Origin of the sequence: Pseudomonas sp. MYb193 (assembly GCF_002966775.1) — a bacterium.
GTDB classification, from domain to species: domain Bacteria; phylum Pseudomonadota; class Gammaproteobacteria; order Pseudomonadales; family Pseudomonadaceae; genus Aquipseudomonas; species Aquipseudomonas paracarnis.
Genome location: NZ_CP023269.1, coordinates 1,893,336 through 1,951,006, shown reverse-complemented (window position 1 = coordinate 1,951,006; position 57,671 = coordinate 1,893,336). Strand labels below are relative to the sequence as shown.

The 57,671-nt window shown below is 55.2% G+C and carries 51 protein-coding genes and 1 pseudogene (2 of these 52 cut by a window edge); 13 read left to right on the top strand and 39 right to left on the bottom strand.

Annotated elements, in window-relative coordinates; all coding sequences use genetic code 11:
* A protein-coding gene (locus CLM72_RS09155) for an ABC transporter permease (protein WP_105226245.1) crosses the window boundary here: on the top strand, positions 1 to 679 show its 3' portion. It extends 47 nt beyond the left edge of the window; only the last 679 of its 726 coding nucleotides appear in the window; its start codon lies off the left edge, out of view; the stop codon is at positions 677 to 679.
* 16 nt (positions 680 to 695) lie between these two features.
* Positions 696 to 2,456 (top strand): Gldg family protein, encoded by a 1,761-nt coding sequence (locus tag CLM72_RS09150; protein ID WP_105226244.1) that lies wholly within the window; start codon positions 696 to 698, stop codon positions 2,454 to 2,456.
* Here the strand turns inward: CLM72_RS09150 and CLM72_RS09145 are convergent.
* The 3 genes from CLM72_RS09145 to CLM72_RS09135 all read right to left on the bottom strand — a co-directional run bounded on the left by CLM72_RS09145 (position 2,443) and on the right by CLM72_RS09135 (position 4,970).
* Positions 2,443 to 2,751 carry a hypothetical protein gene (locus tag CLM72_RS09145; protein WP_034126721.1) on the bottom strand — a complete coding sequence of 103 codons (309 nt, stop codon included), beginning with the start codon at positions 2,749 to 2,751 and terminating at the stop codon, positions 2,443 to 2,445. The genes CLM72_RS09150 and CLM72_RS09145 overlap by 14 nt on opposite strands.
* A gap of 259 nt (positions 2,752 to 3,010) precedes the next feature.
* Positions 3,011 to 3,445, bottom strand: coding sequence for a DoxX family protein (locus CLM72_RS09140; protein ID WP_003189852.1), 435 nt, complete (start codon positions 3,443 to 3,445; stop codon positions 3,011 to 3,013).
* Between the two features lie 103 nt (positions 3,446 to 3,548).
* On the bottom strand, positions 3,549 to 4,970 hold the full coding sequence (locus CLM72_RS09135) for a transglycosylase SLT domain-containing protein (RefSeq protein ID WP_105226243.1): 1,422 nt from the start codon (positions 4,968 to 4,970) through the stop codon (positions 3,549 to 3,551).
* 236 nt (positions 4,971 to 5,206) lie between these two features.
* Here CLM72_RS09135 and CLM72_RS09130 point away from each other — a divergent pair, with 236 nt between their 5' ends.
* The 7 genes from CLM72_RS09130 (at position 5,207) to CLM72_RS09105 (ending at position 14,387) form a co-directional block, all read left to right on the top strand.
* The gene (locus CLM72_RS09130; RefSeq protein WP_105226242.1) at positions 5,207 to 6,013 is read left to right on the top strand and encodes a TatD family hydrolase; all 807 of its coding nucleotides are present in this window, start codon (positions 5,207 to 5,209) and stop codon (positions 6,011 to 6,013) included.
* 96 nt (positions 6,014 to 6,109) lie between these two features.
* The gene (locus CLM72_RS09125) at positions 6,110 to 7,579 is read left to right on the top strand and encodes a methyl-accepting chemotaxis protein (protein WP_105226241.1); all 1,470 of its coding nucleotides are present in this window, start codon (positions 6,110 to 6,112) and stop codon (positions 7,577 to 7,579) included.
* A gap of 198 nt (positions 7,580 to 7,777) precedes the next feature.
* Positions 7,778 to 12,478 (top strand): RHS repeat-associated core domain-containing protein, encoded by a 4,701-nt coding sequence (locus CLM72_RS09120; RefSeq protein WP_105226240.1) that lies wholly within the window; start codon positions 7,778 to 7,780, stop codon positions 12,476 to 12,478.
* Positions 12,475 to 12,885: a hypothetical protein gene (locus tag CLM72_RS09115; RefSeq protein WP_105226239.1), complete on the top strand. Its 411-nt coding sequence runs from the start codon at positions 12,475 to 12,477 to the stop codon at positions 12,883 to 12,885. The genes CLM72_RS09120 and CLM72_RS09115 overlap by 4 nt, the downstream gene beginning before the upstream one ends.
* Positions 12,886 to 13,176: 291 nt before the next feature.
* Complete coding sequence (locus CLM72_RS29530; RefSeq protein WP_219848559.1) at positions 13,177 to 13,518, top strand: polymorphic toxin type 47 domain-containing protein; 342 nt, start codon at positions 13,177 to 13,179, stop codon at positions 13,516 to 13,518.
* On the top strand, positions 13,518 to 13,907 hold the full coding sequence (locus CLM72_RS09110) for a hypothetical protein (RefSeq protein ID WP_105226238.1): 390 nt from the start codon (positions 13,518 to 13,520) through the stop codon (positions 13,905 to 13,907). Before CLM72_RS29530 ends, CLM72_RS09110 begins: the two co-directional genes overlap by 1 nt.
* Before the next feature lie 117 nt (positions 13,908 to 14,024).
* Positions 14,025 to 14,387, top strand: a complete 363-nt coding sequence (locus CLM72_RS09105) for an Mpo1-like protein (protein WP_003189844.1) — start codon at positions 14,025 to 14,027, stop codon at positions 14,385 to 14,387.
* Positions 14,388 to 14,396: 9 nt separating this feature from the next.
* On the opposite strand, the gene CLM72_RS09100 is transcribed toward CLM72_RS09105, so the two are convergent.
* The 3 genes from CLM72_RS09100 to CLM72_RS09090 all read right to left on the bottom strand — a co-directional run bounded on the left by CLM72_RS09100 (position 14,397) and on the right by CLM72_RS09090 (position 16,365).
* On the bottom strand, positions 14,397 to 15,194 hold the full coding sequence (locus tag CLM72_RS09100) for an acyl-CoA thioesterase II (RefSeq protein WP_105226237.1): 798 nt from the start codon (positions 15,192 to 15,194) through the stop codon (positions 14,397 to 14,399).
* An 89-nt stretch (positions 15,195 to 15,283) separates the two neighbouring features.
* Positions 15,284 to 16,045 carry a CHAD domain-containing protein gene (locus tag CLM72_RS09095; protein ID WP_105226236.1) on the bottom strand — a complete coding sequence of 254 codons (762 nt, stop codon included), beginning with the start codon at positions 16,043 to 16,045 and terminating at the stop codon, positions 15,284 to 15,286.
* Between the two features lie 41 nt (positions 16,046 to 16,086).
* The gene (locus tag CLM72_RS09090) at positions 16,087 to 16,365 is read right to left on the bottom strand and encodes a hypothetical protein (protein ID WP_003189839.1); all 279 of its coding nucleotides are present in this window, start codon (positions 16,363 to 16,365) and stop codon (positions 16,087 to 16,089) included.
* A 216-nt stretch (positions 16,366 to 16,581) separates the two neighbouring features.
* Between CLM72_RS09090 and CLM72_RS09085 the strand changes: the two genes are divergently transcribed.
* Positions 16,582 to 17,619: a patatin-like phospholipase family protein gene (locus CLM72_RS09085; RefSeq protein WP_003189836.1), complete on the top strand. Its 1,038-nt coding sequence runs from the start codon at positions 16,582 to 16,584 to the stop codon at positions 17,617 to 17,619.
* 115 nt (positions 17,620 to 17,734) lie between these two features.
* On the opposite strand, the gene CLM72_RS09080 is transcribed toward CLM72_RS09085, so the two are convergent.
* The 6 genes from CLM72_RS09080 to kdpF form a co-directional block, all read right to left on the bottom strand.
* A complete protein-coding gene (locus CLM72_RS09080; protein ID WP_003189833.1) occupies positions 17,735 to 18,424 on the bottom strand; it encodes a response regulator in 690 nt (229 codons plus the stop codon).
* A gap of 154 nt (positions 18,425 to 18,578) precedes the next feature.
* Entirely contained in the window at positions 18,579 to 21,221 is a 2,643-nt protein-coding gene (locus tag CLM72_RS09075) for a sensor histidine kinase KdpD (RefSeq protein ID WP_105226235.1), read from the bottom strand.
* Positions 21,222 to 21,348: 127 nt separating this feature from the next.
* Entirely contained in the window at positions 21,349 to 21,894 is a 546-nt protein-coding gene (gene kdpC / locus CLM72_RS09070) for a potassium-transporting ATPase subunit KdpC (RefSeq protein ID WP_105226234.1), read from the bottom strand.
* A 27-nt stretch (positions 21,895 to 21,921) separates the two neighbouring features.
* Complete coding sequence (gene kdpB, locus CLM72_RS09065) at positions 21,922 to 23,985, bottom strand: potassium-transporting ATPase subunit KdpB (RefSeq protein WP_105226233.1); 2,064 nt, start codon at positions 23,983 to 23,985, stop codon at positions 21,922 to 21,924.
* Positions 23,986 to 23,994: 9 nt separating this feature from the next.
* Positions 23,995 to 25,689, bottom strand: a complete 1,695-nt coding sequence (kdpA, locus tag CLM72_RS09060) for a potassium-transporting ATPase subunit KdpA (protein WP_105226232.1) — start codon at positions 25,687 to 25,689, stop codon at positions 23,995 to 23,997.
* A gap of 9 nt (positions 25,690 to 25,698) precedes the next feature.
* Positions 25,699 to 25,788, bottom strand: coding sequence for a K(+)-transporting ATPase subunit F (kdpF, locus tag CLM72_RS09055; protein WP_003218754.1), 90 nt, complete (start codon positions 25,786 to 25,788; stop codon positions 25,699 to 25,701).
* A 413-nt stretch (positions 25,789 to 26,201) separates the two neighbouring features.
* Here kdpF and eat point away from each other — a divergent pair, with 413 nt between their 5' ends.
* Together eat and CLM72_RS09045 are read left to right on the top strand one after the other, a co-directional pair.
* Positions 26,202 to 27,566 carry an ethanolamine permease gene (gene eat, locus CLM72_RS09050; protein ID WP_105226231.1) on the top strand — a complete coding sequence of 455 codons (1,365 nt, stop codon included), beginning with the start codon at positions 26,202 to 26,204 and terminating at the stop codon, positions 27,564 to 27,566.
* Between the two features lie 110 nt (positions 27,567 to 27,676).
* A complete protein-coding gene (locus tag CLM72_RS09045; protein WP_003172675.1) occupies positions 27,677 to 27,844 on the top strand; it encodes a DUF2897 family protein in 168 nt (55 codons plus the stop codon).
* A 59-nt stretch (positions 27,845 to 27,903) separates the two neighbouring features.
* Here CLM72_RS09045 and CLM72_RS09040 read toward each other — a convergent pair whose 3' ends face one another.
* The 3 genes from CLM72_RS09040 to CLM72_RS09030 form a co-directional block, all read right to left on the bottom strand.
* Entirely contained in the window at positions 27,904 to 28,752 is an 849-nt protein-coding gene (locus tag CLM72_RS09040; RefSeq protein WP_105226230.1) for a DUF1989 domain-containing protein, read from the bottom strand.
* Between the two features lie 14 nt (positions 28,753 to 28,766).
* Complete coding sequence (locus tag CLM72_RS09035) at positions 28,767 to 29,393, bottom strand: GntR family transcriptional regulator (RefSeq protein ID WP_105226229.1); 627 nt, start codon at positions 29,391 to 29,393, stop codon at positions 28,767 to 28,769.
* Positions 29,394 to 29,598: 205 nt separating this feature from the next.
* Entirely contained in the window at positions 29,599 to 30,483 is an 885-nt protein-coding gene (locus CLM72_RS09030) for a formyltransferase family protein (protein WP_105226228.1), read from the bottom strand.
* A 190-nt stretch (positions 30,484 to 30,673) separates the two neighbouring features.
* Between CLM72_RS09030 and CLM72_RS09025 the strand changes: the two are divergent.
* Positions 30,674 to 31,206: pseudogene (locus tag CLM72_RS09025) on the top strand (IS66 family transposase); the annotation flags it as partial.
* Between the two features lie 100 nt (positions 31,207 to 31,306).
* Here CLM72_RS09025 and CLM72_RS09020 read toward each other — a convergent pair.
* From CLM72_RS09020 to hisC, 24 genes are all read right to left on the bottom strand, one after another.
* On the bottom strand, positions 31,307 to 31,639 hold the full coding sequence (locus CLM72_RS09020; protein ID WP_105226227.1) for a ComEA family DNA-binding protein: 333 nt from the start codon (positions 31,637 to 31,639) through the stop codon (positions 31,307 to 31,309).
* Between the two features lie 111 nt (positions 31,640 to 31,750).
* The gene (locus tag CLM72_RS09015) at positions 31,751 to 33,745 is read right to left on the bottom strand and encodes a nucleoside-diphosphate sugar epimerase/dehydratase (RefSeq protein ID WP_105226226.1); all 1,995 of its coding nucleotides are present in this window, start codon (positions 33,743 to 33,745) and stop codon (positions 31,751 to 31,753) included.
* A 175-nt stretch (positions 33,746 to 33,920) separates the two neighbouring features.
* Positions 33,921 to 34,514, bottom strand: a complete 594-nt coding sequence (locus CLM72_RS09010) for a sugar transferase (RefSeq protein ID WP_105226225.1) — start codon at positions 34,512 to 34,514, stop codon at positions 33,921 to 33,923.
* Positions 34,507 to 35,670 (bottom strand): DegT/DnrJ/EryC1/StrS aminotransferase family protein, encoded by a 1,164-nt coding sequence (locus tag CLM72_RS09005; RefSeq protein ID WP_105226224.1) that lies wholly within the window; start codon positions 35,668 to 35,670, stop codon positions 34,507 to 34,509. The genes CLM72_RS09010 and CLM72_RS09005 overlap by 8 nt, the downstream gene beginning before the upstream one ends.
* 1 nt (position 35,671) lies before the next feature.
* Entirely contained in the window at positions 35,672 to 36,304 is a 633-nt protein-coding gene (locus CLM72_RS09000) for an N-acetyltransferase (RefSeq protein ID WP_105226223.1), read from the bottom strand.
* The gene (locus CLM72_RS08995; RefSeq protein ID WP_105226222.1) at positions 36,301 to 37,533 is read right to left on the bottom strand and encodes a glycosyltransferase family 4 protein; all 1,233 of its coding nucleotides are present in this window, start codon (positions 37,531 to 37,533) and stop codon (positions 36,301 to 36,303) included. The genes CLM72_RS09000 and CLM72_RS08995 overlap by 4 nt, the downstream gene beginning before the upstream one ends.
* Positions 37,534 to 37,548: 15 nt before the next feature.
* On the bottom strand, positions 37,549 to 38,955 hold the full coding sequence (locus CLM72_RS08990) for a mannose-1-phosphate guanylyltransferase/mannose-6-phosphate isomerase (RefSeq protein WP_105226221.1): 1,407 nt from the start codon (positions 38,953 to 38,955) through the stop codon (positions 37,549 to 37,551).
* A complete protein-coding gene (locus CLM72_RS08985) occupies positions 38,952 to 40,004 on the bottom strand; it encodes an EpsG family protein (protein WP_105226220.1) in 1,053 nt (350 codons plus the stop codon). The genes CLM72_RS08990 and CLM72_RS08985 overlap by 4 nt, the downstream gene beginning before the upstream one ends.
* Positions 40,005 to 40,124: 120 nt before the next feature.
* Positions 40,125 to 41,099: a GDP-L-fucose synthase gene (locus CLM72_RS08980; RefSeq protein WP_105226219.1), complete on the bottom strand. Its 975-nt coding sequence runs from the start codon at positions 41,097 to 41,099 to the stop codon at positions 40,125 to 40,127.
* Between the two features lies 1 nt (position 41,100).
* Positions 41,101 to 42,222: a GDP-mannose 4,6-dehydratase gene (gene gmd / locus CLM72_RS08975; RefSeq protein WP_105226218.1), complete on the bottom strand. Its 1,122-nt coding sequence runs from the start codon at positions 42,220 to 42,222 to the stop codon at positions 41,101 to 41,103.
* 20 nt (positions 42,223 to 42,242) lie between these two features.
* Complete coding sequence (locus CLM72_RS08970; RefSeq protein ID WP_105226217.1) at positions 42,243 to 43,517, bottom strand: glycosyltransferase; 1,275 nt, start codon at positions 43,515 to 43,517, stop codon at positions 42,243 to 42,245.
* The gene (locus tag CLM72_RS08965; protein WP_105226216.1) at positions 43,514 to 44,812 is read right to left on the bottom strand and encodes an O-antigen translocase; all 1,299 of its coding nucleotides are present in this window, start codon (positions 44,810 to 44,812) and stop codon (positions 43,514 to 43,516) included. The genes CLM72_RS08970 and CLM72_RS08965 overlap by 4 nt, the downstream gene beginning before the upstream one ends.
* The gene (rffA, locus tag CLM72_RS08960; RefSeq protein ID WP_105226215.1) at positions 44,809 to 45,948 is read right to left on the bottom strand and encodes a dTDP-4-amino-4,6-dideoxygalactose transaminase; all 1,140 of its coding nucleotides are present in this window, start codon (positions 45,946 to 45,948) and stop codon (positions 44,809 to 44,811) included. The genes CLM72_RS08965 and rffA overlap by 4 nt, the downstream gene beginning before the upstream one ends.
* An 85-nt stretch (positions 45,949 to 46,033) precedes the next feature.
* On the bottom strand, positions 46,034 to 46,600 hold the full coding sequence (locus CLM72_RS08955; RefSeq protein ID WP_105226214.1) for an acyltransferase: 567 nt from the start codon (positions 46,598 to 46,600) through the stop codon (positions 46,034 to 46,036).
* 216 nt (positions 46,601 to 46,816) lie between these two features.
* Positions 46,817 to 47,311 carry a transcription termination/antitermination NusG family protein gene (locus CLM72_RS08950; protein ID WP_105226213.1) on the bottom strand — a complete coding sequence of 165 codons (495 nt, stop codon included), beginning with the start codon at positions 47,309 to 47,311 and terminating at the stop codon, positions 46,817 to 46,819.
* A 488-nt stretch (positions 47,312 to 47,799) separates the two neighbouring features.
* Positions 47,800 to 49,143, bottom strand: a complete 1,344-nt coding sequence (locus tag CLM72_RS08945; protein WP_105226212.1) for a Wzz/FepE/Etk N-terminal domain-containing protein — start codon at positions 49,141 to 49,143, stop codon at positions 47,800 to 47,802.
* 336 nt (positions 49,144 to 49,479) lie between these two features.
* Positions 49,480 to 49,710 carry a lipopolysaccharide assembly protein LapA domain-containing protein gene (locus CLM72_RS08940; protein ID WP_105226211.1) on the bottom strand — a complete coding sequence of 77 codons (231 nt, stop codon included), beginning with the start codon at positions 49,708 to 49,710 and terminating at the stop codon, positions 49,480 to 49,482.
* A gap of 24 nt (positions 49,711 to 49,734) precedes the next feature.
* On the bottom strand, positions 49,735 to 50,031 hold the full coding sequence (gene ihfB / locus CLM72_RS08935) for an integration host factor subunit beta (RefSeq protein ID WP_003189779.1): 297 nt from the start codon (positions 50,029 to 50,031) through the stop codon (positions 49,735 to 49,737).
* Between the two features lie 130 nt (positions 50,032 to 50,161).
* A complete protein-coding gene (locus tag CLM72_RS08930; protein WP_105226210.1) occupies positions 50,162 to 50,446 on the bottom strand; it encodes a hypothetical protein in 285 nt (94 codons plus the stop codon).
* Positions 50,447 to 50,646: 200 nt separating this feature from the next.
* Positions 50,647 to 51,963: a group II intron reverse transcriptase/maturase gene (gene ltrA, locus CLM72_RS08925; RefSeq protein WP_201913665.1), complete on the bottom strand. Its 1,317-nt coding sequence runs from the start codon at positions 51,961 to 51,963 to the stop codon at positions 50,647 to 50,649.
* Between the two features lie 476 nt (positions 51,964 to 52,439).
* Positions 52,440 to 54,125, bottom strand: coding sequence for a 30S ribosomal protein S1 (gene rpsA / locus CLM72_RS08915; RefSeq protein ID WP_003189774.1), 1,686 nt, complete (start codon positions 54,123 to 54,125; stop codon positions 52,440 to 52,442).
* Between the two features lie 120 nt (positions 54,126 to 54,245).
* Entirely contained in the window at positions 54,246 to 54,935 is a 690-nt protein-coding gene (gene cmk, locus CLM72_RS08910) for a (d)CMP kinase (RefSeq protein WP_105226209.1), read from the bottom strand.
* Positions 54,932 to 57,142 (bottom strand): bifunctional prephenate dehydrogenase/3-phosphoshikimate 1-carboxyvinyltransferase, encoded by a 2,211-nt coding sequence (locus CLM72_RS08905; RefSeq protein WP_256595412.1) that lies wholly within the window; start codon positions 57,140 to 57,142, stop codon positions 54,932 to 54,934. Before CLM72_RS08905 ends, cmk begins: the two co-directional genes overlap by 4 nt.
* Before the next feature lie 28 nt (positions 57,143 to 57,170).
* Positions 57,171 to 57,671: the end of a histidinol-phosphate transaminase gene (gene hisC, locus CLM72_RS08900; RefSeq protein ID WP_105226207.1), read on the bottom strand. Its footprint extends 612 nt past the window's final position; the window shows 501 of its 1,113 coding nt (coding positions 613-1,113); the start codon falls outside the window, past its right edge; it ends in the stop codon at positions 57,171 to 57,173.

The window sequence follows — 57,671 nt, the reverse complement described above, 5'->3', positions numbered from 1 at the left end:
CTCGTCACCGAGCACTTATCTGAGTGTGGCGGTTTTTCTCGTGCTGGGTGCGACGATGGGGTTGCACAGCCATCACTGGCTGGAGCAAAACAGCAGCGATTTGCAGGCTTTCTTCGAACTGCATCCTTGGCTCTATCTGCTACTGGTACCGATTTTATCGACGCAATTATGGTCCGACGAATCCAACGCTGGCTTTTGCGACACATTGAAATCCTTACCTGTCACTCCGACGCAGCGAGTGGTTGGAAAGTTTATGGCGGCATGGATCGTCTGTGGCATCGCTTTGATGCTTAATTTTCCTTTGGTAATGGCCGTCAATTATCTTGGCACCCCCGACAATACCGTTATCGCATCACAGTTCTTCGCCAGTTGGTTGTTGGCGGGAAGCTATCTCTCTGTGGGTTGCTTTGCCTGTGTGCTGACGAACCAACGCGTTATGATTTCCCTCTTGACGCTGTGCTTGTTGCTGGCCGCCAGTGGGATATCTTCAATGTTGGATGCACTGGAACAGCAGACCCCCATATGGATTATCGACAGTTTGTTATCCCTTGATCCGATTTCCCGCTTCAGCGCGATGGATAACGGCAAGTTGACATTGCATGACTGCCTGTACTTCATAAGCATGATCTTGGCTTTTCTGTTTGCGACCACCTTCACACTCAACTACAGAAACAGCTGACATAGGAACGCCACTGATGGGATCCGCTTTTCGCGCGGGTATGACATTGATCGTCATATCACTACTGTTTCTGGCATTCAATCTAGTCTGGGTACCCAAACTGCCAACTGTCCGTTGGGACTTTTCCCAAGAAAACACCCACACCCTATCGCCATCGGCGCGGCAATTACTCGTTTCACTTGAAAGCCAACTGGACTTATATTTCTTCAACACCCTCAATGCACCGCAAAAAAAACCGGTATTGAAACGTTATGGCCGGCGCGTGGAAGACTTGCTCAAGGAATTCGAAAAAGCTGCCAACGGCATGATCAACTTACATATTATCAACCCCACCCCGTTCTCTGAGGACGCCTATAAAGCCAGCTTGTTTGGCCTTGATGACACACAAGGATTCCTTGGCCTTATCGGTACGCGTGCCGGCCAGGGCGCCCAACGCATCCAAGCGTTCAACCCTGAGCATGAATCATTGCTCGAGTATGAAATCAGCCACCTGATCTACAAGTTGATGCACCCTGACCGCCCCACTGTTGGCCTACTGTCGGGACTGCCCTTGGACAAATCGGCCGGCGGGTTACTGGAGTTGATGCGCGAGCAATTCAATGTGGTGGAATTGGCAGCGAACATCACCCAAGTACCGCCCTCCATGAACACACTGATGGTTGTACAGCCACACGCTCTATCTGGTCGAGCCCTATATGCCCTTGAGCAATGGGTACTCAAAGGCGGCAAGCTGATGATGTTCATCGACCCGGTGAGCGAGATAGGCGCCGACGCCGTATCGACAAACGCCAGGCTGGATGCGCTGCTGACCGCATGGGGCATCCAGATGCCTGCGGACAAGTTGCTGGTCGATAATCTTTATGCCTCATCAGCAACGCCCGGCACCGGAATGCCCGCGGTACTGCACCCGGCCAGGCTACATCTGCCAAGGCAGGCAATGACCAGGACGGATATCAGCACCTGGGGACTGCATTCGGTCATCGTATCGAGCAGCGGCGCGCTCTCCTTGGCCCCCAAAAGCCGCTCGCTGTTGACCCCGCTTCTGCTGAGCTCGCGCCACTCGGCATTGGTGGACGCAGAACGCTTTGCTTCCGCTACTACGTTCGACTCACTCATAGATGAATCAGCGACTTCAGGGCAGCGTCATGTCATCGCCGCCCGCCTTGACGGGCCCGCTTATTCAGCGTTTCCCGACGGCCTGGGGGGCCAGCCGCCCGGGCTGCAGAGGGCAGAACAGATCCATATGGTGATCGTGGCCGACACGGACTTGCTCGCGGACACGCTCAACAATGCCCTACCCAACGGCAACGCGCAGTTTGTATTGAACACATTGGATAATCTGGCGGCGCCCGAGGCACTCAGAAGTATTCAATCCCGTGTCATGCGCCAACCACTACACAGGCTAGAACACATGCGCGACGAAGCCGCACAGGCTTATCGCAAAAGTGCGACTGCGATGGAGCGACGACTTGAGCAGACAGAACAAGCATGGCGCAGGTTGAACCCACCCCACACCAGCCTCATGACCCAAGCCGTGGATACCACTACCCAGTTGCAGGCACTCAACAAAGAGCGCCTGCAATTGCCTATCGAGTTGCAGGCGCTCAAGACCCAGGCATACGCCCCGCTGCTGCGTTTCGAACGATATCTGCAATGGCTGATGGTCGCCACAATACCGCTGCTGCTGTGCCTGATTGCCTGGGTACTTTTCCTATACCAGCGCCGGCGTCGAAGAATTACGTTGGCGGCCTATCACCACTCGCTCAGCGACGGGTAATCAGGCCTTGGCGGGCAATGCGTGTCAGTTGATGGATCACCTCAACGGCGTTGCTGGCATTCGGTGCCTGGATCACTGCCAGGTCGAAACTATCGCTGGCAAAACGGGCCAGGGAATCGCCGTCTTCAACAAACTGGATCAGGAACGCCGAAGGTCGACCGGAACGGCGTGGCCAGCCGTCCAGATAACGCAGCAGCGTCGGCTGGTGCTTACCGCCCAGAAGGATTTTCGGATTGCGTTGAGTCAGGTCCGCGGTGATCGGGGCCAGGCGTATGAGAGGGCGCAGTGCATTCATCGTGTCGTGTCTCTGCCTCAAAAGTCTGCGGGCAGGTGAGAGGCAACACCGAACCAGCGCTTTAGCGGTATTTCGAAGAACGCCCTGCGTGAGCAAGCGTGCTTCTGTCGGGCTGCATTGAGTCCCAGTGGCGCCCCGCAATTAGCTGTTTAAATCGGCGCATGAGCAGCATCCTAGAGAAGCCGGTGGGGCAGTGTCAAGAATCCCGGGCAACGAAAAGGCCCGCATCAGCGGGCCTCCTGTACAGCTTGCTAAACGATCAGTGAGTGATCGCGCGGTCGACAGACAATTTGCCCGCACCTTCCAACAACACCGCCAACGCGCCGCCGAGCAACGCCAGTGCGAACTCATAACCGTTGTTGGCCATGAACAGCCCGTTGTGGATGTGTACAGAGAAAATCGCCACCAGTGTCAGGAAGGTCAGGCCCAACGCGGCAGGGCGAACCAACAAACCGATGATCAGGGCCAGGCCGGCGAAGAACTCGGTACCGCCCGACAGCAGCGCCATCAGCGTGCCCGGCGCCAGGCCAATGCTTTCCATCCATTGTGCGGTGCCCGCCAGGCCACCACCGCCAAACCAGCCGAAGAGTTTTTGCGAACCGTGGGCAGCGAAGATGATGCCGACGAAAATGCGCAGAATAGTCAGGCCATAACCGGCGCGGGTGGACAGGACACGGGTAATCATTGGGCTCATCGGGTAAATCCTTTTCCAGGTAGGGGTTGGTTGGCCGCTATATTAATCAGTTTAAGCAATGATAAAAGCCGAAATATTGCCTAATCAACATCCAAAAATTCGATTATTTGCGCGAGGCGACTTTAGCCGTTGGCGGCTCCAGGGTCTCCCGCTCTCGATCGAACGCCAGATAGTACTTGTTGACGCTATTAACATAGCTGACGCCGCCCATCCCTACCTGCTCCATGGCAATGCGTTCAACCTGGAAGAACCACTGATTGGGGTTAAGCCCACGGCGCTTGGCCTCGGTGCGCATGCCCTGTACTCGCTCCGGCCCCATGTTGTACGCCGCTAGCATAAAGGCCATGCGCTCACGCTCATTGAGCTTGGGGCTGGCGAAAAACTTGCGGCGGATCATCGCCAGGTAACGTGCCCCCGCTTGCACATTATTGTCGAGCGTCTCGATATTGTTGACCCCCACCCGTTGGGCCGCCGACGGCGTGATCTGCATCAGGCCGGTAGGGCCGCCGCTGTTGCGTGCGCCTGGGTCCAGGGAAGACTCCTTGAACGCCAACGCCGCCAGGTTCAGCCAGTCCATACCTTGCTCACGTGCATGTTTTTGCAGGACCGGGCGCAGTTTTTCCAGGCGCTGGCGGTCAGCCCGCGCCAACGGGTTACGGACCTGGTAGAGGCGTCGATAGATACGCTGGAATGCCACATCCTGGTCGGAAGGCGTGTGATAGGTCTTGAGGAACCGATCAATGCTGGCGCGCAGCATCGAGGCATCCTGGCGCACAAACCAGAACTCGTCGCCTGGCTCGCTGATCACCACCTGCTTGTCAAAGCGCAACCTGGGCAGGATTTTCGACCAGCGTTGGGCAATGGGTTTTTCCACGATCGTCAGGTGAAAAATCCCGGCCTGCACCATCTCCAGGACGTCTTCCACCGCCAGGCTGGGGTCAACCCATTCGACTTTCACGGGGGGGCGCTTGTGCAGGGCCAGTTTTTGATTGACCTGACTGATGGCATCCGCCGCCGCACTGCCCGTGGTCAGCGTCAGCGTGCGACCTGACAGTTGCTCCAGCCTGGTAAAGCGTCGTTCACCCTTGACGCCCACCAGCCACAACGGCACATCGCTGACAATCGGGTCGCTGGCGCTGACCTTGTGCACGCCCTTCACGTCCAGCAACTCACCGGGCGCCACCAGGTCGCCCTCGCCACGGGCCAGCGCGCCGAGTAACTGGTCCTTGGCCTTGGGGATGATCTTGAGGTTGATGGCCTGCCCATCACGGGCATGGCCATTGAGGTACTGCTCGAAGGCACGCAACCGATGGTATTCGACACCGATGGCCTGGCCCTGCACTTCACCGGAACTGTTGCGGCTCTGGTTGACCAATACGCGCAGGGTGCGGCTGGAGCGAATTTGCGCGAGGTCGCGGACCTTGCCGGGCTTGGCCACTTGCAGCGGCCCATCCAGACGTGCGACCGCCGCCATGGGCAGCAGCAACGTCAGGCACAACATAAGCAACGCCGAGGGTCGGATCATCCACTCTCCGAAAAGAAAACTGGCCAGCACCTTCGCGAATAACGACGTGCTGGTGGTCAGAAACAGAGCGCTTTATGCGCTGGCAAGGCGTGCAACGGCGCCACGGTGGTAGGCAATCGGTCCACCACAATGTCGCTTGCGACGTTCAAAGACAGCGTTAACGTGTTGTAGTTCTTGGTTTTTCTTATCAATCTACAGCTCTGATATGCTTTCCGGCCGCAGGCGGAGATAGCACCATGCAACTCATTGATATTGGCGTCAACCTGACCAACCCCAGTTTCGACGAGAGGCACACGGCCGTTCTCGAACGCGCTTACGCCGCTGGCGTGCAGCAATTGGTACTCACCGGCACCAGTGTCGAAGGCAGCGAACAGGCACTGCAATTGTGTGTAAAACTCGACGAAAGCGGCCAGCGCCTGTTCAGCACCGCCGGCATTCACCCTCACTCTGCCAGCGACTGGAACAGCGACAGCGCCCAACGCCTGCGCAGCTTGCTGGGCGACAGCCGAGTGCGCGCCGTGGGTGAATGCGGGCTGGATTTCAACCGGGACTTCTCCCCTCGCCCCCGGCAGGAAAAAGTCCTCGAAGAACACCTCGCCCTGGCCGTCGAGCTGCAACTGCCGGTGTTTCTCCATGAGCGCGATGCCAACCAGCGTCTGCTGGAGATCCTCAAGGACTACCGCGACCACCTGCCAGCCGCCGTGGTGCACTGCTTCACTGGCGAACAGGCAGCGCTGTTCAGCTACCTGGACCTGGATTTGCACATTGGCATCACGGGTTGGATCTGCGACGAACGCCGTGGCACCCACCTGCATTCACTGGTCAGGGACATTCCCCGAGGCCGTCTGATGCTGGAAAGCGATGCGCCCTACCTGCTGCCACGCACGTTGCGCCCCAAACCAAAGAACGGTCGCAATGAACCGGCTTACCTGCCCGAAGTACTACGCGAAGTGGCCTTGCACCGTAACGAAACAATGGAAGACCTGGCGCTGCACAGCACCGCGTGCGCCCGGCGCTTTTTCGGCTTGCCTGCCATCGATTGATGCGGCGCATTGACCCATATCAAAAGCGCTGTTCTGAATAGCGGCACAATAATGGCACCTTGCCAATACCGTTTCCGCTATCAGAGAAAACCTTCCATGGGTGCCTGGCTTAGCAATATCTCGCTCAAATACAAATTCTGGGCCGTCAACGCGGTCGCCTTCATCACCACCCTGCTGCTGGTGCTGTACGCGGTACAGCTTGAACAACAGGCGCGCAGCCAGGCGTCGCAAGCATCGGCCCAGGCCCAAGGACGCTTGCTCAGCGCCTGGCCAGCCGACAGAACCTTGCCCACTGGTGAGCACTGGCTCGCATTTTCCAAAGGCCAGATCCCCCAGGACCTGCCCGCCCTGAGCACTGCCAACGGCTGGACTGAACTCAACCCCATGCCGTTGTTCGGTGAAAACCCGCTGATCGGCGCCGAGGTGATCAGCCGGGCCGACGGCCAGCAGGTCGCAGTCCTCGCCTACGCGCCGAGCCTGAGCCAGGTGTTCAGTGAACGCTTCGCCAATTACGCCGTTGCCGTGGCAGTCCTGATGCTGGCCATGCTCGGCGCCTCGCAGTTGTTGATCCGCTTCCTGCTCAGTCAGCTCAACACCCTCAAGGATGTAATGCTGCACGTTGAAAAAACTGGTGACCTGTCGGCGCGGGTGCCGTTGGCCTGCAAGGATGAAGTCGGCCAGATGGCCAGCGCCTTCAACGCCATGCAAGCCGGTTACCAGCGCGTGGTCAATACCGTGGCACGCACCGCCCGGCAACTGGACGACGGCGCCGCACGCCTGGCCAGCAGCATGAACGAGGTGCAACACGGCATGCTGGGCCAGCAAAGCGAAACCGACCAGGCCGCCACCGCCATCAACGAAATGACCGCCACCGTCTACCACATCGCCCAGCACGCGGGCGCCACCCGTGACTTGTCGCAGTCCGCCGACACCCTCGCCGGCAGCGGCCAGGCCGTGGTCACCCGGGTACAGCGTTCGATCGCCGGGCTGTCCAGTGGGGTACAGCAGACCGCCGAAATGATCCAGAAACTGGCCGAAGACAGCCAGAAAATCAACGGCGTGGTCGGTGTGATCCACAGCATCGCCGAACAGACCAACCTGCTTGCCCTCAACGCCGCCATCGAAGCCGCCCGCGCCGGGGAAATGGGCCGCGGTTTCGCGGTAGTCGCCGACGAAGTGCGCAACCTGGCCAAGCGTGTGCAAAGCTCCACCGACGAAATCACCCGCATGGTCTCGGCGCTGCAAGCCGGTACCCGCGACGCCGTGGACTTCATGCAGGAAAGCACATTCAAGGCCGATGACTGCGTCCAGCAGGCCCAGGAAGCTGGTGTGGCCTTGGCTGAAATCACCGGGGCCGTGGCACAGATGCGCGAAAGCAACACCCAGATCGCCGTGGCCGCCGAGCAGCAAAGCCATGTTGCCGAAGAGATGAACCGCGCCGTGGTGAGCATTCGCGATGTGACCGAAAACACCGTACATCAAACCGTGGCGTCGGCGACTACCAGCAATGAACTGGCGACGCTGGCCGGGGAGTTGAGCAAGGCGATTGGGCAGTTGAAGCTGTAAGACTGTTCCAGCTGTAATCCGACTCCTACGACCAAGCCTCGGTTTACCTGAAGTTAAGACGAAATTTCCTCGCTATTTCCGCGCATAACGCCGACTTCTTTTACCTGACAACCGCTGCAAAGTCCCTCGCCTGATCAAACAGTGCGAGGGATTGCAGATGGTGGTGTTCGCTAGAGCCCTGATGAATGGGGCTGTCTCGTGATCTCGGTACTGGCCAACCTGGTGCTGGTGCCCATGGATCCCGCAGCGCCGAAGGTTGAGCGCGTATTTGCGGATTTCCGCACCTGCCTGAATACCTTTGATAAGTGGGCCGACAGCTTTTCAAGTGGGTCGGCACTTAGCGTGGAGCAGGTGTTCAAGGTTGGGGAAGACGTCGCACTGGTCGCGCCAATTTCCTCCAAAAAACCCAGTCGCACGGTCGCTCAATGCAAAGCCCAGGGCGGGTTGACCCTGGTGCACCTGTTCGAAAGCACACAGTTCGTGCCTATCGGCAACACGCCCGTGATGCTGCAAGCCGTTGCACAGGACGGCAGCCCGGTAGGCGCGCCACTGCATCGGACCATTGGCCCCAGCGGCATTCTTGAAGTCAACGACTGTACCCGCGACCAACCGTACCAAATCACCTTTTACCCCACTGTTTCCAAGGCTCACGTCCAGGCGCTGTATGCGTCCTATGAGACCGTGATTGCCGGGCTGGAAGCGGATTTGCGCACGGCATGGGCCGAGCACTTCAAGCCTCGATGGGCAGACTTTGCCAAAGCGCCTGCTTACAAGCGCAGTGCGTTACAGGGCATGGCCTTTGCTACCGGGATCGGCAATGCGCTTTACAACCTGTGGGACAACATCACCGAGCTGTACGACCTGCTCGCCAACCTCAAGTCCAACAGCGAAACGTTGCTGAAATACCTGTCCGAGGCCGAGCTGAATGCGCTGCTCAAGCTGGGCAAAGACACGCTGGCCAAGGGGTTGCTGGTACTCAGTGATGAGCCGCTGTTGTTCATCTATCTATCGGCACTGGTGGCCTGGATACGCATGCTGCCGCCGCCCGACATGTATGAACTGCTGGGTGAAATCACCGGCGAAGTGCTGATCAACTTGCTGCTGATCTGGGCCACGCGGGGCATTGGGGTGCAGCTGCGCCTGGGTGCTCAGATGCTCAGTGGCGTCAAGTCCGGGCGGGCGCGGGCGTTGTTGGAATTGCTGGCCAAGCAGGTGGCGGGGCCTCGGCTGGAGCCCCATGTGGAGGCCGCCAAGCCGGTGTTGCTGAGCAGTGCGGCGACGCCGGTCAAGGTAGTGCCAGTGGTGCCGTTGAAGGCAGGCGACACGCTGGTTTCGAACCCGGTGCCGATGGTGCGCGGCAAGACCCAGCGCACCACGTTGGTTCGTCAGGAGCCTGTCGATGATGTGCCGGCTGTGGCGTCGAACCCGAAGGGGGATGCGGCGGCGCCAGCGGACAAGACCGTTACCAACGGCTGCCCGGTGTCGATGGTCACCGGCGAGGAATTGCTGACCCTCACCGATGGCGCGCTGGATGGGATCTTGCCGTTTGAGTGGACGCGGTTGTATCGCACCAGTGCGGTGGATGTGGATTGTGGGTTGGGGTTTGGCTGGAGTCATGGGCTGGCCCATCGGCTGGTGGTGTCGGGCGATTCGGTGGTGTGGACTGACCATGAGAACCGCTCGACTACCCTGCCCTTGCCCACCGACTCTCGGCCCGCGATCACCAATAGCCTGGCCGAAGCGGCGATCTATTTGGGAGCCTCGCCTGATGAACTGGTGCTGGCCCAGGCGTCGCGTTTCTACCACTTTCGCGACGGTGTGCTGACAACCATCAGCGATGCGTATGACAACCGGCTGCGCCTTTGCCGGGATCGTTCTGGGCGGATTGAGCGGCTGGATAACGGTGCGGGTCGCTCGTTGCTGTTGCGTTATGAGCGGGATCGCATCGTTGCGGTGGATTACCAGGTGCATCGCGCCAAAGGGCGTGAGCCCTACGTGTGGGAGACCGAGCAGAGCCTTGTTTCCTACGCCTATGACGAACACGGACGACTGGTCTGCGCGACCAATGCTGTCGGGGAAAGCGAGCGTTATCGGTATGACGATCAGCACGTCATTCTTGAACGCCAACTGGCCGGTGGCGCGAGTTTCTTCTGGGAATGGGAACACGCGGGCAAGGCGGCGCGCTGCGTGCGGCATTGGGCGAGTTTTTCGCAGATGGACACGCGCTATGCCTGGGGGGATGACGGGCGTGTCACGGTGCATAACGCCGATGGTAGCCAGGAAGTGTATGTCCATGACGACCGGGCGCGGCTGGTGCAGAGGATTGATCCGGACGGCGCCACGCACTTTAAATCCTACGACGACCAGGGCCGGCTGACCGTCGAGCAAGACCCGATGGGCGCGGTGACGGCCTATCAATATGACGACGCCGGACGCTTGGTGGCACTGTTTCCGGGGGATGATGAGCCAACGTCCTACGAGCATGACAACGGTTTTGTACGGGTTGTCAGGCGTGGGGAGGCGGTCTGGAAATATGAGCGCAATGTTCAGGGCGATGTCATCCGCAAGACTGACCCGGATGGCAATTCGACTGACTACAGCTACAGCAAGCACGGGCAACTGACTGGGATTTGGTACCCGGATCACAGTTGCCATCGACTGGTGTGGAACGAACGGGGGCAGTTGCTTGAGGAGCAATTGCCCAATGGTGGGATCAAGCGTTATCGCTATGACGACTTGGGGCGGCAAGTTGCCTGTGAGGATGAGCATGGTGCGCTGACGCAATATCACTGGGACTGCGTCGGCAGGTTGATTCGCCTCGTCTTGCCAGGCGGTGCCACACGAGAATTCAGCTACAACCCCTACGGCAAAATCATCGCCGAACGCGACGAACTCGGCCACGTCACCCGCTACGAATACGCCGACGGCCTGCACCTGATCAGCCGCCGTCTCAACGCCGACGGCACCCAGGTCAAGTACCGCTACGACAACGCCCGGCTGCTGCTCACCGAGATCGAAAACGAAGCCGGCGAAACCTACCAACTCGACTACCACCCCAACGGCCTGATCCGCCAGGAAACCGGCTTCGACGGCCAACGCACCGCCTATGCCTACGACCTCAACGGCAACCTGCTGGAGAAGACCGAATACGGCGACGATAACAGTCAGCTAATCACCCGCTACGAGCGCGACCACGCCGGTCGCCTCGTCCGAAAAACCCTGCCCGATGCCAGCGTTGTCGACTATGCCTACGACCGCCAAGGCAACCTCCTCAGCGTCGAAGACGGTCACTGGGCGCTGGCCTACGAATACGACCGCCAAAACCGCCTCACCGCCGAACACCAGGGCTGGGGCACCCTGCGCTACGGCTACGACGCCTGCGGGCAACTGAAAACCCTGTGCCTGCCGGACAATAACCGCGTCACCTTCACCCACGACAAAGGCGGCCACCTCGCTACCGTCGAACTGAATGGCACGCTGCTGACCTCCCACCTTTTCCGTGCCGGTCGCGAGCACCAACGCCAACAAGGCCAACTGCTCAGCCACTACCACTACGACGACCAACACCGCCTGCACGCCCATGCGGTAACGCAGCAACAAAACCACCTCTACCAACGCCAATACGACTACAACAAAACCGGCAACCTCGCCCGCCTGCTCGACACCCGCAAAGGCGAACACCTTTACCGCTACGACCCGCTAAACCGCCTGACCCGCGCCGATCACTCCCAGGACGTCCAGGAACGCTTCGCCCACAACCCGGCCGGCAACCTGCTTATGCAAGACCGCCCCGGCCCGGACATCGTCGCGGCCAACCGCCTGATAATTCAGGGCGACCGCCATTACGACTACGACGCCTTCGGCAACCTTATCCGCGAACGACGCGGCAAAGGCCAGCAACTCGTCACCGAATATCACTACGACTGCCAGCATCGGTTAATCAGCATCACAAAACCGAACGGCGAAACCGCCAGCTATCGCTATGACCCGTTTGGGCGGCGTATCAGCAAGACCGTAGACGGCAAGACCACGGAGTTTTTCTGGCAAGGCGACAAGCTGATAGCCGAACACCATGCAGAGCGTCATCGCAGCTACCTCTACGAGCCCGACAGCTTCCGCCCATTGGCACTATTGGAAGGTTTCGGTCCACAAGCCACAACGCCCTACCACTACCAACTCGACCACCTCGGCACCCCGCAGGAACTGACCAGCCCCGAAGGCGAAATCGTCTGGTCCGCCCACTACCGCGCCTACGGCCAGATCGCCCGGCTCGACGTGGGAAAAGTCGACAACCCACTGCGATTTCAAGGCCAGTATTTCGATGCGGAAAGCGGCCTGCACTACAATCGCCATCGCTACTACAATCCGGATATTGGTCGTTACCTGACGCCAGATCCAGTGAAGCTGGCGGGTGGGATCAATGGGTACCGGTATGTGCCCAATCCGACGGGATGGGTAGACCCGCTAGGCTTGAATTCATGCCCAGGCGATGATGGGTGTAAAAAGCAAACGAGTGCTGACGATCCATCCTACAAGTCGAGCGTGGATGATGGACAGCCTTCAGCTCCTCTTGTTCACGGAGTAGACGCAACCTTCTTAAATAGAACACACAGCATTGAAGGGAAGCGGTCAACCAAGCGTGTGGAAGAAATTGCTCGCAGTATGCGAAACGACGGATACGATAAAAATACGCCAATAGACGTTTTTGAGTATAACGAGCAACGCTATATTGTTGATGGGCACCACCGAGCTGCCGCTGCAAGACAAACAAAGACGCCAGTCACCATAAAACTAATCCAGAATATAGGTGACCATAACAGCTCGTTCAACAGCACCCAGGACGTAATAGACGCTTCAAATGCAGTAGGACTGGATAGACTGGAAAGGCCTAGACGATGAGAGTTCAGACGCTAGAACATTTGATCACAGAATACTTGGAACAAGTAAAAAAGGCTACCGACTTACTTGAGCAAGTGTTTGGAACCAAAAATATCATTGGTCTGTGGCGATCCAAAAAAATCCCGCAGCGTGGGACGGTCGCTGCAAATGTCACCTACGAGCTGCACGGTATTGGTTGCAGTGTTTACTTATCTGAAATATGTGTCGACTTTGATTACGGCCCGGACGATAGGGTCGACGGTTTCGACTCGTGGAGGCTGTATATGTACGCATGCGAAACACCCAGCAAGTATAAAAAATATACAGATAAACAAGCCTTGGAACGTGAGTTCAATGCGTACCTAAAAAAGGGCAAAGCCAAGAAAATCGAAGGGTCCACATCTAATTTGTACTTCATACAGTCTTGATGCCGTTCAGGTAAATCTCCTTACCCTAGACACTCTGAATATCGAATATGGGATGGGACTTGACCTCGATAACTGTGAACCAGCCAATGCATGTGCAAACTGACCCAACAACATCGGAGGTAAGCCTTGGTGCCGATCAGTCAAGCGAACGCAATACTCAAAGCAACGAAGATCAAAAGTGGGAGCTGGCTTGCCTGCGAAAGCGGTAGTGCAGTAACAGAGGCAGTGACTGACACACCGCCTTCGCGGGCAAGCCCGCTCCCACAGGGGATCTGCGCTTAACAGACTGGAATCCTTCCCACATTCACACCCACGGCGCCACTCTTTCCCACCGATGGTTTGGATGAGGCTTTTCGCAGAACGGGTATACCCAGGTCCGAATACAGCGTATCGAAATGGGGCAAAGACCAATATGGCAAATCATTTCCAACAGAATGGCGAGTACAAACCGGTCCCAATAGAGGAGCGGAAGTGAATATTGACGATCCTATGCTCGTGCCAAGTAAAGAAGGTCCGAAATCACCTCATATTGGCTATCAAACACCTGGAAAGAGAGGCGACGGAGGAGCCAAAAGAGGCCATATACTGCTCCAACTGGTTCCTGTCAGCCGGTCCAGAATAGGTGTCCCCTGATGAGTTACCTGGAAGACGAAATAGACGAAGCCTGTAATGCGCTGAACCTCGACGCTGGAAAGCTTGATTCGAGCGAACTCAACTTGTTGATAAGCTCTCTGACGAGACAATTCTTCAAAGCGCAGAGCAATGTGCTTGATCCCATCGAACTGAACGAGAAAAGCACCGAACACAACCCTGACTTTTGGAAGGAGATGCCGCATCGCATTAGCGGGAATGGCCTGGTTCTGCTGGTATTTGACTCAGCGTATAGCGCCTGGAGAATGGAAAACGCTCGAGTGATAGCCTCTGTGTTAGGCGAAACCACCGGATATCCGTTTTGGATAACCGATAAAGAGCTGACGTTCTTGGTACACATGGATGATCATGACTGTGTCATTTGGGCATGAGGGTCACTCCGTCTAAATTGCAGCCTATGACCCCCATAGCCAGCCCCAATTCGCCACCCTGCCCACCTCAACCTAAACTCTGTTCAAGTTGTTTCAACGGACAGAGGATTCACCACCATGGGCAAACGTCACCCCAATCTCCCCGCCTGGCAATGGCGTCAGTACCCACAAAACCATCAGCACCCAACCAACCTGGCGTTGCACCTGATTGCCGTGCCGCTGTTTATCGTCGGTTTCCTGCTGATCGTGTCGGGCGTGTTCAGCCTTAGTCTGGCCAGCTTCGCCGTCGGCGTGATTGGTATTGTCGCGGGCCTGGCGTTGCAGCGTCACGGCCATAGCCTGGAAGCCCAGGCCAGTGAGCCGTTCAGTGATCGCAAAGATGCGGTGCAGCGCCTGGTGGTCGAGCAGTTCGTGACCTTCCCGCGCTTTGTGCTCAGCGGTGGCTGGTGGCGCGCCTGGCGGCAGCGGCACCACCACTGACCGGCGGGTTCACGCGAACACCACCACGGTCTGACGGCTGAGGGCGATCAACTCGCCGGTCGGGCTCCACAAGGCAGCGGCAGCGTGGCCATAGCCGTCGCGGGCGTGTTCGATGTTGACGTGGTACTGGCACCAGTCGAGCGTAGTCAGGTCTTGCAGCGGCTGGATGAACTCGATGGTCCAGGTCAGGGTGCTGCCCGGCGCGGGCTTTTTCAGGTGTGGCAGCAACGCCGGTGGCCAGGCGTCGACCAGGGCGAGGATATGCGCCTCGGTCAGTGGTTCTTCTTTCACATCCCCCCGCAACCGTACCCAGCCACCCATGTCGCGGGACTTATTGCCGGTAAACGGCAGGCCACCCACGGCCCAACGCATCGCCAGGTGGCGCATGAACTCAGGGGTAACGCCCTTGATGTACGGCAGTTCCTGGCACTCATCCCAATGTTTGAATACCGGTGGCGGCTCACTTGCCACGTCAATTTCGGAGGGGCGAGAGGCGCCAAAACTGGCCTGGACCAGGGTCGCCACTTCACCGTTCTGCACCACGCGCCCGAGCAACTGGCTGACCGCCTTGCCTTCGCGCAGCACTTCGACTTGATAACTGGCAGGTACATCCGGCGCTACCGGGCCGACAAAGGTGATGGCCAGCGAGCGCAGCGGTCGATCCGCCGGCACCTGGGCGCGCAGCGCCTCGTACTGCAAGGCAGCGACCAGGCCGCCAAAAGTGGCCCGGCCCTGGGCCCATTCGGCAGGGATGGTGACATCCAGCGGATTGCTACGGGCAGCGTCGAGCAAATCACTAAAGCGCATGGCGACCTCACATCAAGAAAATCCTGGAGGAATCTTAACCATCGAATTGCGCAGGCACAGCGCCCATTCCGGCCAAAAACCGGACCGGTTTAAAAACACTCGGCGCTGAGCGTGTCCAGCACGCGGTCGGCCTTGCCTTGCGCCTTGAGCATGGTGCGCTGCCACACCGCTACGCAGGGTTGCAGGTCCGGCTCGTGCCCAGCCTGGGCCAGCCACTGCCAACAGTCATGCCAGTCACCCAGCGCGCTCTGGGCTTTCTTCAAGTGCGACAGGGCCTTGGTGGGTAATTTGTCCAGCTCGGGATACGCCTCGGCGGCATAGCGCACGCGCTTGATCAGCAACCGTAGTCGATGACGGTCATGATCGGGATCCTTCAGCGCCTCATCGAGTCTCTGCGATTGCTTGGCCAGGCGTTTCTGGATACGCGGGCGCAAGCCCTTGAGCAGTTTCTGGTGCTGTGACGCGCGGATAAACCGTGGGAACGCATCCAGGATCAGCAGCAAGTGCGCCAGCTCCGGGCTTTGCGCCACCTGGCGATAAGCCTCGGGCTGCAGACGCAGGCGACGATCAGCCGCGTCGTGATAGCCGTGCTGATGCAAATACGCCGCCAGCACCTCTCGGTCGCGTAGCGGCGTAGTCAGTTGGCCAACCGTGCTGGCGGCCAATTCAAGCTGTTCGACACCGGGCAGCCCGCGCAAAGGGCGCAACAGGCTGCGCAGGCGGCGTACCGTGGTGCGCAAATCATGCAAGGCTTCATCGTCAGTGACGGCGGCGAGGCGAGCCTGGCAGCTCAGTAACCCTACTTCCAGGCCAATGACCTGAGCGACTAACTGATTGACCAATGCTGACATCCTGCCCTCACTTTCCGATGAAAAATCCTATCCGCCCTGGGTTATCGCCCGGCGCGAGACTCACGAATGTAGAACCGCGCCTTTTCGGCCTTGTTGGAGCAACCCTCGAACGCCTCGAACTGCTGCTGAGTCTTGGCGCCAGTCAACAGCGACAACGCCTTCGAATAGCTGACAGTGCCGGCAAAACCTTCGGCCTTGGCCAGGTCCAGCTCTTTCCAGGCGGCGTCCAATTGCGAGCCACAGCTGTCGCGATACGCGGTTTTCCCGGCACAGCCAGCCAAGGCCAACACGATCACAGGCACACAGATCCAGGCTTTCATTGATGACACCTCAAATATACAAATTCAGTCGTAGCCTGTAGACGTTGCCTACAGGGAAAAGTGCCTTGTCCTTAGCCTGAAATCAGTAGTACCTATTGCCAGAGCATACCCGAGCCTGATCGCCAGCCTGGAAAAATATTGCGCGCTGTCAGCAAGGATTGAAGCAGGCCCCTTGATGGGTGCATTGTGGGCCCCTGTTTTGCGAAGGATCTGGCCATGAAGAAACGTGTTGCCTTAGTGCTGGGCTCCGGTGGTGCCAGGGGCTACGCCCATATCGGGGTGATCGAGGAAATCGAACGACGCGGCTATGACATCGCCTGTATCGCCGGCTGTTCCATGGGCGCCGTGGTGGGTGGGATCTACGCCGCAGGCAAGCTCGACGAGTACCGCAACTGGATCGAAAGCCTGGACTACCTCGACGTATTGCGCCTGGTAGATGTGAGCTTTCGCCTGGGAGCGATTCGCGGTGAGAAGGTGTTCGGGCAAATCCGCAAGATTGTCGGCGATATCAATATCGAGGAGCTGCGCATCCCCTACACTGCCGTCGCCACCGACCTCACCAACCAACAGGAGATCTGGTTCCAGGAAGGCTGCCTGCACCAGGCCATGCGCGCATCGGCGGCCATCCCCAGCCTGTTCACACCGGTGATGCAGGGCAACCGCATGCTGGTGGACGGCGGCCTGCTCAACCCGCTGCCCATCGTTCCGGTGGTGTCGAGCCATTGCGACTTGATCATTGCGGTCAACCTCAATGCCACCAACCAGAAACACTACCAATTGCCGGTGATCCAGCGCCCGCCGGCGTTCAAGAGCCGCTTCAACAGCCTGGCCAAGTCACTGGGCTCCCACCTGCCCTTTCGCCGCAAGCAGGCCGAGCAGTTGATGAAGCTGGAACAAGAAGCCTTGCAGGCCCAGGCCGCCGAAATCAACCCGTGGCTGGAGTCTGCCGAACCCGAAGCCCAGCAACCTGCCGCGGCGCCGGAGAAAGCCGGCGCACCGAAGTCGGCCACCGGCTCGTTCATCATCGACAACGTCGGGCCTGCATCGCTGCTGGACCTGATCAACCAGAGTTTCGAGGTGATGCAAACCTCATTGGCACAATACAAGATCGCCGGGTATCCGCCCGATGTGCTGATCAACGTGCCGAAGCGGGTGTGCCGGTTTTTCGAGTTCTATAAAGCGCCGGAGTTGATCGCTTTGGGGCGGGAGATTGCCAGTGATACGTTGGATCGGTATGAAAGTGAGCAGAGTTGAGCGTGTAGGTGTTGCGGATGGCCTCATCGCGGGCAAGCCCGGCTCCCACAGGGGAATGCATTTCAACTGTGGGAGCTGGCTTGCCTGCGATGGCGCCAGCACAGGCACCAAAGGTTCAGGCACCTAGCAACCGATACCCCACCCCCGCCTCAGTCACGATAAACCGTGGCTGGGTAGGGTCATCCGCCAGCTTCTGGCGCAGGTGCCCCACCACGATACGCAGGTAGTGGCTGTCCTCGGTATGGGTTGGCCCCCAGATGTCCTTGAGCAGCTGCTGTTGGGTAATCACCCTCCCCGGGTGGCGTGCCAACTGCGCCAGCACGGCGTATTCCTTGCGGGTCAGCGCCACTTCAGCACCGTCCAGCAAAACGCGGCGATAGGCCAGGTCGACCGTCAGCGGGCCAAAACTCAAGGCGGCTTCCTGGGCCTCTCCGGCCGGTGCCTGGCGCAACAGCGCACGCACACGGGCAAGAAACTCCTGGATGCCGAACGGTTTGGTCACGTAGTCATTGGCGCCACCGTCGAGGGCCTCGACCTTCTGACCTTCGCTGGCCCGCACCGACAGCACCAGCACCGGCACGCTCGACCACTCGCGAAACTCGCGCAGCACCTGTTGGCCGTCCATGTCGGGCAGGCCCAGGTCGAGTACCAGCAGATCCGGTTTGCTCAAGGCCGCTTGGGCCAGGCCTTCGTTGCCGGTGCCGGCTTCGATCACCTTATAGCCCTGGGAGGCCAGGCTGATGCGCAAGAATTTGCGGATCTGCGGTTCGTCATCAATGACAAGAATCGTCGCGGTCTGGCTCATGGTGTCTCATTAAAACCCATTAAAAAAATCACCCCCGGTAGGAGCGAGCTTGCTCGCGAAAAACCTCTAGGCACCGCGTACATTCAGGACGCCATCTTTATCGTTAACGACCTTCGCGAGCAAGAACTAGGCGTCCCCCTCGCTCTTACAGGGCTTATTCCAGGGCAGGTTGTGTCGGCAATGGCAGAAACAAGGTGATGCAGGTACCCAGACCGTCAATGCCATCGGCCACGCTGATATGCCCACCGTGCGCACCGACCATGCCCTGGCAGATCGCCAAGCCGAGGCCGGTGCCCTGCCCGCCTCGATCACCGCGGGCAGCGGTGTAGAACATGTCGAAGATCTTCGCACGCTCCTCCTCGGGAATCCCCGGCCCTTCATCCGCTACGGCAAAAAACAACTGCTCATCCTGCACGCCCGCACGCAACTGCAAGCGGCCCCGGGGCGGCGAAAACCGCGCGGCGTTTTCCAGCACATTGACCAGGGCCTGCTCAATCAACGCCGCATGCACATACAACAAAGGCAGCTCCGGCGGCACATCGGTGCTCATCTGCAACGGCGCCAGCACGGCGCGCAATCGCCCAAGGGCACTGCCGACAATATCGCCGGGCGACACCCAATCGCGTGCCAGTTTCAGCGCACCGTGGCCCAGGCGGGTCATGTCCAGCAGGTTCTGAATATAGCGGTCGAGGCGCTCGGCTTCATCACGGGTGCCTTCGAGCAATTCGCGGCGATCCTCCAGGGGGATGGCTTCACCAAGGGCCAGCAGGCTGTCGATGCTGCCGCGCATGGAGGTCAATGGCGTGCGCAAGTCGTGGGACACCGAAGCGAGCAAAGCGCTGCGCAGTTGTTCGGTTTCGCCGTGCAGGCGCGCCGATTCCAACTCCTGCCCCAATTGCGCCCGCGCCAGTGCCTGGGCCAGCGGTTGGCTCAACGCGGTGAGCAAGCGTCGACGTTGCCCGCTCAATTCCAGGCCAGGCTTGGCACTGACACCCAGCAACCCCAAAGGCCCCTCTTCACCCGACAGCGGCCACCACCACCAACGCCCAAACGGCAAAGTGCCGGTGCCCATGCCGGCCGGCTGATCATGCTGCCAGGCCCAATCGGCGGCGGCGCGTTCGGCTTCGGTGAGGGTCAACGGGCCACCGGTCTCGACCTTCCAGCCGCCCTGTCCGTCGCGATTGACCAGGCACAGGTCGAGCTCGTTCCAACCTTGCAGATGGTGGGCGGCGGCGCTGATGACGGCTTGGCGGTCGGTGGCAGCGGTGAGCTTGCGCGACAGGTCGAGCAGCTCGCTGGTTTCTTCCTGGGTATCGCGCAACGCCTGCAACTGGTGGCGCTGGCGTGCGGCGAGGTTGCCGGTCAACGCTGCCATCAACAGGAAGAACAACAGGGTCAGCACGTCTTCTTCGCGCTGGATGGCGAAGGAAAAATTCGGCGGAATAAATAGAAAATCGTAAGTCAAAAACGACAGTGCCGCGCACACCAGGGACGGCCCCAGGCTACTGCGCACCGCCACCAACAGCACGGCAGCGAGAAACACCAACGAGATGTTCGGCAGCGCCAACGCGCTGGACACGGCCCAGGCCACTGCTGCAGCAGCGAGGGTGGCCACCACCGCCAAGGCGTAATCGAACCACACCAACCCGCGTACCTCCGGCAGGCGTAGCGGTGCAGGCATGTCATCGCTGTCGAGGACGTTGATTTCCAAGCCGCGGGCATTGCGCAACAGGCGTGCCGCCAAGCCGCCACCGAACAGGCGCCGCCGCCAGCGCATCCGTGACTGGCCTACCAGCACTAAACTGGCACGGCGTTCGGCGGCGTGCTGGATCAGGGTCTTGGCCACTTCCCCGGCGCGCAGCAACACCACTTCCCCGCCCAGCCGCTCTGCCAGTTGCTGGGCGTTTTGCAGGCGCAGGCGCGATTGCTCATCCCGCGCACGGCCGTTGTCGATGTGCACCAGGCTCCAGGGCAAATGCCGACGCTGAGCCACGCGGCTGGCATGGCGCACCAGGCGTTCGGCTTGGGCATCGCCATCCACACCGACCAACAGGCGCCCACGCACCGCCGGCGCAGCCTGGCCGAGTTGGCGGTAGCCTTGGGCCAGATCGTCGTCGACGTGGGCGGCGGCAGTTTGCATGGCCAGTTCGCGCAGGGCCATGAGGTTGGTCTGGGTGAAAAACGCATCGATGGCCGCACGCGCCTGTTCGGGCACATACACCTTGCCGTCACGCAGGCGCTCGAGCAGCTCGCGAGACGGAAGGTCGATCAGCAGCAGTTCGTCGGCCTCTTGCAGCACCCAGTCCGGCAGGGTTTCGCGCACTTGCACGCCGGTGATGCCACGCACTTGGTCGTTGAGGCTTTCCAGGTGCTGGACGTTGACCGTAGTGAACACGTTGATGCCGGCGGCGAGCAGTTCCTGGATGTCTTGCCAGCGTTTTTCATGACGACTGCCGGGAGCGTTGCTGTGGGCCAGTTCGTCCACCAGCACCAGCTTTGGCTTGGCGGCGAGCAGGCCGTCGAGGTCCATTTCTTCGAGCATCACGCCACGGTATTCGCTACGCAACAGCGGTTGTTGCGGCAGGCCGCTGAGCAAGGCTTCGGTCTCGGCGCGGCCGTGGGTTTCAACCACCCCAGCGATCAGGCGCACGCCCTGGCGCAGTTGGGTATGGGCCGCCTGGAGCATGGCGTAGGTCTTGCCCACACCGGGCGCGGCGCCAAGGAAGACTTTGAGCCGGCCACGGCCGTCCCGGGGCAGATCGGCTAACAGGGCATCGGCGCGGCCGGCGTCGCTCATGCTCGGGGGTTCCTTCAGGTATTGATAGAGAGTCTTCAAGGCCGCCATCGCGGGCAAGCCCGGCTCCCACAGTGGAATACATTCCAAATGTGGGAGCCGGGCTTTCCCGCGATGGCGATCGCCTGGCTTACAACGCTTCCAAAGCCATGTTGAGGGCCAGGACGTTTACTACGGGCGGGCCTACCAGAGGGCTTTCGATATGCTCATCCAGCAACCGCTGCAAGGTCGACACTGGCACATTTCGCGCCGCCGCCACTCGCGCCAGTTGATAGGCAATCGCCTGCGGTGGCAAGTGTGGATCAAGGCCGCTGCCGGAGGTTGTCAGCGAGGCCAGTGGCACCGGGCCCTGGCCAGGCACTGACTGTTTGCCGGCATCCTCGATGATGCGGGTCGCCAGGGCAGGATTGCTGGGGCCCAGGTTACTGGCACTGCTGGACACTGTGGCAAAAGCACCGGCTGACGGGCGTGGGTGAAACCAGCGGTCACCGGTAAAGTCCTGGGCGATCAGGCTGGAGCCGCGCACCTTGCCGCTGGCGTCGCGCACCAGGCTGCCATTGGCCTGGTCGGGGAACGCGACCTGTGCCACGCCAGTGACCACCAGCGGGTAGGCGACGCCGGTGATCAGAGTCATGAGCAACAGCAGACTCAGGGCCGGGCGAATGATGTTTGTCATGGTCAAATCCTCAATAAATCAGACAGGTCAAACCAGGTGCAGCGCCGTCAGCAGCATGTCGATGGCCTTGATGCCCACGAACGGCACCAACAGCCCGCCCAGCCCGTAGATCAGCAGGTTGCGCCGCAACAACGCCGCCGCACTCGCCGCCTGCACCCGCACGCCGCGCAGCGCCAGCGGAATCAGCACGACGATGATCAAGGCGTTGAACACTATGGCCGAAAGGATCGCGCTCTGTGGGCTCTGCAAGTGCATGATGTTGAGCACGCCCAGTTGCGGGTAGATCGAGGCGAACAGCGCCGGCAGGATCGCGAAGTACTTGGCCACGTCGTTGGCGATGGAAAAGGTCGTCAGCGCGCCACGGGTCACCAGCAGTTCCTTGCCGATCTGCACCACGTCCAGCAGCTTGGTCGGGTCGCTGTCGAGGTCGACCATGTTGGCGGCTTCGCGCGCGGCCTGGGTGCCGTCGTTCATCGCCATGCCGACGTCAGCCTGGGCCAGCGCCGGGGCGTCGTTGGCGCCGTCGCCGCACATGGCAACCAGGCGACCATCGTTCTGCTCATGGCGAATACGCGCGAGTTTCTTCTCTGGCGTGGCTTCGGCCAGCACATCGTCCACACCCGCTTCAGCGGCAATCGCGGCGGCGGTCAACGGGTTGTCGCCAGTGACCATCACGGTGCGAATCCCCAACTTGCGCAACTCGGCAAAACGCTCACGGATACCTGGCTTGACCACGTCTTTGAGATGGATCGCCCCCAGCAACTTGCCATCGGCGCACACCAGCAAGGGCGTGCCGCCGCTTTGGGCGATCTTGTCGATTTCCCGCGACAACGCAGGCAGCAGGTCGCTGCGTTGCTGGCCGATAAACGCCAGCAGCGAGTCCACCGCGCCTTTACGGAACACACGGCCCTGATAGTCGACACCGGACAAACGGGTCTCGGCGCTGAAGGGCACGGCGGTCAACGCCTCCAGGCTCGGCTCGGCCTGGGGGTGCAAGGCGCGCAGGTATTCAACGATGGATTTGCCTTCCGCCGTATCATCGGCCAGGGACGCCAGCAACGCGCCTTCGGCCAATTCGCGGCCACTGACGCCAGGTGCAGCGACCACAGCCGAGCAACGACGATTGCCGAAGGTGATGGTGCCGGTCTTGTCCAGCAGCAACACATGCACGTCCCCCGCCGCTTCTACCGCGCGGCCAGACTTGGCGATCACGTTGAGACGCACCAGGCGGTCCATGCCGGCAATACCGATGGCCGACAACAAGCCGCCAATGGTGGTAGGAATCAGTGTCACCAGCAGTGCGACCAGGAACACCAAAGGCAAGCTGCCATTGGCGAAGTGGGCGAACGGCTGCAAGGTCACCACCACCAGCAGGAAGATCAGGGTCAGGCCGATCAGCAGGATATCCAGCGCGACTTCGTTGGGGGTCTTCTGGCGTTTGGCGCCCTCCACCAGCGCGATCATGCGGTCCAGGGTGGACTCGCCCGGGTTGGCGGTGATGCGGATCAGCAGCCAGTCCGAGACCAACCGAGTGTTGCCGGTAACGGCCGAGCGGTCGCCGCCGGACTCGCGGATGACCGGGGCGGACTCGCCGGTGATCGCTGCTTCGTTGACCGCCGCAATACCTTCGACGACTTCACCATCACCGGGGATCATTTCCCCAGCAGCCACACGCACCACATCACCCTTGCGCAGGCTGGTGGCCGGCACCACCTTGAAGCTGCCATCAGCTTCCTGGCGACGGGCACTCAAGCCTTCGCTGCCAGCCTTGAGGCTGTCGGCGCGGGCCTTGCCACGGCCTTCGGCCAAGGCTTCGGCGAAGTTGGCGAACAGCACGGTGAACCACAGCCACACCGCGATTTGCACCGCAACAAAGGTGGGCACGGTGGTATCGGGCACAAAGCACAACACGGTGGTGAGGATGGCGGTCAGCTCCACCACCAGCATCACTGGCGAGCGTTGCAGTTGGCGTGGGTCCAGCTTGACGAACGCCTGGACCAGTGCCGGGCGCCACAGGGCCGAGATAGCGGTTTTGGCGGGCTCCTGGGGTTTGACCGGGGCCGCGTTTTTTACAGGCATATTCATTTTCATATCCCTTAACTAGAAGCCCATGCTCAAGTGTTCAGCGATGGGGCCCAACGCCAGCGTCGGCAGGAAAGTCAGGCCGCCCACCAACAAAATGGTCACGGTCAACAAGGTCACGAACAGCGCGCCATGGGTGGGGAAGCTGTTCTGGCCAATCGGCGCGGTCTTCTTCATCGCCAGGCTGCCGGCCAGGGCCAGTACCGGGAGGATGTAGCCAAAGCGGCCGATCAACATGCCCAGGCCGAGCATCAGGTTATGGAATGGGGTATTGGCGCCGAGGCCGGCAAACGCCGAACCGTTGTTGGCACTGGCCGAGGTATAGGCATAGAGCAATTGACTGAAGCCGTGTGGGCCAGGGTTACTGATAGCGCCCGCCGGGCCCGGGAGGCTGGCAGCGATGGAACTCAGCACCAGCACGCCGACCGGCATCACCAGCAGGGTCACCACCAGCAATTGCACTTCCTTGGCTTGGAGTTTCTTGCCCAGGTATTCCGGGGTGCGGCCGATCATCAGGCCGGCGAGGAACACCGCGATCAACACGTTGAGCAACATGCCGTACATGCCGGCACCCACGCCGCCGAAGATCACTTCGCCGACCATCATGTTGACCAGCGCCACCATCCCACTCAGGGGACTGAGGCTGTCCTGCATGCCATTGACCGAACCGTTGGACGCCGCGGTGGTGGTCACCGACCACAGCACGGTACCGGTGGTGCCGAAGCGTGTTTCCTTGCCCTCCAGCGGCGCGGTCTGTTCCACGGCAGGGTGGTTCAGGGTCGGATTGGGCTGGTATTCGGACCAAAGCGACGTCGCGCCGCCGATCAGGAACAACGCCAGCATGCACGCGAGGATCGCCCGGCTCTGACGCAGGTCCTTGACGTAATGGCCAAAGGTAAACACCAACGCCACCGGGATCAGGATGATCGAGGCCACTTCAAACAGGTTGGCCCAGGCTGTCGGGTCTTCAAACGGATGCGCCGAGTTCACGCCGAAGAAGCCACCGCCGTTGGTGCCCAGTTGCTTGATCGCAATCTGGCTGGCGGCCGGCCCCAGCGGAATCACCTGGTCCACGCCCTGCAGCGTGATGGCATCCACATAGTGAGCGAAGGTTTGCGGCACGCCCTGCCATACCAGGAACAGCGCGAGCACCAGGCACAACGGCAGCAGGCCGTAGAGGGTGGCGCGGGTCATGTCGACCCAGAAGTTGCCCAGGGTCTGGGCAGATTTGCGCCCGATCCCACGGCACAAGGCGACCAGGACGGCGAGACCGGTCGCCGCACTGACGAAGTTCTGCACCGTGAGGCCGGCCATCTGACTTAGATAACTTAGGGACGCTTCGCCGCTGTAGTTCTGCCAGTTGGTATTGGTCATGAAACTGACGGCGGTGTTGAACGCCAGGGTCCATTCCTGGCCCGGCAGTTTTTGCGGGTTCAGTGGCAGGGAGCCCTGAAATAACAGGATCGAGAACAACAACAAGAAGCCCGCCAGGTTGAATGCGAGCAAGGCCAGCATGTATTTCTGCCAGCTCTGTTCCTGCTGCGCATCCACGCCCGAGAGGCGATAACAGGCTTTCTCGACAGGCCCCAATACGGGCGTGAGCCAGGTGCGCTGGCCTTCCATCACCTTGTAGTAGAACCGCCCCAAAAAGGGTGCCGGCACCAGTACCACGGCAAAGAAGGCGATGATCAGCCAATAGTCATAACTGTGCATAGCCCGCTCCTAGTTCCGATCCGCGCGTAACAGCGCAACCAGCAGATAAATGAACAGCGCCACGGCCAATAGCAGTGACACTCCGTCCAGAACGCTCATGGAAATTTCCCCGTCTTGCGGCGATTGCCGCGTGTGGGGGCATTGTCCGCAGGAGCGGTGTAAAGGAACGAGAGCGAGGGGCTGGGTGGGGCGTAAAGATGGCGTAAAGAGTGGGTTTATGTGGGGTTTACAGCGGGGTTTGCCGTGGCTGGGAGGGCCTCTTCGCGGGCAAGCCCGGCTCCCACATTCGACTGCGTTCTTTCAATTAAAACTCGGTCAAGTGTGGGAGCGGGCTTGCCCGCGAAAGCGCCCGCCAAGTCACCACCGCACTTATGTGGTGCAACTCATGCCGCATTCAAACGCCAAACCGTCCCTTCGGCGACATAGGCATTGCTTTACGACATAGTTCTGAGGCTTGGCATAGCCACTGCAACACCTTGAATCATTCCAAACAGTTCAAGGAGCGCAGCACAATGAACACACAACTCAAGCCCACCTTGGGCACCTTGCATCTATGGGGCATCGCCGTGGGGCTGGTGATCTCCGGCGAGTATTTCGGCTGGAGCTACGGCTGGGGCGTCGCCGGTACCTTGGGCTTTCTGGTGACCTCGTTGATGGTCGCCGCGATGTACACCTGCTTTATCTTCAGTTTCACCGAACTGACCACTGCGATTCCCCACGCAGGAGGCCCCTTTGCCTACAGCCGTCGCGCCTTCGGTGAGAAAGGTGGCTTGATTGCCGGCCTGGCCACCTTGATCGAGTTCGTCTTCGCCCCGCCCGCGATAGCCCTGGCCATTGGTGCGTACCTGAACGTGCAGTTCCCGGCACTCGACCCCAAACACGCCGCCGTCGGCGCCTATATCGTGTTCATGGGCCTGAATATCCTCGGGGTAAAGCTCGCCGCCACCTTTGAGTTGGTGGTCTGCGTGCTGGCCGTCGCCGAACTGCTGGTGTTCATGGGCGTAGTCGCCCCGGCGTTCAGCTTCAGCCACTTCGCCCTCAACGGCTGGGCCGGCTCCGACACCTTCGGCGCCCCGGCGATTGCCGGGATGTTTGCCGCCATCCCCTTCGCCATCTGGTTCTTCCTCGCCATTGAAGGCGCTGCCATGGCCGCCGAAGAAGCCAAGGACCCCAAGCGCACCATTCCGAAGGCCTACATCAGCGGCATCCTCACCCTGGTGATCCTGGCCATGGGCGTGATGTTCTTCGCTGGCGGCGTAGGTGACTGGCGCGCGTTGTCGAACATCAACGACCCACTGCCCCAGGTGATGAAAACCGTGGTGGGCGACAGCTCCGGCTGGCTGCACATGCTGGTATGGATTGGCCTGTTCGGTTTGGTAGCAAGCTTCCACGGCATCATCCTCGGCTACTCGCGCCAGTTCTTCGCCCTGGCCCGCGCCGGTTACCTGCCGTCTTTCCTGGCCAAACTCTCACGTTTCCAGACACCGCACCGGGCCATCCTCGCCGGCGGCGTGGTGGGTATCGCCGCTATCTACAGCGACGGCCTGATCAACCTGGGCGGCATGACCCTGACCGCCGCGATGATCACCATGGCGGTGTTCGGTGCCATCGTCATGTACATCATGAGCATGCTCAGCCTGTTCAAACTGCGTAAGACCGAGCCGCGACTGGAACGCACCTTCCGCGCACCGGGCTACCCCATCGTGCCGGGTATTGCGCTGGTGCTGGCGGTGGTATGCCTGGTGGCGATGGCCTGGTTCAATGCCTTGATCGGGCTGATCTTCCTGGGCTTCATGGCGGTGGGTTTCATCTACTTCCAGCTGACCGCACAAGACCGCGTCGATGCACCGGCGGATGCAATGTTGACCGGACAATAGCGCCTATGAGGCAGAACGGGCCTACACTGAACTACTCAGAAAGCCCATGACTCAAAGCAGTCATTACCGTGGGAAGCTTTCCCACGGACATCTGCCTCAAGGAGAGCCTTATGCCGTGGTATGCGTGGTTGATTATGGTAGTCGCGATCGGGTCGATCGTCGGAGGGCTGATGATGCTGCGCGACAGCGCCAACAAAGTCGAACTCACCGACGAACAACGCAAACGCGTGGCCGAGCGCAATGCGCAGGCGGATGCCAAGGATGCCCAAGACAGATAAACCGCTCGTAACCCCGTGGTGAGGGAGCTTGCTCCCGCTGGGCTGCGCAGCAGCCCCCCCTACTCCCAATCCGCCTTGGCAATATGCAACCCATGTTGCCCCTTATAGGCCGCACGCTCCGGCTGGCTCCAGCCACTGAGCAACTCATCCTCCAGCCTATAGATCTCCACCCCCAACGGCCGACACACCGTCAACGGGTCCTGCGCCTCCGGCCCCCACATCGGCAGCGACAAATCCCCGCCAGGGCACGTCGACAGCGCACACAGCAGATCAATCTCGGCAAAGAACTCCAGGTAATCGCCCTTCTGCGCCGGACAGGCCTTCATAAAGTACATGTCATCGTGATTGAGCCCGGTGCACTGGAAAATATTCAACACGTCATGCACATCGAACTCCGTCAGCCCATGGGGCAATACCGCACGGGTCAGGTTCGAGTGGCAATGGTGATGAAAGTCCTCCCCCGTCAGCATACGGTTCACATAGGGGTCGCACCGCGTGCCCAACAAGTCATGCAAACGCCCACCGTGCTCATCAATGCCGTAGCTGGCCAGACTGTCATCGGTGATCGTGACCAAGGGCCTTAAAAAGGGCAGGTTCGACCACAACCGATCATGGGTGCTGACATGAGCGCCTTGCAGCTGACGAGTGCGCGCAGCCCACAAACGTTCGCGCGGATCGTTGGCGTTCCAGACATTAAAGTCCCCCACCTGCGGCCCCACCGGGGTGGTCACACGAAACACATGCCCGGCCGGCACCTTCCACGCCCTCCCCGTACGGATCGGCACCTCGAACTGTTCGATCAACGTGCGCTGGGTTTTCTGATCACGAATACGCTCATAGAACGCCGTATCCACCTGCAACGCCGAACCTTTGCTGACCTGGTAAGCGGCCGGATAGTCTTTGTACATGGGGCAATCCTCCATCAAGGGTGATCAAACAGGGCGAGGGAAAGGTGTTCTGAATCGTCCAGGTACAGGCTCATCGCCTCGCTGGCGGCCTGGGTTTGGTTGCGGGTTAGCAATGTGTATATCTCATGGTCGCGCTCCAGCCAGGGCGACTGGAAACGTTGCTCGTCAGGCGCGGCGCAGAACGCCAGACGCAATTGGGCAATCACCTGGGCGAAGAACTCGTCGAACAATGGGCTGCCCATCAAGGCGACGATCTGTTGGTGGAACATAAGACTGTGGGTGGCCACGGCTCGCCAATCTTCGCGCTCCCGGGCCAGGGTGGTGGCGTCAATGGCGTTTTGCATACGTGTGGATTGGGCGTCCGTCAGTGGCCCGCTTTGCGCAATCGCCTGCAACTCCAGGGTGCGACGGACGACGAAGAGGTCGCGTACTTCTGCTCGTGCCAAGCGGCGTACCATCACGCCCTTATTGCGGACATAGCGGGTAAGGCCCTCCTGGCCCAGACGATGCAGCGCCTCGCGAATCGTATTGCGGGATGCGTTGTAGGCTTTGACCAAGTCCGCCTCGATCAGCGGCATGCCAAGTAACAGCCGCCCACCGATGATATCGGCGCGGAGTTCCAGGGCGATGGCTGCAGCCATCGGTGACAGCGTGAACCTAACGCATGACGGCCTTAATCCGCCGTTCAAATCCAAGGATGACCTGGTGGAAAGGATCTGAAGACTGCGGCCGCAGAGCTGAATATAGATCGCGAAATGATCGACAGTTATTTGTCTAATTGTCACCGAGGCTCGTCGGATCAGGGGTTGAAGGGCAACATAGTCCGACCATACATACGGTGTTCGATTAACTGAACCTCGAGCGGAACTTCGAAAGCGGTAACAAGCTCTGGAGACCGTCATCGGCCACGCAAACTGTCACTTTCAAAAGGCCCTCACCACATACAACAACAGGTAGTCCATCTTCCATAAAGATCACCTTACCCGCTGTACGGTTCTCTATTTGAACATCCTCCATCTCTTCGGCTGCCAAGATACGCGCGGGCACATTGCCCAACAGGCAATGCGCGCCCTTATAAGGTTCACCGACGGCATCAATAACCCGTCGTATATAGCTGGCCGATAGCGTCCAGTCAATTCGATAATCCTCGTCATCACGCCATAGGCTATAACTAGCCTGATCATGCGCCTGAGGCTGGGCACTCAATGCTTCGCCACGGGCAAAGATTTGCATGATGGCCTTACCCAAATGCACATAGCAGTCATTAACCGCTAATATCGCCTCGGCAATCGTGATCGGGTAGCTGATCGGCATAGCGGATTGCTGAATGATATCGCCGCGATCATATTCAGCGGCGCCGAAGATGGCGGTCACGCCGATCATGCTTTCATGGTTGATCAACGCATTGACCAATGGTGAAAACCCCCGGTACTTGGGCAGCAGGGAATCATGAAAAACGATCAACTTCTCGGCAGGATGATCGATCAGCCAACGCCACGAAATGGCCATTGCGTACTCAGTCTCAATTTTGGAAAAGTCCCTGCGAAAACTAAACCGTACATTTTGGGAATCGCAAACGGCGGCGATCTCACTGGAGTAATCGTTCAGGACGGCAGCGTCCTCACCAATGACTACTTCGGCGATAAAATCCTTGTACCGCGGAACCACCTTCTCGACAAAATTGAGCCCTTTTTGGGTCATTACAAACAAAGTGACTAAAGATGTATTCACGTTGCCCTCCAGCGTGGAAATTGTTTTCTTCGATGTACTGTCAGCGCATACCGCGAGGTATATTGGCCGCAATGTTTATCGAACGTCTCTTTCAGTCACCCCCATGAATATTTCGTTCAATTTATTCAAGAAGGACTCACCCCGAGTCCGTCTGATGAACACCCACCGCCCAGCAGCCCTTGGACTCACCCTTCGGGTAGCCAGCGATCGATTGCTGGAAAGCCCAGTGATTCAATGCGATGAAACACGGGTGCAGGTATTGAAAGAGCCGGATCACGACCTGATCAGCCAATCCTGGATGTGGGTACAAGCCAGCGGACTACCTAAGCGGCCCGTCATCCTTTTGACTGCACCACCAGACGAGCACATGAGGTGCCGTTGCGCCTGCAGGGTGATTATCGCGGCTATCTGATGACCGATGATTACGGCGGCTATAACGCTTTGGCTTTGCAACCGGACATTGAATGTTTGGCCTGTATGGCCCACGTCCGACGCAAGTTTGTCGATGCACAGAAAGTGCAGCCCAAGGGCAAAGAGGGTCGTGCCGATGTTGCGTTGACGATGATCAACACGCTGTATGGCCTCGAGCGCGACTTCAAGGATGCCAACAACGATGAACAGCAGTTTGTCGGGCGTCAGGAAAAGAGCTTGCCGATACTCGCCCGGTTGAAAAGTTGGCTAGAGAAAACCCAGCAACACGTCACCGCGCAAAGCGCCTTGGGCACCATAGCCAAACTGGTTGCGCTTAAGCGCAACGCGCCATGCCTGGCGCTCCAAAAAAAAGACCGGTCAATGACCGGCCTCTTGGTTAATTTTCACATTATCAGTTGAGTTCAAGCCTATTGCGGTTTTTCTCCAGAAGCGCTTTACCAATTCCCTTGACTTCCAGCAATTCATCAATGGCCGTAAACGCTCCATTATTTTCACGGTGAGCGATGATTGCCTTCGCTTTGGAGGCCCCGATACCGAACAAGTCACGTTGTAAAGTGTACGCATCCGCCGAATTGAGCTTGACCTTGTCGGCTTGTTCGGACTCGGTCACTTGGGCGCTGACGGGTGTCGATGCTTCAATTTTGCCCGCAGGTGCAGCATTGCTAGCAAAGGAAGTGCCAACCAGAACGGCAAAGACAAAAGCTGAGAAACACGTTGTACGCATATGTAACGCTCCATGACATCTGTAAAGGAAAAGCAGCTTCTCCGAAGCTGCTTTTCAAACTTAGGCGATGTTTTTGAAGAGTCAAAAATGACTACGTTACAACGTGTAAGCTCAGGGCTCGAGACGACGTTGCTGATAGATCCAATCGACAATTTCGCCGTCTGGAGCGTAGCCGCTGACAGTTTCGCGCAGCATTTGTCTGACTCGCGTGTAATCATCCTGAGCCACAGCAGAAATAAGCTCAGTCAACTTCGACTTGAGGTCCTCCCATGACAGATGGTCCTCATTGGCACTCATGATCATGGGGTGCTGAGTAGCAACCACGTTGTCGCCGATCAACAGCTCTTCGTAGAGTTTTTCACCTGGGCGCAAGCCGGAAAACTCAATGGCAATATCACCATGCGGGTTCTTGTCAGAACGCACTCTCAGGCCAGACAGGTGAATCATTTTTTCCGCCAACTCAACGATCTTCACCGGTTCCCCCATGTCCAATACGAATACATCGCCGCCGAGCCCCATGGAACCAGCCTGAATAACCAACTGAGCGGCCTCGGGAATCGTCATAAAGTAACGAGTAATCTTTGGATGCGTGACCGTCAATGGTCCACCAGACTTGATCTGTCTGTGGAACAAAGGGATCACTGAACCGGACGATCCCAGTACATTACCGAAACGGACCATCGTGAATCGGGTCTTGTTAACATGGGATATATTGGATTTCTGGTTGAAAAGCACAGGAGCAAGTTCCCGGCTAAGCGCTTGTAACGTCAGCTCTGCCAGGCGTTTGGTGCTTCCCATGACGTTGGTTGGACGAACCGCCTTGTCCGTAGAAATCAATACAAAGTTAGCCACCCCGGCCTGCAAGGCAGCTTGTGCAGTATTGAGCGTACCAATGACATTGTTCAGTACCCCCTCTGCAATGTTGTGTTCAACCATCGGCACATGCTTGTAGGCGGCAGCATGGTAAACAGTATCGACATGCCAAGTTCTCATCACATCCAGCAATTTGTTCTCGTCCCGAACAGAGCCGAGAATGGGTAGAATTTTGACGGGAAATGACTCGCGGGTAACACGCTCTTCCAACTCAGAGAGAATGCTATAGAGATTGAACTCACTATGTTCAAACAACAACAGCGTCGTGGGACGCAGCGACAATATCTGGCGGCAAAGTTCGGAGCCAATTGAACCACCAGCACCTGTCACCAAGACACTCTGCCCCTTGATGCAGTGTTCGAGTAATTCTTCGTTGGCAGGGACAGCATCGCGTCCCAGAAGATCGGCAATGTCAACCTCTTGGATATCATCAACTTTGACACGGCCGCTGGCCAAGTCCATGAAACCGGGAACACTGCGAACATGCAGCGGAAAGCCTTCGAGGAAACCAAGAATTTCTCGGCGACGCCCACGATTAGAAGACGGGATAGCCAGTAAAATCTCTTGAGCTCCCGTCGCATCAATCATGCGCTGGATGTGTTTGGGCTTATAAACCTGTAAACCGGAAATCACACGATCAGAAATGCTTGCGTCATCATCGATAAAAGCAACAGGGCGCATCACTCGCCCCATACGCAAAGCCGCGACCAGTTGATTACCAGCAGCACCCGCGCCGTAGATAGCGACCCGTGGCAAGCCGTCTTCACGGCTGGTGAAAGGCACATGTTGTGATGCAGCAAACCAATCGCCCAAAAAATACTGACGCATGGCCAACCGCAAACCACCCACCATGATCAGGCTGAGCCACCAATAGTTGAAGATGATGGAGCGAGGAACAACATGCTGGTGGTTGCTGTACCAGTAAACTAGAACACCAATGATCAGCGAAGACAGGCTGACCGCTTTGATAATCGCAATGAGTGCATCATTGCCAAAATACCTCATCACGGCCCTATACATACCGAAGCGAATAAACAACGGTATGGCAACGACGGGAGCACAAACGAACAGCCATAAGTGCATCTCGACCGGGTTGATCATGTCGTCAATACCCAAACGAACTACAAAGGCGAGCCACAACGCAACCCAAACCAGAATTATGTCCGTGAATACCTGCAAAACTCGCTTTTGCCTGCGTGATAGGCTCAATAAATACGCACGAATTGTGTCCATGAAGTACCCGCTTCCTCCAAATTTCTGAATCATAAAGAACCGAAGGCCACTGAGCACAAAGCCTGGTGGAAAAGCCCCAAAGGAGGCCGAATATCAGCTCCGGGAATAGCTTAAGTCAAAAATCCGAACCAGCACCATCACGGTGAGGTGGTGCCGGCTCGAATTTCTATTTCCGTCAGCGCACCAAGATTTTAACAACCGTAGCGAAAATGATACGGAGATCAACCAACAGACTATGGTCATCAACGTACTGTAGATAGTAAGCCTGCTTAATCGGCAAGATCACCTCAATGTAAGCCTTTCGAGGATCAGCGTATTTCGCCAGAATCTCATTCTCATCCACCATTTCGATAGACGCCCGGTCGGTAATACCCGGACGAACCGACAATACCTTTTCCCGAATGGCGGGATCATAACAATCGATAAATTCTTGCACCTCCGGGCGAGGCCCCACCAAGCTCATCTTGCCGAGTAACACATCAATCAGCTGAGGAAGCTCGTCGATCTTGAAACGCCTGAGAAAATCACCAGAACGTGTCACGCGGGCATCTTTACCAATGGTCAACCGTCCCCCGCGTTCAGAATCAGTACTCATCGTGCGAAATTTATGAATTTTAAAAGGAATACCAAAGCGTCCAACCCTCACTTGCCTGAAAAAGGCAGGACCTGGGGAGTCAGATTTAATCCATAAAACAACCAACAAAAAAAATGGACTGAGTACTAACAATCCCAAAAGTGCTGCAAAGATATCAAACAATCTTTTAAGCATTGCTCAACACCATTTTTATGGTCTCGATGACACGCAAGAGATCCGCTTCGGTCATCTTTGTGTAAAGCGGTATGCTAACCTCTTGCTCAAACAATTTCTGTGCAACAGGGAACATTTCAGCGGAAACATTGCAGCTTTCGCGCCAATAAGGATGCAAATGCAATGGAATGAAATGAACAGAGCAGCCGATACCGGCCGACGCCATTCTTTCGATAAATACGTCTCTGCTTATGCCCGCTTCAGGAAGCAGACGAATAGGGTAAAGGTGTCGGGCGTGGAGATCACCCTCTGGTGGATTCTGTGGTAACACCAGGGGAAGCTCCTTCAGCGCAGTATTATAAACCTGCGCCATCGCTTCGCGTTTTACCTGAAAGCCAGGTAGTCGGCGCAGTTGATGGATACCCATCGCAGCTGCGATGTCACTCATATTGTATTTAAAACCTGGAGCTACAATTTCATATGACCATGCAGGCGTTTTAGATACGTAGCGATCAAACGCATCTTTACTGATGCCGTGCAGACGCATGATTTTGCAACGCTTAGCAAGGTCAGCATCACGGGTAACAACCATACCCCCTTCGCCCGTTGTCATAGTCTTATTGGCGTAAAAACTAAAAACCGTGAAGTCGGAACTCAGTGCACCAATTTTCCGCCCGTGCCACGTTGTCGGCAGCGCATGAGCTGCATCCTCAACCACTCGCAGACCATATTCTTCGGCAATCGAAAGGATCGCATCCATATCGCAGCTCAAGCCAGCAAAATGAACAGGCATAATGGCTTTAGTGCGCGGAGTGATAGCAGCAACAATTGCGGTAGGGTCGATATTGTAAGTATCCTGCAGCACATCAACAAAAACTGGGGTACCGCCCAAATACCGCACCACTTCCGCAGTGGCCGTAAATGTATAAGTCGGCAAAATCACTTCGTCACCAGCACCAATGCCGATAGCTTCTAATGCGAGATGAAGCCCTGCAGTTGCCGAGTTGACGGCAATACTTTCCAGGTCGCCACCCAAAAATTGTGAAAAGTCTTGCTCGAACTGGCGTGCTTTGGGTCCCGTGGTTACCCAGCCTGAACGAATCGCATCAACCACTTCATTGATTTCTTCCTCCCCGATTTCAGGAAGAGCGAAAGGCAAAAAATCTAGGCTAGCCATATTACACTCCGAGCGTTTTGATATAACGATTCATGAATCTGTTTCCACTTTTGGAAAGCACTGCGTCCAAGACATAACCGTTCTTGAGATAAAACGCATTGACGGGGTCGTTGCCATCGCGATCGGTGATCAGGTAAATAAAATCAAACTTTGATTGATTCGCAACTTCCTCGATACCTTGCAGTAGCTTACCTCCCACCCCCAAACCTTGAGCATCAGGGGACACGGAAATAGTACTCAGCAATACAGCATTGCTCGTGTCGACCTCCTCACTCGCATCGCCTTTATAAAAAAGAGCAGAGGCTAGTTTTTTCACGACGTTTCCTGGGTTCTTAAGCAGACAAGGGATCGCATAGAAAAAAAATTTGAATCCCTGCGTCCTCAACAAACGTTTGTAAAAAGCTGACGGGTTGGTAATAGCGACAGCGACACCCATAGGATTAGAGCTCACATCTTCAGCGTTTCGAGCAACTAGACAAATGCACTCCGAAGATGAAAGATAGTTACTGTAAAGTAAGTTGAGAAAACGTGGGCCTAGGGACGTTAGAAAAAACCCCGGAAACGCAGCAATGTGCAAGCTCACCAAATAGCGAACGGAGCCTTCATCTGCGCCGCTAGCGCGCTGGATATTCATACCAACCTCTCAAAAATGGTATTAATTTTCGCTAATGCCAGATCAGAAGAGTAAAAGTTTTCAGCATAAGCTCGGCCAGACCTGCCCATGGTCATGCGCTCTTCTGGAGATAGCCTTACAAAACCATCCAGGCATGAAGAAATAGCCCCATCGCTACGTTCTTCAACGCAAAAACCAGCACCTGAGTTTTTAAGCTCGATTGCAGACTCGCTACGACTATTTGTCAGTAACATAATAGGACGTGCAGCAAGCAGGTAGGTTATCAGCTTGGAGGGGACCGAAGCAAATTCCTGACCTGCGGCAATAGGGAGCAGCAACAAATCAGCGGCACCGAAGGCAATTGATGTCAACTCCGCAGGCCACGGCACCAGAAACTTGACACGTGACTCCAGACCTCTTTGCTGGACCATTCTACGCAAACCAGGCACAAGAGAACCATCACCTGCCAATAGGAAGATAATCCGATTGTCAACCATCCCGATATGACTCATAAACTCATCCAAACCGGAAGCAACCCCCATGTTACCACCGTAGACACAAACAACATCATCGTCGGCCAAGATGATGGAAGTCTGTGCAGCAAGCTGAGCTCGCGCGAGTGCTTTGTCCATAACGGTGACTTGAGCGCTCTTCACCCAATTACGGATTACTGTGATTTTGCCTTCGTTGATTCCACGCTCCTGTGTATAGGACGTTTTGAACCCATCAGAAATAACGATGATTTGATCGCACCGCCTAGCAACAAAAGAGTCTAGAAAGAATAAGACCTTATAAATAACACCCGTATTACTCAAGCGCCTTTGCGCAGCCAGTGACTCGGGATACAAATCCTGAACGCTTGCTACGACCTTGATACCTTTAATTTTGCAAGCCAACAATAGTAGACCCAGCGAGAATACAGGCCAAACATTCGCGTAAACAACATCTACTTTTCTCTGTTTCAACAAAAAGAAAAAAACCGAAAGCCCATAGGAAACATTCTCGACAAATCGAGATAGAAAACCCGATTTTCCGGAAGAGATTGCAAACAGCCTCTTGACCAAAAAAGGCAGTGACATAGAGGCCACCTTTTCGTCAGCGTCAGCCTTCGAGACGTTGCGGCTAGGCGTAGGGCACGCAACGATAACCTCATGCCCCTGCTCGTGAAAATACTGAGCGACGTCCATACTGGTTTTGGCGCTTACAACCGGCTCAGGCGGAAAAACGCAGCTTGCGATAATGACTTTCAAGTTATCTACCTTAAATTAACTTCGACCGTATCGGTCTTCAAAGCGCACGATGTCATCTTCACCCAGATATGAACCTGATTGAACTTCAATCAATTCCAGCGGTACCTTACCTGGATTTTCCAGCGCATGAATTTGGCCAATCGGTATGTATGTTGACTGGTTTTCTGTCACCAGATAACTCTTTTCACCATTTGTCACCTTCGCGGTTCCACTCACGACAATCCAATGCTCAGCGCGGTGATGATGCATTTGTACGGACAGCTTGGCTCCCGGCCTCACTGTAATCCGCTTGACTTGGTAACGTGGGCCTTGGTCAATCGAGTCGTAGCTGCCCCAAGGTCGATAGACCTCACGATGAAAAATAAACTCAGGGCGGTTCTGCGCTTTCAATTTTTCTACAATAACTTTTACATCTTGCACCCGATCTTTATGTGCAACCAGCACCGAGTCTTTTGTCTCAACAATTATCAGATTTTCCACACCCACCGCGGTTACCAGACGGCTTTCGGCATGCAGATAGGTATCGCGCGTATCGTGGGTCAATACGTCACCCTTCATAATATTGCGCGACTCATCCTTTACACCGACCTCCCAAAGCGCCGACCAAGACCCTATGTCGCTCCAGCCGGCGCCCATGGGTACTACTACCGAGTTTTCAGTTTTCTCCATCACGGCATAGTCGATAGACAAGTCAGGACACGTCGCAAAGAGTTTCGGGTCGACGCGAGTAAAGTGCAGATCTTGCACACCGTTCTTGAGCGCCTCCTGACAGATCGAAAAAATATCGGGCTGGAAGAGCTGCAATTCTTTAAGGAATGCCCTTGCACGGAACATGAACATTCCACTGTTCCATGAGAAACAACCCTGTGCAAGATAGCTCTCAGCCACTACCGCACTGGGCTTCTCGACAAACTGCTTCACTTTATAGCCACCACCATCGAGAGCTTCGCCTCGCTCGATATAGCCATAGCCCGTTTCGGGTGAAGTCGGATCAATACCAAAAACCACGAGTTTTCCAGACTCAGCAAAAGGCAGAGCTGTCAAAACGCTCTGGTGGAACGCTGAAACGTCCTGTATATGGTGATCGGCAGCCAAGACTAGCAGCACCGGGTCCTCACCACCCTGAATCATTCTTAACGCCGCAAGAGCTATAGCCGGAGCGGTACTGCGCCCTTCGGGCTCCAGCAGGATATTGGCATTTTCCAAACCAATCTGGCGCAGCTGCTCTGCTACCAGAAACCGATGCTGTTCATTACAGATCATTTGAGGTTCAGCGATCACGAGTCCGGATAAACGCTCAATAGTGACCTGCAGCATGGATAAATCATCGATAAGCGGCAAGAACTGCTTAGGATGTTGCTGGCGGGAAATTGGCCAAAGCCTGGAACCGAAACCACCGGCCATAATAACAGGAACTATCATAAAACACCCAAGACAGAAGTATAAGGATTCACGAATCCAAGGATAACCAGTACATAGACAAGTTGAAACAATGCCACACTGAGTATCATTGCCCCGCCCACAAGCCTACCGAAAATTACGATATATGAAATAAGGGAGAACATCATAAACCCATTAAATATATCAGAAATTCTGTAAGCAAAAACTTGCAAGTCATGCAACAACAGCAAAACAATCAATCCACACAAATGAACTATAACAGCATAGGAAATGAAGCTTGATTGCCTCTTAATACGATCAAACAGCAATACCGGCGGTGTGAGTAGGACAAAGTGAAATAATACGCGAACAAGGTTAATCCCGCCCCCCTCCCCCGCCAATGCATTTTCAATATAAAAACTCAACCGTTCGATTGACATGCTCGACGCAACACTCAACAACCCCTGCGTCAGACTGACATCAAGTATAAATAGCAGTAGGAAGACGAAGCATAAGAGATAAAGGGCCAAAGCAAATCGAGCATTATTAAAATAAAACAACAAGAAAAACGGCAAAAAAAATGCAGTTGAGTAATGAAAAAATATCGCACATAGAAATAATAGCGACGCACTCAGGCGTTTACCTTCATAAAAGCGGAACGTAGAGAGCAAGACGAAGCTCATCGCTACTCCAATTCTGATTTGCGTAAAGTCTTGTAGAAAAAAAAAGTACGAGATATAAATCGATGCACTAAACCAATAGTACCCACTTATTTCTTTCGACAAGTACAGCTTTATACCAACTCCAAGAATCGCATAAATCAAAAACATTAAAGCATTCCCGCCAGTCAAAAGGAGGGAAAGCTTAGTTAGAATATAAAAGGTTGGTTCGATAAAAAAAACACCAACCGTACCGTCAGAAATCCCTGAAACGTAATTGACGTAATTCAGATGATCTTCTGATACGCCTGGCGCTTGCAATGCGCATAGAGCAATCAGTAAGCATGCCAAAAAAAAGTAAGCTATGCGCCCTGGTCTTCCTATGGCCGAATATACAAAAGAAATAAAAAATGGGAAAAAATATAAAAACATTAATAATAACTCTGTTAACAACCTAAGAACACACGGATACCTCTTAGACCAAACAACAGAATATCAAGGCCCAAGAATTCAAGCGGGCCTGATATCAGCGCCCGCCTTGAATACATAGAGTTACCCTCTGACAGAACTCGCGTTCTTCACAAACCAGCTGTAAGCGTCTTCCAGCCCCTCATATAGCGAAATAGATGCGCTCCACCCCATCGCTTGCAAACGCGAAACGTCCATCAATTTCCGAGGAGTTCCATCAGGTTTCGATGTATCAAAAATAAGCCTGCCCTTGAAGTTCGTCACCTTCGCCATTGCCTCAGCGAGCTCACGAATACTGCAATCAACGCCGGTGCCGACGTTGATGTGAGACAGCATCGGCTGAACGTGCTCAGCGTAGGCATCGAAGGGAAGATTCATAACGTACACAGAGGCAGACGCCATATCATCAACATGCATAAATTCCCGCATTGGTTTGCCACTGCCCCAAATGACAATTTCTTCCTTGTCTGATTGGACAGCGTCATGGAATCGGCGTATCAGTGCAGGAATCACATGACTGTTATCGGGATGATAATTATCGTGCGGACCATAAAGGTTTGTCGGCATGACGCTACGGTAGTCTGTTTGAAACTGTCGATTATAACTTTCGCACAATTTGATACCGGCGATCTTTGCAATAGCATAGGGTTCGTTAGTTTCCTCCAGCGTCCCCGTTAACAGTGCATTTTCACTCATAGGCTGTACAGCATGCTTTGGATAGATGCACGAAGACCCTAAGAACAGTAACTTATTGACGCCATTTATGTAGGCCCCATGAATCACATTTGATTCAATCACTAGGTTTTCATAGATGAAATCGGCAGGATAAACGTTATTTGCATGAATACCGCCAACCTTAGCCGCGGCCAGATACACTTGGTCAATCTTATGCTCATTGAAAAAGCTTGCCACTTGTGCCTGATTGAGCAAGTCCAACTCCTTCCTGCTTCTCGTCAGCACATTCGTGAAGCCAAGTGCATTCAACCGTCGGACGATAGCGGACCCAACCATGCCTTGATGACCGGCAACAAAAATAGTCTTACCCAGATCAGCGCTCATATCAACGCTCCAGCGATACGTGTACGTCATGCCCGTGAGACATAAGAAGCGCGTGACGACGAGAAGCTTTCAGGTCCTCAGAAACCATTTCCGCGCACATTTCCTGCACAGTGATTTCAGGGATCCAACCCAGCACTTCCTTAGCTTTGCTTGGATCACCTAAAAGCGTTTCTACTTCTGCTGGGCGGAAATAACGCGGATCGACCTGAACAATCACATCACCTACTTTCAGAGCAGGCGCCTTGTCACCTTCGACTTTTTCAACGATTGCCTTTTCATCAACGCCTTCACCTTCAAAGCGAAGAGTCACACCTAGCTCGTTTGCAGACCAGATGACGAACTGGCGGACCGAGTACTGTACACCAGTGGCGATAACGAAATCTTCGGGCTTGTCCTGCTGCAACATCATCCATTGCATCCGAACATAGTCCTTAGCATGACCCCAGTCCCGTAGTGCGTCCATGTTACCCAAGTAGAGGCATTTCTCAATACCTTGACCAATGTTTGCCAATGCACGGGTAATTTTTCGGGTTACAAATGTTTCGCCACGACGTGGAGACTCGTGGTTAAACAAAATACCATTGCAAGCGTAAATTCCATATGCTTCACGGTAATTTACAGTGATCCAGTAAGCGTACATTTTCGCTACGGCGTATGGTGAACGCGGGTAAAAAGGAGTCGTTTCTTTTTGAGGAATCTCCTGAACCAAACCATACAATTCGGATGTAGAAGCCTGGTAAAAGCGGGTCTTCTTTTCCAAACCAAGAATCCGAATCGCTTCTAGAAGACGCAGAGTCCCCATCGCATCGACATCGGCGGTATATTCTGGAGATTCAAAGCTCACAGCGACATGAGACTGCGCGCCCAAGTTGTAAACTTCGTCAGGCTGAACCTCTTGAAGAATACGCGTCAAATTTGAAGAGTCGGTTAGATCTCCATAATGAAGAACAAAATTCTTATTCTCCACATGCGGATCCTGGTAAATATGGTCTACACGCTGCGTATTAAACGAAGATGCACGACGCTTGATACCATGAACTTCATAACCTTTTTCGAGCAAAAACTCAGCCAAATAAGAACCGTCTTGGCCTGTTACTCCAGTTATGAGGGCTTTCTTTTTCATTGCGACTCCTTTAAATATTTTTAGAGCGTAACAAGACTGGAAACTTTATCTTTCCAGCTTTTAATACTAAACACTTCAGAAACCTGCCGGTGAATTTCAAACGGCGTATCAAATAATTCAGTGCCGAATGAATACAGAGAAAACACTCTTTCAGCTACCGACTTAGAATCAAGCCTTGCAACCAAATAGCCATTCCGCCCTTCGCGAATTAACTCATGGGCCATGCCCACGTCGAAAGACACGACCGGCGTACCACACATAAGCGCCTCGGCAAGCATCATGGGCCCAGCATCTTCAGTCGAGGTATTTACAAAGACATTGACGGATCTATAGAGATCCGAAAGTTGTTCATCTCCTCGCCGAAAACCAAACTCTTCAAACTCAATATGCTTAAAATCTATGCTACTGAAAAATTCTGATTTCAAACACAAAATACAAATTTTTGCATCGCCTGATAACATCCTGTCAAGATGAATCAGAACCTCCAACAGATAGTTGAACCCTTTACGGGGGTCATCAACATCGTTAGCATTTGTCAGAATTTTAAAAGGACCAACACGAGGCGTAGCCGCAGGAGCATAGAATTGCTCGTTAATAGGAATTGGCAACCTTACATATTCACTATAGGGAATCGCGGATGCTTTGGCCTCTTCTGTAATTCGCTCACTGCAGCATAAGATCGACGCATTCATTGCTGCGACATTGATCGCCTTAGCGCGCAACTGATGGGCAGCATAATTACGAACGCCGAAATCGAGCGCGGGACAATCCGAACAATCAGAAACAAAGCCTCTGCAACTCCAGTAATAGTGGCATCCACCAGTCAAGTGCGCCATATCCATGGTAATAAAGTAGACTTTGCAGCCTGTCTTTTTATGGATTTCCAGTACGTCATAAGTGCTTGCGAATCCAGCAACCCAGTGCACAAACAGGAAATCAGCCTGCTGGATCTCTGTTACGAGTTTAGGACTCAGTCCCTGCCCCACAGATTCACCATGAGTGAAAAATAAATATTTTTTCCCCCCTGAAAATTTTGATCTTGCTGAAACAAAGCCCCTTATTTTCGAGAATATTTTAGGTGGCAGAAAACGTCTTAACGTAGCTTTTAATCGAAGAGAGTTATTATTAGCGGATATTATTTTTGTGGTGCCATCGACGGAGGACCTTTTTGACTCTGTAATATAGATTTCAGAGTCATAGCCCAACGCAAGAAAAGCTTCGTGATAGCGCAATGCGGCGCTACCGGCCCCACCAAAATCATTGGTGGATATATGCACTATTTTCGGAACTTTCATTTTTTTTCCAATAATATTTTTGCAGGCGTCGTACGCTCCCTGCCATTGCGCCGACGCAAATAGACTACTGCGCTGGTTGCACTTACAACAAAATAGAGAATATATGTCAGCATATAGGCCTGCATTACACTCTCAACCCCCGGAGCCCTTGAACTCAACAGAGTGGCTATGCCAAAAAAAACACCACCTTGGATAATTTCCGCAGCAATATATAATTTGGTGGCGGCTTTGGCGACGGCAATGAATCCGAAGACATAAGAACTTATTTTAAAAAAATCACCTACCAACTGGTAGGCGATCAACTCTTTGAGGGGCGAAAAATCTTCGGAAAATAATAAAGTTACAAAAAATCCACGCCCTAGATAAAGCACCAGTGCGCCCAGTAAAAATGCAGCCTGCACAAATATAAGGCATTTTAAAACCAAGACTGCAAGCTTACTCCTCTCACTCTGAAGGGAAGCCTTTGGCATAAAATAAAAACCAAGAAAAACAGTAAAAAATCCTAAATAAGCAGCCGAAAGCCTAATCGATGCCTGCCAGATACCTGCATCATGAAACCCTACTTGCGTGATCAGGATCTGGCGAATAAAAATCTCCACAATGGGAAAACAAACAGTGCTAAACAACAGCATCACGGTATACGAGAATAGCTTTGAAAAACCATTACTCAGCGACAATGAAAGATTGATTCGATTCCAAAAATTAGATTTTTTAAAATAGAAAAATGCAGGTATTGCGCACAATGATGAAGCGAACACCATTGAGAGCGCGGCGCCCGACACCGAAAAATAATAGATAACGATCCAAAATAACGGAATAGACATAAGGCTGCCAAACAACTGACTAAAAGCAAAAATCTTAGTATCCATTAGACCATTTGAAACGCCGAACACAATATTCGCAAACGCAAAAAATAACTGCATCACGGCGAGGGTACATATAATTGGATACATATCGCCGTTATTGAAAACCAGTCGTGCTATGGGAACTGAGAATATGATGCCCAGTAGCATTACCACCAATGCAAAGCATGTCGCATAGGACGCAGACGCAGAGACAAAGCGAAACAGGACAACTGGCCTGTTTCTATACTCAGACGTATACTTCACGACGCCGTTGATGATCCCTCCCCCTGACAATACTGTGAGGATACTTACCACACTCATCATGTGTCCCAACTGACCAATACCGTCCGGCCCGAGGTAAACCGCCATAATTTTCAGCAGAGCGAACCCAGCAAGTATTTTTGCACCATGGGCGAGCGAGGTAAGAGCCAACGACGATACCATACTCATCTTAGGTTACTCATGACCTCAATAACTGCATCTATAACAGTTTGATTTTCTTCTTCTGTCATATTGAAATACAAAGGAAGACGGACCAGACGCTCACTTTCAATCGTTGTAAACTTATCCTCAGCGACAAACCGACCAAACACTTCACCGGCAGGGCTTGAGTGCAACGGAATATAATGGAAAGGAGCCAGTATACCTTTATCAGCCAACGCAGTAATAAACTTAGCACGTACAGAAATATCTTTGAGTTTCAAATAATACATATGGGCATTATGATTGACTGAACTCGGTAAGAAAGGTCTAGTTAATACACCCTGCTGCTCCAGCTCAGCAAACGCATGGTGATAGTTATTCCAGATCTGCATTCTTCGCTCATTGATTTTGTTAGCATTTTCAAGCTGCGCATACAGATATGCAGCCTGAAGCTCGCCCGGAAGAAAGCTCGACCCAAGATCTCGCCAAGTATACTTATCAACTTGACCACGGAAAAACTGTGACCGATTAGTTCCTTTTTCGCGAATAACTTCAGCGCGAAGTATGAAACGCTCATCGTTGATTAACAGTAAACCACCCTCTCCACCACTTGTGTAATTTTTGGTTTCGTGAAAACTGTATGCTGCCAGGTGACCAATAGTACCCAGTGGCTTTCCTTTGTAAGTGGACATCATGCCCTGTGCGGCATCCTCTATCACGAAGAGGCCATGCTTTTCAGCCAATGCCATGATAATGTCCATCTCACACGCAATACCTGCATAGTGAACCGGAATAATAGCCTTAGTCTTTTCAGTAATCGCAGCTTCAATGACCGTTTCATCAATGTTCATGGTTTCCGGATGAACATCGACAAATACTATTTTTGCACCTCGCAACACGAAGGCATTGGCAGTGCTGACAAATGTGTAGCTAGGCATGATAACTTCATCACCTGGCTTGATATCTATAAGTAACGCAGCCATTTCAAGCGCTTGGGTACAAGACGGGGTCAATAGGGTTTTTTTGCACCCCAGATTTTTCTCGAACCAATCCTGGGACTTTTGAGTAAATTCGCCATCCCCAGACATCTTGCTACTTCTCATAGCCTTGATAACGTACTTGTCTTCTTCGCCTGTGTAAGGCGGCTTGTTAAATGGAATCACTTTAACTCCTGCTACTAAAGATTGAAAACGCTGTTATAAAAATCCAAACATTAAGATGACAGCTATAATTTAGATACTTACATACTCAGGTATCAGTCAATGATTTCAAGAAATCATCTTCAAGCTGCAACAGGTCCTTCCTTCTTTCCTTGACCCGCTTAGCAGGCACACCAGCGTAAATTCCCCAAGCAGAAGTGCTTTTGGTCAGTAGACTCATTGCTCCAACTGAACAGCCTACTTCTACTTTTACACCCGGCAAAATAGTCGACCCCGCTCCCACGATGACATGCTTTTCTAAGTGGATAGCTGCGAATAATTCATTTTTGAACTTCTTGGGGATTAACGAATTTGTAAGTGTTTCACCGCTGTAGTCATCTGACTGCGCGAATACCTTGACGCCATACGCAAGCGTACAAAAATCTTCAAATACTATTCCAGGAGCCCCACCCGCCACCAGACACATAGGCGTTATATGATTAAATCGCCCTATCTTGACGGTACCTGAAATAATACAAAAATCGTCAATACGGGAGTAATCACCTATTTCTAACTGATCAGCGTTGTAAATGCATGCCTTATCACTGATTTTCACATGCCGGCCTAATGACTTAAACCCAAAACGCTCAAGTTCAATCTGATTTAAGTACGCCATTCTCTACCGCTCCGACATGTGATTTCTAATATAAAGCTTACTTAAATATACGGACATCTATCAGATCACGCTATATCACTAAGCTAAGTAACTAACGCATCTGATCCATTCCTGGCACGCTACCGCCCCAGGATTATTCGTCAATTTCCTGAAAACGTCCCATTTCGCTGCCTAGGCGCGAAATTTGGTGTCAATCTGCACTCGCCTCACATCCGCTCACTGCATGCAGAGCTTCGCTTGACGGCACATGATATCCATCAGTAGCAAGACCCGCTCCCCACCGTCAATTGAGACGAAAATCGAATCAACACCGGATAATTCGCCCTCAACGGTAACGATCGCCTCATCAGCATCTGAATACGTAGCAAGCTCTATACTACTGCGTAACTGTAACGCCTCAATCAACTCATCAGCGACCGCCAGCGGGCGCCCACCAAACGCTACCACCTTCGTTACGCCTCGGGTAGAAGAGAGCGGTGTCCAGTTCGTTCCCGCAGGCATATGTATAAACAAATAGCCAGGGAAAAGCGACTCTTCGACAAATTGCGATGTCCCGCGTACAAGCCTCTGACGTCGGCAGCGTGGTCTACAGCACACATATCCTTGGCGCACGAGATTTTCCTCTGCGCGCTCGTCCTGCTTCGGCTTGCTCTGCACCAAATACCAATCTCGCCGCTTGTCCGCTAACGCTATCGTTGTAGGCTTGTTCATATACGTGAATTATGCACCTGGGTGTCTTTTTCAGATTTTTTCAGGACATTTGCTTATTCAGCTCATCACCATTGACAAGCACATTGGAATCTAGCAGTTCCCTTTGAATTAGTCAGGGCAAACCCACCAAGCACACCCAGAATCACTTATTACCAAACTGATCCACTGCGTGCAGCCAGATCCCAAAAATGGACACAGCTCCAAAAAAACGTGACTGAATGATACAGACCCCACGCTCCATTTCAAGAAGGCCACGCTCTATATAGGCCTTTAAACCGTGCGGATGCATACTCAAGACTAGCAAAAAGCCACTATCCAGCGTAGCTCTGTCAACCTAGAAAAAGGAGACAGAGTGAAGGAAAATCAAATAGTTGCCAGTCATTTTTCCCATATAAGAAAAGAATGAAAAAAGAAGCATGACAGCCGCTTTTAAGTACAAGACAAGAGATTTTATACATCATCCTCGCCTCGTAGACATTCTAGCTTTATTACGCCTCACTCTCGACTTTCAAAGATTTACTCTGTAAAGGGGGGGCCAGCATTGGCATCTCCCTCTCGCCAGCGCACTTACCATAAAAAACGCACCTGGCTGAAGCAATCCCCACCCCAACAATGCCGCCTATCAGCAGCCCAAATATTATAAACAGGGTCCGTTTGGGCCTTATTGGAGCCAAGGGCTCCAGCGCCTGCCGATCAATAGCAACTAATTTCATATTACTAATATCGAGACTGCCTAGATTGTGTAAGCGTGTTATTTCGGCCCTCAACGGCTCAACACCCTGAAGAAATAGATCTTCATTTTGGCGCTGCTTAAGAATTTCAATCTCTCGATTGCTTTTCAGCAGGTCAAGCTCCCGAGCAATCTGCGCTATACGACCTTCAGTAAAATCATCAGCTTTACGCCGCTGCAACGCTGAGCGCTCCGCTTCAAGTGCCTCAACACCCATAAAATACAACGGTATTTGTTGGTTGTTTATCTCTGTACGCATGATGCTTGTTTCACCGAAGCGCCCAGACTCGCCCAGCGCTGACGGCGTAGTCGGCTTCTGAATATTGAGGCTTTTCGCAATGCTTATAGCCTCCGTTAACAGCGAAATTCTATCCATGCGTCCTGTCTTTAGCTGCAGGCGTAATGCTCTCAATTCATCCTGTAACTGCGCGCGCTTTATATTATCCGCTTCTTCCAACGCCGTTATGCGAGCCTCTTTACCTGTCTGGTAACTAGATCGTGCTGCTTCAATTTTCCCCTGAAGTTCCGCCAAGCGATTACTTACGATAACCTTCAGGTCAGCAGCAATATTTTCCCGTTCAGTATCGATGGCATATTTAACGAAACTATTAAGTATACGTACCCCATCTATATGTTCAGCATAATTAAGTTCTAGCCCAATAAATGCACTGAGTAAATCCGCCTTCTTGGGATCGGGCAAAACGAGCTTGAGTGCATCTCGATTGAACTCATCAAAACTTTGCTCTAACGATCGACCTGGACGTTCAAATCTTTTGAAAAGCTCTTGATTTTCTCGAAAAAACCCCAAGCGAGTCTCATAGGACTCCAAAGAGGCACCGACTTTTATCAGCGCTTCCCCAGGAGGAAGTTTATAGACTTCAGATCGATTCAATGCATCCAATTCATTGATAGCAGCAGGACGTAGTACACTGCTGACCTGATACTCTGGCACCATGAGAAAAGCACAAGCCGCCGCAACAACCCCAAAGCTAGCAGTCGTTAGCATAATGAGCTTTTTCTGCTTCCAGAAAGCTTGAACAAGAGCAACGAGGTCAATTTCGTAGGACGAAGTAATCGGGGGGGTTCGGAAGCTACTACTCACAACAAAAACCTGCCTTCAAAGAGAAACTGCGGGCTCGTTATGCAGACAAAATTGCGTTTTTTATTCTAATTGGGTGACCGTCAAAACCCAGCGTCTCTGCCAAATTTTGAGCGCACAAAATGCCTGTTATCGAGAACAGATTCCATTCTGCCATCTCTTTGGCATATTACAAGTCTTGACATGTCTGTAGGGCGATTCTGAATTTCCCAAGAGAACTGTCGCAACCAACGGGGCTAGGTCGCTACGCAGCTCAAAGCGCTCGACATGATAAGGTTTCTGACAAACGGTCGCCAACACCGCTGATCCGCATCACAACTGCCAACCAAGACTTAAACCTTAAGCCACCGCCTTACCCCTACGCCTACGCACAACCACCCCCAACACCGGCCCAATCAACATCCCCACAATCAAAGCCACCACCACAAACACCGCCACCGGCATCTGCGCAGTACTCCACCCCAGGAACGACAGTGCCACGCCCTGCTGGTTCTCCAGCACAAACGCCAGAACCACCAAAGCCGCAAGCACCGCAATCAACACCGCAACAACGCGCTTAACCCCATGCATACCCTTCTCCTTCCCCAAAAACACTCAGACGCCTTCTTCCTCTTCTTCGTTCACCCGATCGCGCAATTCCTTGCCCGGTTTGAAGTGGGGAACGAATTTGCCGTCAAGGCTGACGGATTGGCCGGTTTTTGGGTTGCGGCCTACGCGCGGTGCGCGGTAGTGCAGGGAGAAGCTGCCGAAGCCGCGGATTTCGATGCGATCTCCGGTGGCCAGGCATTGGGACATTTGCTCAAGCATGGTCTTGATAGCCAGCTCCACATCCTTGGATGAGAGCAGCCCTTGATGGGTGACAATTCGTTCGATCAACTCCGACTTCGTCATATTTTTCCCTTCTTTTTCAAGCAGCTAGGAAAAGCGCTCCGAAGGTTTTAGCATGAGTTGATGAATTTGAACAGCCCATGTGTCAACTTATGTGGGGCTGAATAAACATGCTCAGCGAGCGGTCAACCCCTTACTTACAGATCACCAACATGGTCCGCGTCACCGCGCCAGCAGGGTTCCAGCCGAACAGGTAGTCGCCCTCTTCGTCCTCCGCATCACTGGAGCGGGTAATGACCTTGTAGCCCTGCATCTTGCACTCACGGGCGGCGCGCTTTTCGCACTTTTCCCACTTGTTGCCCAGGCCAGAGCAGTCGATCTCGATGCCGCTGACGCCGCGCTTGGCGTGGGTCTTGGCGCTGGTAGAGGAGCAGCCTGCAAGCACCAGCAAAGCGAGTACTACGATAATTCTGTTCATTCAAACCCTTATTGAGTCAGCAACGCGAAATAGCCGTTTTTAAAACTATAGTCAGTTCTGACATTGGGCTGAACACCTTCGTTCGGTGCAGTTGCTTCATCAAATTTCAGGCATCGGCATAGGGGGCGGCCTTCACAGGCCGCTCCCCTGCCACACCACCCGGCATGCGGGTCCGCACCGGGCGGTTCGAGAGATTGAGGTTATGAGAGACGTACTAATCCCAGCCTGTCGAACCACGCAATAGTAAGCACGCGATTCAGCTCCAGACGACTGTTATGCCACCAGCGGCAGGTGTTTCCTGCCACCTTCTGCGCCACTTGGTTACTCGCGCCAAGTGCTCGCAACTCGCGATACGTCGTCGTTCCGCGCTTCCATTGTTTGAGCTGGATAGCTCGCAATCGGTGTCGCATCCATTCGTCCAGCTCACGCCAGACGGCTGGGGTTTGCGACAACCCGAAGTAAGCTTTCCAACCCAAAATGTAAGGGCGCAGCTCATCGACGATTTGCTGCAAGCTACGACCACACGAGCGTCGGGTGTACCAGCGTATTCGCTGCTTGAACTGCTTCTGCGCTTCATAAGAGGCAGCACGCTTAGCTTCGTCGCGGAATGACCACAACTCATAGCCCAAATACTTGCGACCGAACGCGCTCGTCACCGCACTCTTACTCGCGTTGACGCTCAAGTGCAGCTTTTCATACAGACGCTTCAGCAAGTCCATCACCCGTTGCCCCGCCTTCTGACTACGAACATAAACGTTCGCATCGTCGGCATAGCGCACGAAGCAATGACCTCGACGTTCAAGCTCCCGATCCACTTCGTCCAGTAGCACATTCGCCAGCAACGGCGACAGCGGGCCGCCTTGCGGCACCCCGCAGCGACTTTTCTCGACCACGCCATTGATCAGCGTTCCCGCATCCAGATACGCACGAATCAGCCGGATAACCGCCCGATCCGCGATCCGTTTGCGTAAACGATCCATCAAAATATCGTGGTCGACCCGGTCGAAGAATTTCTCCAGATCAACATCCACCACCACTTTACGTCCTGAAGAAACATAGCGCTGAGCCGCTAAAACGGCGCCCTGCGCACAGCGTCCAGGACGGAAGCCGTAGCTGTGTTCACTGAAAGTCGGATCGAGTAGTGGCTGCAAGACTTGCAGCAACGCTTGTTGGATCAAGCGGTCGGTGACCGTTGGGATACCCAGCTCGCGTTGACCGCCGTCGGGTTTGGGAATGGTTACACGCCGTACCGGACTGGGCCGGTAGACACCTGATAGAAGCTGTTCACGAATCGCCGCCCATTGGGTCAGCAGGTACTCGGCCGTCTGATCAATATCCAGACCGTCGACCCCCGCCGCACCTTTGTTGGCCTTGACCCGTTTCCACGCCCGCTTCAGGTTTTCTCTCGCAAAGGCCCGCTCCAGCAGCCCTTGCCCTGCGTTGTCGGTTTCATTTTGCGGGCGATTGACCTCGTCGCTGACGGAGCTTCTCACGGCTTCACCGTTCGCAGTCTCCATCAGCCCCGCGTTTGGCAGGCATCTGACTTCCGGTCTTTCGCATCAACATGGCCTATAACGCTTTCTCTCGTTCGGCCCTTCGTCAAAAAAAAAAGACTACTACGGCCTCTGCTGACTTCTCGCTCCGGCTTGCACCGTCGCCCTTTCAGGCATGAGGCGAGATCTCCCCAGGTAAGAACGCAATCCTTCACCACACAACCGCCGGATTTACACAGCCTGATCCTTGACCACAAGAGCTTCGCGGTTTTGTGCCCGCTCGCCCTGATCGGCTTTGCCTTATATCCGGTTCTTGTACATCGGCTCATGGCTTCGATTCACGCTTCCTCCCCACACTCGGTCGCCCTCATGCAGTTGCGCTTCACTTCGTTCGCTGTGGTCAGCTCACGGCGGGACTCTCACCCACAAGATTGCGCCCATGCTGGGCGCACACAAAAAAGGGCGACCGAGGTCGCCCTTTTTCTACAGCTTTACAGAACTTAGTTCTGCTTAGCCATTGCCTGGCGCAGCAGTGCCGCCATGGTGGTGTCAGCAGCAGCTTCCGGAGCAGCTTCTTTCAGGCTCTGGATAGCTTCTTTCTCTTCCACTTCGTCTTTCGACTTGATGGAGAGCTGAATCACGCGGCTCTTGCGGTCAACGCTGATGATCTTGGCTTCTACTTCCTGGCCTTCTTTCAGAACGTTGCGCGCGTCTTCAACGCGGTCACGGCTGATTTCGGAGGCTTTCAGAGTCGCTTCGATATCGTCGGCCAGAACGATGATGGCGCCTTTGGCGTCAACTTCTTTCACAGTGCCTTTAACGATGGCGCCTTTGTCGTTCTCTTGAACGTACTCGGAGAACGGATCACTTTCCAGTTGCTTGATACCCAGGGAGATGCGCTCGCGCTCTGGGTCAACCGACAGGATAACGGTGTCCAGCTCGTCGCCCTTCTTGAAACGACGAACAGCTTCTTCGCCAACTTCGTTCCAGGAGATGTCGGACAGGTGAACCAGGCCGTCGATGCCGCCGTCCAGACCAATGAAGATACCGAAATCGGTGATCGACTTGATGGTGCCGGAGATTTTATCGCCCTTGTTGAACTGGCCAGAGAAATCTTCCCATGGGTTAGATTTGCACTGCTTGATGCCCAGGGAGATACGACGACGCTCTTCGTCGATGTCCAGAACCATAACTTCCACTTCGTCGCCGACTTGTACGACTTTCGAAGGGTGGATGTTCTTGTTGGTCCAGTCCATTTCGGAAACGTGTACCAGGCCTTCCACGCCTTCTTCCAGCTCTGCGAAGCAGCCGTAGTCAGTCAGGTTGGTAACACGCGCGGTTACGCGAGTGCTTTCTGGGTAACGAGCCTTGATAGCAACCCATGGATCTTCGCCCAGCTGCTTCAAGCCCAGGGAAACGCGGTTACGCTCACGATCGTACTTCAGAACCTTGACATCGATCTCGTCGCCAACGTTGACGATTTCGGAAGGATGCTTGATACGCTTCCAAGCCATGTCGGTAATGTGCAGCAGGCCATCGACGCCACCCAGATCGACGAATGCGCCGTAATCGGTGAGGTTCTTGACGATACCTTTGACTTGTTGGCCTTCCTGCAGGGATTCCAGCAGAGCTTCACGCTCGGCGGAGTTCTCTGCTTCCAGCACGCTGCGACGGGAAACGACAACGTTGTTGCGCTTCTGGTCGAGCTTGATGACTTTGAATTCGAGTTCTTTGCCTTCCAGGTGCGTGGTGTCGCGCACTGGACGAACGTCGACCAAAGAACCTGGCAGGAACGCACGGATGCCGTTAACGTCGACAGTGAAGCCGCCTTTAACCTTACCGTTGATAACGCCCTTGACCACTTCTTCAGCTGCGAAGGCTGCTTCGAGAACAATCCAGCATTCAGCGCGCTTGGCTTTTTCACGGGACAGCTTGGTTTCACCGAAACCGTCTTCAACCGAGTCCAGAGCAACGTGAACTTCGTCACCGACATTGATAGTCAGGTCACCAGCATCGTTGTAGAACTGTTCCAGCGGGATCAGAGCTTCAGACTTCAGACCAGCGTGAACGGTTACCCAGCGAGCTTGGTAATCGATATCAACGATAACACCGGTGATGATGGAGCCTGCCTGAAGGTTCAGGGTTTTTAGGCTTTCTTCAAAGAGTTCCGCAAAGCTTTCGCTCATTTTAATTCCTGTTGATAAGGGCGAAGAATACGCCCATCTCCACACCCCAGACGGTGTGGGTCAGTTTCAGTTAAAAGAAGCCACCGCAGGACTATGACTGGTCCCCTGCGGCCTTCTTGATCACCCGGCGATATCGCGAATGGCGATTTCACTCATGATGCGTTCCAGCACCTGCTCGATGGACAGCTCCGTGGAATCCAGCTGTATGGCGTCAGCCGCCGGTTTGAGCGGGGCTACCGCACGCTGGGTATCACGCTCATCGCGTGCACGGATCTCATCTAGCAGACTCGACAGACTAACACCATCGACTTTGCCCTTCAACTGCAAGTAACGGCGGCGTGCCCGCTCCTCGGCGCTGGCGGTCAGGAAAATCTTCAGCGGCGCCTCGGGAAACACCACCGTGCCCATGTCGCGGCCATCAGCCACCAGGCCCGGCACCTCCTGGAATGCGCGCTGGCGCTGCAGCAGCGCCTCGCGCACGGCGGGCAGCGCGGCCACTTGGGAGGCACCCGCACCGATACTCTCGGTGCGAATCACATCGCTGACTTCATCACCTTCCAGAATGATGCGCTGCAACTGACCCTCGGTCGCCGCGATGAACTGCACATCCAGATGAGCGGCTAGTTTCGTCAGCAACTCTTCGTTGGTCAGGTCCACACCATGGTTGTGCGCAGCAAACGCCAGCAGGCGGTACAGCGCGCCAGAATCCAGCAGGCACCAACCCAGGCGCTTGGCCAGAATGCCAGCGATTGTGCCTTTACCCGAGCCGCTAGGCCCGTCGATGGTAATCACCGGTGCTTTGATATTCACAATTGAGCCTCTTGGGCAACACGGATGCCGACTTGGGCACACAGTGTCAGAAAGTTCGGAAAAGACGTAGCAACATTGGCGCAGTCAAGAATACGAATAGGCGCCTTCGCCCGCAGGGAAGCCACACTGAACGCCATGGCAATCCGATGGTCGCCATGGGCATGCACTTCACCGCCGCCCATCGGGCCACCGTCAATGATAATCCCATCGGGGGTGGGTTCACACTTCACACCCAGGGCCAACAGACCGTCGGCCATCACTTGGATGCGATCGGACTCCTTGAGGCGCAGTTCCTCTGCACCGCGCAAAACGGTACGGCCTTGAGCACAGGCTGCGGCAATGAACAGCACGGGAAACTCATCAATCGCCAGCGGCACCAGGGCCTCTGGAATTTCGATGCCCTTGAGCGCGGCGGCACGCACACGTAGATCCGCAACCGGCTCGCCGCCCACCTCGCGCTGATTTTCGAGGGTGATATCAGCCCCCATCAGCCGCAGGATATCGATTACCCCGGTGCGGGTCGGGTTGATACCGACATGCTCCAGCAACAGCTCGGAGCCCTCGGCAATCGAGGCCGCCACCAGGAAAAACGCCGAAGACGAAATATCCCCCGGCACTTCAATACGCGTAGCGGTCAACCCATGCCCCGACGCCAGCGACGCCGTCGCGCCCTGCACCGCCACCGGGTAACCAAAGCCGCGCAGCATGCGCTCGGTGTGGTCGCGGGTCGGTGCGGGCTCGGTCACCGAGGTTTTACCCTCAGCGTACAACCCCGCCAACAACAGGCAGGATTTCACCTGGGCACTGGCCATGGGCAGTACATAGTTCAAGCCTTTGAGCGATTGCCCGCCACGAATGCTCAGTGGCGGACGCCCGTCCGGCCCGGTTTCGATGATTGCGCCCATTTCCCGCAGCGGCTTGGCTACGCGGTTCATCGGGCGCTGGGACAGCGAGGCATCGCCGGTCAGCACGCTGTCAAAGCTCTGCGCCGCCAATACACCGGCCAACAGGCGCATCGATGTGCCGGAATTGCCCACATAGATCGGCCCCGGCGCAGCCTTCAGGCCCTGCAGGCCGACACCGTGAATAGTCACTCGTCCATGGTGTGGCCCCTCGATCACCACGCCCATGTCACGAAAAGCCTGCAAGGTCGCCAGGGCGTCTTCACCCTCAAGGAAGCCTTCCACCTCGGTCACACCCTCGGCCAACGACCCCAGCATGATCGAACGATGAGAGATCGACTTGTCACCCGGCACGCGGATGCGCCCGCTCAAGCGGCCACCCGGGCTGGCGATGAAGGTCAGGTCATCGGTGCTCACTGCGGTTTCCATGTAGGCCCGGCGCGCGAGGATCTTGCTGAAATGTTCGCGCGCCACCCGCGCACGGGTGAACACGCCCAGCAGTTGATGGCCGTCTCCCGCATCCACGGCCTCGCGCAAGGCGTCGAGATCAGTGCGGAAGGTGTCCAGGGTACGCAACACCGCTTCGCGATTGGCGAGAAAGATGTCGTGCCACATCACCGGATCGCTGCCGGCAATCCGCGTGAAATCGCGAAAACCACCCGCCGCGTAACGGAAAATCTCGAGGTTCTCGTTGCGCTTGGCCAGCGAATCCACCAAGCCAAATGCCAACAGATGCGGCAAGTGACTGGTCGCTGCCAACACTTCGTCGTGACGCTCGACCTGCATATGCTCCACATCCGCGCCCAGCTCGCGCCAGAGACGATCCACCACTGCCAACGCCGTGGGATCGGTTTGCGCAAGCGGCGTCAGGATGACCTTATGCCGACGGAACAGCTGCGCATTGGATGCCTCCACCCCGCTCTGCTCGGACCCAGCGATTGGATGGCCCGGCACAAAGCGCGGCGGCATCCCACCAAACGCCAATCGTGCCGCACGCACCACGTTGCCTTTGGCGCTGCCCACATCGGTAAGGATCGCTTGCCCGAGGTCCATGCCAGCCAGTACCGCCAGCAATTTCTCCATGGCCAGGATCGGCACGGCGAGCTGGATCACATCCGCGCCCTGGCACGCAACGGCCAGGTCCGCTTCACAGCGGTCCACCACGCCCAACTCCACCGCCAACTTGCGCGACTGCGGGTCGAGGTCCACGCCCACCACTTCGCCACACAGCCCGCTTTCACGCAGGCCCTTGGCGAAGGAGCCACCGATCAACCCCAGGCCGACCACCACCAGGCGACCGATCATAGGCACAGCAGGTTGCAATGCAGTGACATCAACCACGGGCCAGAACCTTGGCCAGCGCCTCAAGGAAGCGGCTGTTCTCAGCCGGCAGACCGATGGTGATACGCAGATGGTTCGGCATGCCGTAGTTCGCCACGGGGCGCACGATCACGCCCTCGCGCAGCAAGCCCTGGAACACCGGCGCAGCCACCTGGCCGAGGTCGACGCAGATGAAGTTGCCCTTGGACGGAATCCAGCCCAGGCCCAGCTCACGAAAGCCTTCCTGCAATTGCAGCATGCCGCTTTCGTTGAGACGACGGCCTTCTTCCAGGTATTCGGCATCCTTCACCGCCGCACAGGCCGCCGCCAGGGCCAGGCTGTTAACGTTGAACGGCTGGCGCACGCGGTTCAGCACATCGGCTACCATGGGCGTGGACAAGCCATAACCGACCCGCAACGACGCCAGGCCATAAGCCTTGGAGAACGTACGCGACACCAGCAGGTTCGGGTAGGCCGCGAGGAAATCCAGGCCATCGGGCAGGTCGCTGCCTTC

Coding starts and splice junctions, on each gene's coding strand:
- CLM72_RS09150 (WP_105226244.1), top strand. CDS start 696: ATGGGATCCGCTTTTCGCGCGGGTATGACATTGATCGTCATATCACTA.
- CLM72_RS09145 (WP_034126721.1), bottom strand. CDS start 2,751: ATGAATGCACTGCGCCCTCTCATACGCCTGGCCCCGATCACCGCGGAC.
- CLM72_RS09140 (WP_003189852.1), bottom strand. CDS start 3,445: ATGAGCCCAATGATTACCCGTGTCCTGTCCACCCGCGCCGGTTATGGC.
- CLM72_RS09135 (WP_105226243.1), bottom strand. CDS start 4,970: ATGATCCGACCCTCGGCGTTGCTTATGTTGTGCCTGACGTTGCTGCTG.
- CLM72_RS09130 (WP_105226242.1), top strand. CDS start 5,207: ATGCAACTCATTGATATTGGCGTCAACCTGACCAACCCCAGTTTCGAC.
- CLM72_RS09125 (WP_105226241.1), top strand. CDS start 6,110: ATGGGTGCCTGGCTTAGCAATATCTCGCTCAAATACAAATTCTGGGCC.
- CLM72_RS09115 (WP_105226239.1), top strand. CDS start 12,475: ATGAGAGTTCAGACGCTAGAACATTTGATCACAGAATACTTGGAACAA.
- CLM72_RS09110 (WP_105226238.1), top strand. CDS start 13,518: ATGAGTTACCTGGAAGACGAAATAGACGAAGCCTGTAATGCGCTGAAC.
- CLM72_RS09105 (WP_003189844.1), top strand. CDS start 14,025: ATGGGCAAACGTCACCCCAATCTCCCCGCCTGGCAATGGCGTCAGTAC.
- CLM72_RS09100 (WP_105226237.1), bottom strand. CDS start 15,194: ATGCGCTTTAGTGATTTGCTCGACGCTGCCCGTAGCAATCCGCTGGAT.
- CLM72_RS09095 (WP_105226236.1), bottom strand. CDS start 16,045: ATGTCAGCATTGGTCAATCAGTTAGTCGCTCAGGTCATTGGCCTGGAA.
- CLM72_RS09090 (WP_003189839.1), bottom strand. CDS start 16,365: ATGAAAGCCTGGATCTGTGTGCCTGTGATCGTGTTGGCCTTGGCTGGC.
- CLM72_RS09085 (WP_003189836.1), top strand. CDS start 16,582: ATGAAGAAACGTGTTGCCTTAGTGCTGGGCTCCGGTGGTGCCAGGGGC.
- CLM72_RS09080 (WP_003189833.1), bottom strand. CDS start 18,424: ATGAGCCAGACCGCGACGATTCTTGTCATTGATGACGAACCGCAGATC.
- CLM72_RS09075 (WP_105226235.1), bottom strand. CDS start 21,221: ATGAGCGACGCCGGCCGCGCCGATGCCCTGTTAGCCGATCTGCCCCGG.
- kdpC (WP_105226234.1), bottom strand. CDS start 21,894: ATGACAAACATCATTCGCCCGGCCCTGAGTCTGCTGTTGCTCATGACT.
- kdpB (WP_105226233.1), bottom strand. CDS start 23,985: ATGAAAATGAATATGCCTGTAAAAAACGCGGCCCCGGTCAAACCCCAG.
- kdpA (WP_105226232.1), bottom strand. CDS start 25,689: ATGCACAGTTATGACTATTGGCTGATCATCGCCTTCTTTGCCGTGGTA.
- kdpF (WP_003218754.1), bottom strand. CDS start 25,788: ATGAGCGTTCTGGACGGAGTGTCACTGCTATTGGCCGTGGCGCTGTTC.
- eat (WP_105226231.1), top strand. CDS start 26,202: ATGAACACACAACTCAAGCCCACCTTGGGCACCTTGCATCTATGGGGC.
- CLM72_RS09045 (WP_003172675.1), top strand. CDS start 27,677: ATGCCGTGGTATGCGTGGTTGATTATGGTAGTCGCGATCGGGTCGATC.
- CLM72_RS09040 (WP_105226230.1), bottom strand. CDS start 28,752: ATGTACAAAGACTATCCGGCCGCTTACCAGGTCAGCAAAGGTTCGGCG.
- CLM72_RS09035 (WP_105226229.1), bottom strand. CDS start 29,393: ATGGCTGCAGCCATCGCCCTGGAACTCCGCGCCGATATCATCGGTGGG.
- CLM72_RS09020 (WP_105226227.1), bottom strand. CDS start 31,639: ATGCGTACAACGTGTTTCTCAGCTTTTGTCTTTGCCGTTCTGGTTGGC.
- CLM72_RS09015 (WP_105226226.1), bottom strand. CDS start 33,745: ATGGACACAATTCGTGCGTATTTATTGAGCCTATCACGCAGGCAAAAG.
- CLM72_RS09010 (WP_105226225.1), bottom strand. CDS start 34,514: ATGCTTAAAAGATTGTTTGATATCTTTGCAGCACTTTTGGGATTGTTA.
- CLM72_RS09005 (WP_105226224.1), bottom strand. CDS start 35,670: ATGGCTAGCCTAGATTTTTTGCCTTTCGCTCTTCCTGAAATCGGGGAG.
- CLM72_RS09000 (WP_105226223.1), bottom strand. CDS start 36,304: ATGAATATCCAGCGCGCTAGCGGCGCAGATGAAGGCTCCGTTCGCTAT.
- CLM72_RS08990 (WP_105226221.1), bottom strand. CDS start 38,955: ATGATAGTTCCTGTTATTATGGCCGGTGGTTTCGGTTCCAGGCTTTGG.
- CLM72_RS08985 (WP_105226220.1), bottom strand. CDS start 40,004: ATGTTTTTATATTTTTTCCCATTTTTTATTTCTTTTGTATATTCGGCC.
- CLM72_RS08980 (WP_105226219.1), bottom strand. CDS start 41,099: ATGAGCGCTGATCTGGGTAAGACTATTTTTGTTGCCGGTCATCAAGGC.
- gmd (WP_105226218.1), bottom strand. CDS start 42,222: ATGAAAAAGAAAGCCCTCATAACTGGAGTAACAGGCCAAGACGGTTCT.
- CLM72_RS08970 (WP_105226217.1), bottom strand. CDS start 43,517: ATGAAAGTTCCGAAAATAGTGCATATATCCACCAATGATTTTGGTGGG.
- CLM72_RS08965 (WP_105226216.1), bottom strand. CDS start 44,812: ATGAGTATGGTATCGTCGTTGGCTCTTACCTCGCTCGCCCATGGTGCA.
- CLM72_RS08955 (WP_105226214.1), bottom strand. CDS start 46,600: ATGGCGTACTTAAATCAGATTGAACTTGAGCGTTTTGGGTTTAAGTCA.
- CLM72_RS08950 (WP_105226213.1), bottom strand. CDS start 47,311: ATGAACAAGCCTACAACGATAGCGTTAGCGGACAAGCGGCGAGATTGG.
- CLM72_RS08940 (WP_105226211.1), bottom strand. CDS start 49,710: ATGCATGGGGTTAAGCGCGTTGTTGCGGTGTTGATTGCGGTGCTTGCG.
- ihfB (WP_003189779.1), bottom strand. CDS start 50,031: ATGACGAAGTCGGAGTTGATCGAACGAATTGTCACCCATCAAGGGCTG.
- CLM72_RS08930 (WP_105226210.1), bottom strand. CDS start 50,446: ATGAACAGAATTATCGTAGTACTCGCTTTGCTGGTGCTTGCAGGCTGC.
- ltrA (WP_201913665.1), bottom strand. CDS start 51,963: ATGGAGACTGCGAACGGTGAAGCCGTGAGAAGCTCCGTCAGCGACGAG.
- rpsA (WP_003189774.1), bottom strand. CDS start 54,125: ATGAGCGAAAGCTTTGCGGAACTCTTTGAAGAAAGCCTAAAAACCCTG.
- CLM72_RS08905 (WP_256595412.1), bottom strand. CDS start 57,142: ATGATCGGTCGCCTGGTGGTGGTCGGCCTGGGGTTGATCGGTGGCTCC.